Annotated in this window: 40 protein-coding genes, 1 tRNA gene and 2 pseudogenes (1 of these 43 running past the window's edge); 22 read left to right on the top strand and 21 right to left on the bottom strand. The window is 68.1% G+C overall.

All coding sequences use genetic code 11. From position 1 onward, the window contains the following. From ACN469_RS26705 to ACN469_RS26685, 5 genes are all read right to left on the bottom strand, one after another. A protein-coding gene (locus ACN469_RS26705; RefSeq protein WP_498772103.1) for an ATP-binding protein crosses the window boundary here: on the bottom strand, positions 1–768 show its 5' portion. 618 nt of this gene lie to the left of the window's left edge; only the first 768 of its 1,386 coding nucleotides appear in the window; the start codon lies at positions 766–768; the stop codon falls past the left edge of the window. 158 nt (positions 769–926) lie between these two features. Further along, positions 927–1,445, bottom strand: coding sequence for a hypothetical protein (locus tag ACN469_RS26700; protein ID WP_498772101.1), 519 nt, complete (start codon positions 1,443–1,445; stop codon positions 927–929). Between the two features lie 44 nt (positions 1,446–1,489). Continuing rightward, positions 1,490–2,464 (bottom strand): HEAT repeat domain-containing protein, encoded by a 975-nt coding sequence (locus ACN469_RS26695; protein WP_498772099.1) that lies wholly within the window; start codon positions 2,462–2,464, stop codon positions 1,490–1,492. A gap of 7 nt (positions 2,465–2,471) precedes the next feature. Beyond that, positions 2,472–3,692, bottom strand: coding sequence for a hypothetical protein (locus ACN469_RS26690; protein ID WP_498772097.1), 1,221 nt, complete (start codon positions 3,690–3,692; stop codon positions 2,472–2,474). A gap of 133 nt (positions 3,693–3,825) precedes the next feature. Beyond that, complete coding sequence (locus ACN469_RS26685) at positions 3,826–5,157, bottom strand: glycoside hydrolase family 2 TIM barrel-domain containing protein (RefSeq protein WP_498772095.1); 1,332 nt, start codon at positions 5,155–5,157, stop codon at positions 3,826–3,828. 108 nt (positions 5,158–5,265) lie between these two features. Between ACN469_RS26685 and ACN469_RS26680 the strand changes: the two genes are divergently transcribed. The 4 genes from ACN469_RS26680 (at position 5,266) to ACN469_RS26665 (ending at position 12,411) form a co-directional block, all read left to right on the top strand. Continuing rightward, positions 5,266–9,708 carry a hypothetical protein gene (locus ACN469_RS26680; protein WP_498772093.1) on the top strand — a complete coding sequence of 1,481 codons (4,443 nt, stop codon included), beginning with the start codon at positions 5,266–5,268 and terminating at the stop codon, positions 9,706–9,708. An 87-nt stretch (positions 9,709–9,795) separates the two neighbouring features. Further along, the gene (thiD, locus tag ACN469_RS26675) at positions 9,796–10,620 is read left to right on the top strand and encodes a bifunctional hydroxymethylpyrimidine kinase/phosphomethylpyrimidine kinase (RefSeq protein ID WP_498772091.1); all 825 of its coding nucleotides are present in this window, start codon (positions 9,796–9,798) and stop codon (positions 10,618–10,620) included. Positions 10,621–10,723: 103 nt separating this feature from the next. After that, a complete protein-coding gene (locus tag ACN469_RS26670; protein ID WP_498772089.1) occupies positions 10,724–11,086 on the top strand; it encodes a YciI family protein in 363 nt (120 codons plus the stop codon). A gap of 53 nt (positions 11,087–11,139) precedes the next feature. Beyond that, positions 11,140–12,411 carry an RNA polymerase sigma factor gene (locus ACN469_RS26665; RefSeq protein ID WP_498772087.1) on the top strand — a complete coding sequence of 424 codons (1,272 nt, stop codon included), beginning with the start codon at positions 11,140–11,142 and terminating at the stop codon, positions 12,409–12,411. Between the two features lie 13 nt (positions 12,412–12,424). Here the strand turns inward: ACN469_RS26665 and ACN469_RS26660 are convergent, their stop codons facing one another. Both ACN469_RS26660 and ACN469_RS26655 read right to left on the bottom strand, forming a co-directional pair. Further along, complete coding sequence (locus ACN469_RS26660) at positions 12,425–13,753, bottom strand: ferritin-like domain-containing protein (RefSeq protein WP_498772085.1); 1,329 nt, start codon at positions 13,751–13,753, stop codon at positions 12,425–12,427. Between the two features lie 159 nt (positions 13,754–13,912). Then, entirely contained in the window at positions 13,913–14,218 is a 306-nt protein-coding gene (locus tag ACN469_RS26655) for a hypothetical protein (protein ID WP_498772083.1), read from the bottom strand. A 180-nt stretch (positions 14,219–14,398) separates the two neighbouring features. On the opposite strand from ACN469_RS26655, the gene ACN469_RS26650 reads away from it, so the two are divergent. Together ACN469_RS26650 and opgC are read left to right on the top strand one after the other, a co-directional pair. Further along, entirely contained in the window at positions 14,399–16,375 is a 1,977-nt protein-coding gene (locus ACN469_RS26650; RefSeq protein WP_498772081.1) for a CotH kinase family protein, read from the top strand. A gap of 46 nt (positions 16,376–16,421) precedes the next feature. Further along, positions 16,422–17,510: an OpgC domain-containing protein gene (opgC, locus tag ACN469_RS26645; protein WP_498772079.1), complete on the top strand. Its 1,089-nt coding sequence runs from the start codon at positions 16,422–16,424 to the stop codon at positions 17,508–17,510. Here the strand turns inward: opgC and ACN469_RS26640 are convergent. Further along, complete coding sequence (locus tag ACN469_RS26640) at positions 17,500–18,570, bottom strand: cytochrome-c peroxidase (RefSeq protein WP_498772077.1); 1,071 nt, start codon at positions 18,568–18,570, stop codon at positions 17,500–17,502. The two genes, opgC and ACN469_RS26640, sit on opposite strands and share 11 nt — an antisense overlap. Positions 18,571–18,572: 2 nt before the next feature. Continuing rightward, on the bottom strand, positions 18,573–19,244 hold the full coding sequence (locus ACN469_RS26635; protein ID WP_498772075.1) for a carbonic anhydrase: 672 nt from the start codon (positions 19,242–19,244) through the stop codon (positions 18,573–18,575). Between the two features lie 208 nt (positions 19,245–19,452). On the opposite strand from ACN469_RS26635, the gene ACN469_RS26630 reads away from it, so the two are divergent. From ACN469_RS26630 to ACN469_RS26620, 3 genes are all read left to right on the top strand, one after another. Next, positions 19,453–20,112, top strand: coding sequence for a pentapeptide repeat-containing protein (locus ACN469_RS26630; protein ID WP_498772073.1), 660 nt, complete (start codon positions 19,453–19,455; stop codon positions 20,110–20,112). A 373-nt stretch (positions 20,113–20,485) separates the two neighbouring features. Further along, positions 20,486–21,886, top strand: coding sequence for a DUF2254 domain-containing protein (locus ACN469_RS26625; protein WP_498772071.1), 1,401 nt, complete (start codon positions 20,486–20,488; stop codon positions 21,884–21,886). A gap of 48 nt (positions 21,887–21,934) precedes the next feature. Continuing rightward, positions 21,935–22,474 carry an MgtC/SapB family protein gene (locus ACN469_RS26620; RefSeq protein ID WP_498772069.1) on the top strand — a complete coding sequence of 180 codons (540 nt, stop codon included), beginning with the start codon at positions 21,935–21,937 and terminating at the stop codon, positions 22,472–22,474. A gap of 69 nt (positions 22,475–22,543) precedes the next feature. Here the strand turns inward: ACN469_RS26620 and ACN469_RS26615 are convergent, their stop codons facing one another. After that, on the bottom strand, positions 22,544–22,900 hold the full coding sequence (locus ACN469_RS26615) for a hypothetical protein (protein ID WP_498772067.1): 357 nt from the start codon (positions 22,898–22,900) through the stop codon (positions 22,544–22,546). Between the two features lie 298 nt (positions 22,901–23,198). After that, positions 23,199–23,570: a hypothetical protein gene (locus ACN469_RS26610; protein ID WP_498772065.1), complete on the bottom strand. Its 372-nt coding sequence runs from the start codon at positions 23,568–23,570 to the stop codon at positions 23,199–23,201. A gap of 279 nt (positions 23,571–23,849) precedes the next feature. Between ACN469_RS26610 and ACN469_RS26605 the strand changes: the two genes are divergently transcribed. Beyond that, positions 23,850–24,008, top strand: coding sequence for a hypothetical protein (locus tag ACN469_RS26605; protein ID WP_498772064.1), 159 nt, complete (start codon positions 23,850–23,852; stop codon positions 24,006–24,008). Here ACN469_RS26605 and ACN469_RS26600 read toward each other — a convergent pair. Beyond that, positions 23,998–24,405 (bottom strand): annotated as a pseudogene (locus tag ACN469_RS26600) (transposase); the annotation flags it as partial. The gene ACN469_RS26605 and the pseudogene ACN469_RS26600 sit on opposite strands and share 11 nt — an antisense overlap. A gap of 1,193 nt (positions 24,406–25,598) precedes the next feature. On the opposite strand from ACN469_RS26600, the gene ACN469_RS26595 reads away from it, so the two are divergent. Beyond that, positions 25,599–26,435 (top strand): PD-(D/E)XK nuclease family protein, encoded by an 837-nt coding sequence (locus ACN469_RS26595; protein ID WP_498772063.1) that lies wholly within the window; start codon positions 25,599–25,601, stop codon positions 26,433–26,435. Next, positions 26,341–26,535, top strand: coding sequence for a tyrosine-type recombinase/integrase (locus tag ACN469_RS26590; protein ID WP_498772061.1), 195 nt, complete (start codon positions 26,341–26,343; stop codon positions 26,533–26,535). The genes ACN469_RS26595 and ACN469_RS26590 overlap by 95 nt, the downstream gene beginning before the upstream one ends. A gap of 40 nt (positions 26,536–26,575) precedes the next feature. Here ACN469_RS26590 and ACN469_RS26585 read toward each other — a convergent pair. The 8 genes from ACN469_RS26585 to ACN469_RS26550 all read right to left on the bottom strand — a co-directional run bounded on the left by ACN469_RS26585 (position 26,576) and on the right by ACN469_RS26550 (position 31,159). Continuing rightward, positions 26,576–26,661, bottom strand: a tRNA-Leu gene (locus tag ACN469_RS26585). A gap of 207 nt (positions 26,662–26,868) precedes the next feature. Then, a complete protein-coding gene (locus ACN469_RS26580; protein WP_498772060.1) occupies positions 26,869–27,591 on the bottom strand; it encodes an immunity 52 family protein in 723 nt (240 codons plus the stop codon). Positions 27,592–27,605: 14 nt separating this feature from the next. Beyond that, positions 27,606–28,856 (bottom strand): Tox-REase-5 domain-containing protein, encoded by a 1,251-nt coding sequence (locus ACN469_RS26575; protein WP_498772058.1) that lies wholly within the window; start codon positions 28,854–28,856, stop codon positions 27,606–27,608. A 545-nt stretch (positions 28,857–29,401) separates the two neighbouring features. After that, positions 29,402–29,686, bottom strand: a complete 285-nt coding sequence (locus ACN469_RS26570) for a Mu transposase domain-containing protein (RefSeq protein ID WP_498772135.1) — start codon at positions 29,684–29,686, stop codon at positions 29,402–29,404. 20 nt (positions 29,687–29,706) lie between these two features. After that, on the bottom strand, positions 29,707–29,829 hold the full coding sequence (locus tag ACN469_RS26565; protein ID WP_498772056.1) for a hypothetical protein: 123 nt from the start codon (positions 29,827–29,829) through the stop codon (positions 29,707–29,709). Positions 29,830–29,919: 90 nt separating this feature from the next. After that, positions 29,920–30,312, bottom strand: a complete 393-nt coding sequence (locus tag ACN469_RS26560) for a hypothetical protein (RefSeq protein WP_498772054.1) — start codon at positions 30,310–30,312, stop codon at positions 29,920–29,922. A 114-nt stretch (positions 30,313–30,426) separates the two neighbouring features. Further along, positions 30,427–30,786: a helix-turn-helix transcriptional regulator gene (locus ACN469_RS26555; protein WP_498772052.1), complete on the bottom strand. Its 360-nt coding sequence runs from the start codon at positions 30,784–30,786 to the stop codon at positions 30,427–30,429. Positions 30,787–30,907: 121 nt separating this feature from the next. Continuing rightward, positions 30,908–31,159 (bottom strand): helix-turn-helix domain-containing protein, encoded by a 252-nt coding sequence (locus ACN469_RS26550; protein ID WP_498772050.1) that lies wholly within the window; start codon positions 31,157–31,159, stop codon positions 30,908–30,910. Positions 31,160–31,502: 343 nt separating this feature from the next. Here ACN469_RS26550 and ACN469_RS26545 point away from each other — a divergent pair, with 343 nt between their 5' ends. Together ACN469_RS26545 and ACN469_RS26540 are read left to right on the top strand one after the other, a co-directional pair. Then, positions 31,503–31,853 carry a DUF2019 domain-containing protein gene (locus tag ACN469_RS26545; RefSeq protein ID WP_498772048.1) on the top strand — a complete coding sequence of 117 codons (351 nt, stop codon included), beginning with the start codon at positions 31,503–31,505 and terminating at the stop codon, positions 31,851–31,853. Positions 31,854–31,920: 67 nt separating this feature from the next. Then, a pseudogene (locus ACN469_RS26540) lies at positions 31,921–32,275 on the top strand (DUF2019 domain-containing protein). 62 nt (positions 32,276–32,337) lie between these two features. Here the strand turns inward: ACN469_RS26540 and ACN469_RS26535 are convergent. Beyond that, the gene (locus tag ACN469_RS26535) at positions 32,338–34,335 is read right to left on the bottom strand and encodes an amidohydrolase (RefSeq protein WP_498772046.1); all 1,998 of its coding nucleotides are present in this window, start codon (positions 34,333–34,335) and stop codon (positions 32,338–32,340) included. A gap of 432 nt (positions 34,336–34,767) precedes the next feature. Between ACN469_RS26535 and ACN469_RS26530 the strand changes: the two genes are divergently transcribed. From ACN469_RS26530 to ACN469_RS26495, 8 genes are all read left to right on the top strand, one after another. Then, positions 34,768–36,525, top strand: a complete 1,758-nt coding sequence (locus tag ACN469_RS26530; protein WP_498772044.1) for a cobalamin-dependent protein — start codon at positions 34,768–34,770, stop codon at positions 36,523–36,525. Positions 36,526–36,531: 6 nt separating this feature from the next. Beyond that, a complete protein-coding gene (locus tag ACN469_RS26525; RefSeq protein ID WP_498772042.1) occupies positions 36,532–37,677 on the top strand; it encodes an acyl-CoA dehydrogenase family protein in 1,146 nt (381 codons plus the stop codon). 15 nt (positions 37,678–37,692) lie between these two features. Then, positions 37,693–39,267, top strand: coding sequence for an amino acid adenylation domain-containing protein (locus ACN469_RS26520; protein ID WP_498772040.1), 1,575 nt, complete (start codon positions 37,693–37,695; stop codon positions 39,265–39,267). An 82-nt stretch (positions 39,268–39,349) separates the two neighbouring features. After that, positions 39,350–39,649, top strand: coding sequence for an acyl carrier protein (locus ACN469_RS26515; protein ID WP_498772038.1), 300 nt, complete (start codon positions 39,350–39,352; stop codon positions 39,647–39,649). Then, positions 39,649–41,478, top strand: coding sequence for a condensation domain-containing protein (locus ACN469_RS26510; RefSeq protein ID WP_498772036.1), 1,830 nt, complete (start codon positions 39,649–39,651; stop codon positions 41,476–41,478). The genes ACN469_RS26515 and ACN469_RS26510 overlap by 1 nt, the downstream gene beginning before the upstream one ends. A 29-nt stretch (positions 41,479–41,507) precedes the next feature. Next, positions 41,508–42,671: an MDR/zinc-dependent alcohol dehydrogenase-like family protein gene (locus tag ACN469_RS26505; RefSeq protein ID WP_498772034.1), complete on the top strand. Its 1,164-nt coding sequence runs from the start codon at positions 41,508–41,510 to the stop codon at positions 42,669–42,671. Further along, a complete protein-coding gene (locus tag ACN469_RS26500; protein ID WP_498772032.1) occupies positions 42,668–51,493 on the top strand; it encodes an amino acid adenylation domain-containing protein in 8,826 nt (2,941 codons plus the stop codon). Before ACN469_RS26505 ends, ACN469_RS26500 begins: the two co-directional genes overlap by 4 nt. Beyond that, positions 51,494–57,671: type I polyketide synthase (locus ACN469_RS26495; RefSeq protein ID WP_498772030.1), on the top strand; the 6,178-nt coding region annotated here is incomplete at its 3' end.

The raw sequence follows: 57,671 nt of genomic DNA, 5'->3' as shown, positions 1-57,671 counted from the left end.
CCCCAGCGGCGTCCCCAGCTCGTGCGCCGCGCCCGCCGCCAGCGTGCTCAGGGACGCCAGCTTCTCCGCGCGCACCGCGAGCAGCTGGGCGCGCACCAGGGCCTCCTGCCTGTCCCTCAGCGCCGCAGATACCCGCGCCACCATCAGCGCGATGAGCAGCACCGTCAGCGTGAAGGCCACCCACATGCCCAGCACATGTCGCGAGCCACTCGGCGCCGAGCCCGACACGTGCGCCAGCTCCCGCAGCGGGACGTGGAAGTGGAGCAGGAGCGCGGGCCCCAGGATGGACAGGAGCGACAGGCCCACCGTCCACCGAGGCCCCAACACCAGCGCCGCCAGCGTCACGTGCACCAGGTAGAGCATGGCGAACGGGTTGTCTGGCCCGCCGGACAGCGCGAGCAGGGCCGTCAGCAGCATCGTGTCGAACGCGAGCACTCCACCCAGGTGATGGGCCTTCACCACCGGCGCGCGACGGAGCCACAAGGTGAGCAGCAGGTTGGACACCCCCGTCGTCGCCACCACCGCGAGCAACGGCAGCACGGGGAGCTCGAACCCCAGCCCTCGCACGGCCACGAGCACCGTCAGCGCGGAGCCTCCGACGGCGTGCCAGCGCAGGCGCACCAGCCAGCCGAGCGCAATCGCGCTGGACGACAACAGGTCCACCACGTCCTGGGCGGAGCGATGAAAGGCGGAGCGCGGCGAGGACTGTCTCGACGACCACAGGGGGCCGCGCGGGGCCGCCTGCGAGTCGGGGGGCGGGCGGAACACGCCTCTTCTTACCCCGGGAGTCCCCTCGTCGCGAGCGCGTCAAGTTGACGCAGGGCCCTGGGCTCACCGAGCCAGGGAGGCGGGACACGAGGCCCCTGCTTCCCTGGCCGGTGCGGGCCCGACGACGCTTGAGCGGCGTGACGTCAGGCCCCGAGCTGTCAGATGTAGCCCATCAGCTCACCACGGTCCAAGGCCTCGCCCTTCGAGGTGTAGGACGAGTACCAGGACGTGTTCTTCGTCCCGTACTGGTCCTTCTGGAAGTGGGAGTGGGGACCGGTGGCGTTGCCCGTGCCGCCCAGGTTGCCGACCTGGCAGCGATTGCAGGTGCGGTCATAGGAGTCGCTGGTCTTGATCCAATGCCACTGGCGGAAGGACCAGCCGCTGCCGAGGTCGAGCTTCGCCTCGTTCTGGTTGCCGCTGCCATTGCCGTTGCAGACGACCCCGGAGGTGCGGACCGTCACGTTCCAACGGACGCTGGCGGAGACGCCCGTCTCGGCGCCCCAGTAGTTGCAGCGCGAGTTCGCGACGTCCACGGCGCCGTGGTACGTGCCGCTGGAGTAGTAGGTGGTGGCCGTCACCGTGCTGGGATACGGCGCGACGGCGGTGTAGGCGAGTGCGGCGGTGGGAAGTGCTACCAGGGCCGTCAGCGCCGCGAGGCGCGACTTGGGGCTACGCATCGTTGTTCCTTTCGGGCCGACTGTGCGGCCCCCAGAAGGACTGCTCATCGAGCCTGCTGCAACCGCTGCTTCTCCCTCAGGATCAGGCTCCACTCCTGAAGACCTGTACTCAATGCTCGGACCCACGCGTCGACCTCCGTCGAGAGGCGCGGGTCGACATTCCTCAAGGCCGTCAGCTCCGGCACCGCGCTGGCGAAGCCCAGCCGCGCGAGGCTCTGGAGGATGGCCGTGCGCACGCCCACGTCCGACTCCTCGCGATACAGCCCCACCAGCGTCCGCCTTGCGCGGGACATCTCCGGCGCGGGCACGCCGCCCAGCGCCTTCGCCGCCGCCGCGCGCACCTGGGCGTCATCTCCGCGCAAGAGCGTGTGGAGCTGCTCCGCCGACTCCTTGCTGATGGCCGCCGTGGAGATGTTGTCCAGGATTCGCGTCGTCACCTTCGCATCGCTCGACGCCACGGCCGCCGCCACCGCCATGTCCGACGCGGGCCCGTGGAGGCCCGCGTAGACGAACTGGTTGTCCTCGATGAGGTTCGTCGCCGCCTCCATCCGCACCTCGGGCGAGGCGTCGCGCACCAGCCGCGAGTACAAGTCGCCGGTGTGCTCCCCCGCGCTCGTGCGGCGCAGGGCCCGCGTCGAGGCGGCGCGCACGGCCGGGTCCGCGTCTCCCGACGCCCGCTTCCCCACCAGCTGGAGCGTGGCAGGGCTCTCGCCCCGCTCCGTCTTCGCCACCAGCGCCGCGGCCAGGTGCTCCACCATGGAGGGCTCCGTCTCACGCTCGAAGGCCGCGCGGAGCTGCGCCTCCGGCAGCGTGACGGCGGACTCCTTCAACAGCTCCCGCAAGTAGCGCCGGTAGGCCGGCGACTTCGACTGGAGCCCGCGCCGGATGGAGTCCATCAAGCCCTCGACGGAGCACGTCTCGGGTTGGAGCGAGGGAGGAGGCGGCGTCTCCGTCGCATGCGCGAGAGAAGACAACGTCAGCAGGCACAGCGCCTGGGCCAGCAAGAAGGTGCGCGTCATGGAGAGCTCAGTCGCGGTGGAGACAGCCGTAGGGGTCCTGGTCCGCGAGCGCGAGCCACACGCGCTCGAAGTCCACGACACCACTGGCGTAGATGCGCTCGAAGTCCTGGTACGTCGGCTGGAAGCGCGGGTCGATGAGCGCCATGTTCGCCATGACGGGCAGCGCGTCCTTGCCCGCGGCGCGCGCGGAGAAGCGGAACAGCGACCAGCGCACGCACACGTCCTTCTCCGGCTCGAAGGCGCTCGCGAAGGTCTCCAGCACCTTCGCCCGGTCCCCGGACAGCGACAGGTTGTGCGCGGCGGCACCGCGTCCGTCGGGACTGCCCTCGGTGGTGAGGACCTTCGCGAAGCCGTCGGTGGCGCTCGCGTCCAGCACGGGCGCGGTCTCCATGGGCGTCGACAGCGCCATGTACCGGACGTGCTCGTCGAGCGACTGCGTGCCGATGCTCAGCAGCGTGTCCAGGTACGGCGCCGCGTTCGCCGTCCGCGCATGGTCGTTCTTCATCACCCGGGCGATGGTTCGCGCCGCGGCCCAGCCCGCCTCGCCCGAGGCCGGGTCCTTGGCGAAGTCCGCCAGCTGCTTGAGCGCGTCGGGCGACAACTGCTTCTGCGTGTCCAGCGAGGACAACACCCCGGCGCGCCGCTCCGGCTCCAGCGCCGCGTCCATCCCCAGCTCCAACATCTTCCGGGAGACCTCCGGCAGGTGGACGGCCTCCGAGTCCTTCAGCGCCATCGCGAAGACCTTGAACTCCTTCGGCCCCGCCTCGCGCGTCCACTCCAGCACCTGGCTCGCCCGGCCCGCGTCGTTGCCGATGAGCTCCGTCAGGCGCTCCTTCAAGTACATGCGGACCAGCGGGTCCCTCGAGGACAGCAGCGGCGCGCCCCACTCGCGGAACGTGTCCAGGCTCACGCCCTCGTTGAAGCGCTCCAAGTCACGCCAGCAGGTGGTGGCGTCGTACCGGGGCGCTCCCGCGACGGCCTCCTCCCCTGCCCCAGCGGACGGAGCAGCGCCGGCCTTCCCGGGGCCACGAGCTGAAGCGGAACCACCGGGAGCGGAGCGTGGCTCCACCGACTCGACGTGGGCGCCTCCGTCGCGACCGCGCAGGGCCACCAGCCCCACCACGGTCAGCAACAGGAGCCCACCGCCCAGCAGGGCGACGGCTCGACGACGATTGAAGCGCGAAGGCCCGTCCGAGGAAGTGGGACGCGAAGACGATTCGGGACTCATGCCGCGCCGACCCTACTACGCGAACTCCGAGTCTTCCTCTTGATATCTTAAAAAACGGAAATACCAGCCCAACCAAACAAACTGGCAGTTCAGTCGATAACGCCCGGAGTGTGTTTCAGCGGCGCTAGACGGCTCACGGGGCGCGGGGCGGCACCAGGGAGCTGGTCGCCATCAGCAGGTTGCCAGAGGCGTCCTTGGCCAGCGCGTACAGCTTGATGGGGCCCTTCACCGTGGCGGGGACCTTCACGCGCCACGAGTCCGGCGTGGGGCCGGGACTGGCGCGCAGGCGGATGATTTCACCGCGCTCGAAGCGGGTGGCCGCGCCCCGGAAGTTGTAGGCGAAGGAGACCTCCAGCGGCGTGTCGTCGGCCTTCTTCACGTCCAGGCGCACGTCCGCCCAGGTCCCCGTGGGCTCCTGCTTCACGCCCTCCACGGTGAGGCCCTTCAGCTCGGGCAGGGGCGTCGCCGGCTTCTGGCCCGTGTACGCCTCGCGCACCGCGTGCCACGCGGGCCGCGTCGACTTGCCCGACAGCATCCCGAGCCAGAGGCTGGTGTGGTCGAACGTCGCGCTGAAGTTGAAGACGAACAGGCCCAGGCAGTTGCCCGCCTTCACGTGGGGCGCCAGCGCGTTGTTCCACGCGTCGACGATGACGGCGTACTTCTCCTGGTCATCCGGCTCGCGGGCGATGCCGTGGGCGTCCTTGGGAGCCTCCCACTCGCCCTGCGCGCCGAACTCGGTGATGAGCCAGGGCTTGGTGCCACCCTCCTTCTTCAGCGCCTCCGGCAGCACGTGCACGCCCCGGCCGTAGACGTTGAGGCCATACGCGTCGAGCGACGGGACGAACTTCTCCCACCACTTCACCGCGAGCACCCACGCGTCCACGGAGATGACCGGGTGGTTTGAGTCCGCCTTCTTGATGTCCTGGACCACGCTCTCCAGGAAGCGCGCGTAGGCCTCCTTCGCCGCGTCGTTGGGGCTGTTGAGGATGACCTCGTTGCCCAGGCCCCACGCCAGCACCGCCGGGTGGTCCTTGAGGCGCTTCACGCTCTCCAGCGTGTCGGCGCGCTGCTTCTTCATGCCCGCCACATCGGTGAGGTAGTTGAACGAGTCATCATCCTCCGCGCCGGGCTGGCCATGCCGCATCCACAGCCCGACGAGCACCTTGAGGCCATGCTTGTGAGCGGCGTCCAGCAGCAGCGGCGTCTCCGCGCCCACGCCCCACGTGCGCAGCGTGTTGACGCCCAGGGCCGCCAGCCGCGCGCAGTCCTGCTCATACGCCGCCGAGCTGCCACTGCCGCTGAAGGTGACGCCCTTGGCCACGTAGGGGCGCCCATCCACCTGGAGCTGCCATTGCCCGTCCACCTTCGACAGGGCGGTCCGGGCCTCGGCGGCCAGGGCCGGGCACAGCACGAACGCACACAACAACAGCAGGACGCTGCGAGTGGGGCGAAGGCAAGGGGCCATGGGGCGTGGATGGTAACTCGTTTCAGCTCCCATTTCCGGCGTCCCAAGAATTCTCGGAGAAGAAATCCGGGGGTCGCCGTTCACCTCGCCAGCAAAGGAGCAACCACGATGAACTTCTTGGGAAGCATCCGCCGGAGCCGGCGGCAAGTCTGGGGAATGGCCTGTGCCCTGGTGTTGAGTGCCTGTGGAGACAGTCTGCCGCTGGGAGAGGAAGGGCCTCCGGCGGAGGAGCTGGAGACGGGCACCTCCGCGCAGCCGCTGGCGTTCTCCTCGCCCATGGAGTTCTCGGAGCTGCGCGGCTTGCCCGCGGGGCCCGCGACGATGGACACCACGGTGGGCGAATTGCTCGCGGTGCTCCCCAGCCCCCGCTTCGACGACCTGCGCGGCGTGCTCACCGGCCGCCACCAGCCCACCGAGAAGGTGCGCGTGCTGACGTCGTATGTCCGCGACTATCCGGTGTTCCTCAAGGGCAACCAGGCCCTGCTGCCCAACGCGGACGGCGTCTACGCGCAGCAGAATCCGGTCATCACCTGGCAGACCTTGCCCGGCAACGCGTGCAGCTTCAGCCACGCCTGCGCCAACCTGTATGAGGTCTCCGAGCAGGACCCGACGCAGCGCAAGTACGCGGCCATCGTCATCGTCGCCCCCAGCGTCGAACTCGCGGGCCCGGTGGACACGGGCGGCGCGACGCTCGTCATCGCCTCCGGTGCGTACACGTCCCGAGGCTTCCCCCTGCGCACCGTTCCCGGCCCGCGCACCGCGCAGGCGGACCCGGACCCGACGGACGCGGTGCTGCCGCCAGGACGCCTCGGACAGAACGGCGGCAGCTTCGTGCTCTACACCAACGAGCTCAACGGCGTGCGCGTCAACACCACGGCCGAGCGCGGCGAGGACGGCTGGCTGGGCGCGGATGGCCCGCCAATCACCATCAACCACACCATCACCGGCAACAACGGCCCCGACCCCAAGGTCAACTGCACCGGCACCATCGTCAAGCCGCCCCAGAATGGCAGCAACGGCGGAATGGGTGGCCGCTCCGGTGACGTCGTCATCCGCTACACGTCGCTGCGCGGCCCCGGCCTGGTCAACGAGCCGAACAAGGCCTCTCCGGTGACGTCCGAGCAGTGCTTCATGGACGAGGAGCTGCAGTGCCAGAGCCTGCGCTGCCGGTGGAACCCCGCCATCGCCCTGTGCGACCTGCTGACAGAGGCAGACAACGCCCAGTGCAGCGACGGCAAGGACAACGACAACAACGGCTACACGGACTGCCAGGACTACGCCTGCTCGAAGAACCCCCACGTCACGGTGTGCGCGGACGCGACCTGGAGCCCCATCCAGAAGGAGTCCTCCGCCGAGGCCTGCAGCGACGGCAAGGACAATGACGGGGATGGAATGGTGGACTGTGCCGACACCAAGTGCCGCCTGCGCGGCTTCTGTCAGCAGTCGCGCCCGTCCAACAGCGAGTTCTCCGAGGAGGCCTGCGGCGACACGCTGGACAACGACGGCGACGGGTACACCGACTGCGCCGACTTCTCCTGCCAGAACTACTCGACGACGTGCGGGGCGGCGGGCGAGGGCGGCGACGAGGAGTGCCGGGACCTCATCGACAACGACAATGACGGCCTGGGCGACTGCTCGGACCCGGGCTGCTTCGGCAACCCATACTGCAACCTGGGCCCGGCGCTGTTCCTCACCAACGGCCTGGAGGAGGCGAGCGACGCGGCCTGCACGGACGGCATCGACAACGACCTGGACGGCCACAAGGACTGCTCCGACTACGAGTGCCGCTTCAACCCTCGCGTGCTCTCAGCGTGTGGCACCGAGCGCACCCCGCAGGCCTGCTCGGACGGCATCGACAACGACGGCGACGGCAAGACGGACTGCCAGGACTCCAACTGCGCGAACAACCCGTACGTGAAGGTGTGCGAGCCCAACGACTATCCCTTCCTCCAGGAAGCCACCGCGGCCACGTGCAGCGACGGCCTGGACAACGACGGGGACAACTACGCGGACTGCGCTGACTTCCAGTGCAGCAACAGCCCCCTGACGGGGAATGTCTGCGGCGCGCAGGAGAACACCTATGCGCAGTGCACGGACGGCCTGGACAACGACAACGACGGGTTCAAGGACTGCGCCGACACCACCTGCCGCAACAGCCCCTTCATCGGCGACCTGGCGTGCAAGAACAAGGTGCAGACGTGGCATTCCGTGTCCCTGTCGGAGTCCTACAACGGGCGCTACGTGGACACGCGCGCGGAGCTCGTCACCGCGGCCCCCGTGGGCGGCAAGAAGGGCCTGGGCGGCAACCGCCCCTCCAAGACGGTGACGGTGACGGTGCTGGAGTCCCCTCCTGGCACGTGCGAGCACTGGGAGACCTACCTCTGCATCCCCCGGGAGGAGCAGCGCACTTGCTTCATCGGCACCAAGTCCACCGCCGGCACGGCTGGCGCCGTGGGCACCGCTGGGACGCAGCGCATCCTCCGCTCGGAGCGCCGGGACGTGGACATGCTCCGCGCGCTGCTCGCGCCCCAGTCGTGGCGCGTGTCCCAGGCGAACGGCAACACCTGGTTCAAGCGCGGCGAGCTGCAGAAGGCCGCCTTCGTCTACCTGCAGAACGTCATGGAGATGGGTGGCATCCTCGCCCAGGCGGGCCTCGTGTGTGACGAGCCGCTCGACGCGCAGGCGCCCTTCTCCTCCGCGTACCTGTACGGCGCGCTGTGCCCGTTGATGGCCCACGACGTCACCCGCCTGAGCTACATCCAGGGCCAGCGCAACTTCTACGGCCTGGCCAAGGAGACCCCCTTCAACTCGCACCTGCGCTACGAGCAACTCCGCGCGGAGTTCGACTCGCTCTACGACGTGCTGGACAGCTCGGTGAACCAGTGGCTCGCGCTCTCCAATGGCATGCAGCTGTCCGCCTGGATGACGCAGAACCAGGCCGCGATGAACGCCGACGTCGTCGCGCTGGAGGCCGAGGAGGCCGTGGCCACCCAGCGCATCACCGCGGCGAACGCGGCGCTGACCGCCCTGCAGACGTCGATGAACAACCGCAAGGCCGCCATCAACCAGCTCACCGAGAGCATCCAGGCGGCGGACACCCGCATCACCGACCACTACAACTCCAACAACAAGGACTTCGGAGACTTCGTCCTGGACCTCATCGGCAAGGTGGCCGCCGCGTACGGGGGGCAGTTCGCCGCCGACCTGGTCGGGAAGGGCGCGGAGAGCATGTGGAGTGAGATGAAGAAGAGCTTCAAGTCGGAGACCAGCGCCACGCCCGTGCCCGGCGCGGGGCCGACGAGCAGCGCGAGCACGTCCTTCCACTCCCAGGTGTGGGAGGCGCTGAAGACCAGCGCCACCGAGGCGGCCAAGAGCAAGCCCTTCAAGGACACGCTGAAGACGGGCGGCACGCAGCTCTGGGACATCGTCTCCGGCAACCAGAAGAACCCGGCGCGCAGCGTCATCTCGGACGAGGTGAAGAAGGAGATTCTCGCCCAGTCCCAGGTGGAGATCACCCTGGACTTGCTGGACCTCCAGGCCCAGCTCACCAAGGCCCAGGCGGACTACAAGCTGGCGCTGATGGAGCGCGACACTGCGCTCCTGCGCCAGCGCAACGCGGTGGCGGCGCGCGACGCGCTCAACGACATCCTCCACTTCGGCAGCGGCACGGAGCTGCGGAAGTTCGACCAGCTCCTCATCGGCCAGCAGGTGTACGCACGGGCGCTGCGCACGTTGGACCAGCTCACGCTGCGCTACTGGGAGCTCATCCGCGTGGCGGAGTACCAGTACCTGCCCTTCGACCCGAGCACGGGTGGCAGCGCCATTCCCGCCTCCTTCCGCGACAACATCGACTTCCACCTGGGCAACTACCCGGACATGAAGACGCGGCTGGTGCAGGGCCTGGACAGCCTGGCCTCGCACACCGTGCAGAGCCCGGCGCCGTACTACCGACGCCTGCCCGTGAGTGACTTCCACGCGCTGTCGACCAACGAGTTGGAGCGGCTCAAGCCCCTGGGCGAGCTGGTCAACGGGGCGACGACGTACCGGGGCGCGCGCTTCCAGGTGACGGCGACGGACCTGGCGGCCTCGCCGCTCCTGTCGCTGCGCAAGGGTCACCGCGTGCGCAACGTGCGCGTCAACCTCGTGACGACCAGCGGCGCGACGGCCAACGTGGCGGCCGTGCTGGTGCGCGATACGATGGATGGCTTCAAGCTCGGCAACCACTTCGCCGAGTTCGAGCTGCTCAGCAAGGACGACTACACCTCCGGAGGGACCCGGCAGGTGCTCCACTACGTGTCCTTCTCCGCCTGCGGGTCCGGCCTGCCGGCGTGCGACATCGCCAACGCGGCCTGCACCACGCCCTTCCAGACGGCCTCGTTCGTGGACTCGTGCAGCATCGCCCTGGGTGGCTCCACGCCGGCCACCAACTCCTTCTATGACCGGAGCCTGTTGGGTGAGTGGACGCTGCTCATCGACACGGCGAGCTTCACCGGCCTGGGACAGGTGCGCGCGGCGGAGGTCGTCTTCCTGACGCTGGGCAGCGCCATCTGACGTCGGGGTGACTCCGGGTGCGGGCTCGCGACGAGGCGGGCCCGCCTCCGGAATTTGGGGTGGCTCCCACGCTCCGGGTGCCGCAGCATGCGGCCCATGGAGACTCCCAAGCCCGTGCCGACGGCCCTCACCATCGCCGGCTCCGACAGCGGTGGTGGCGCCGGCATCCAGGCGGACCTGAACACCTTCTCGTTTCACCGTGTGCACGGCACCACCGCGCTCACGGCCATCACCGCGCAGAACACCCGGGGTGTCACCCGCGTGGACGTCCTGCCCGCCGCCGCCGTGGCCGCGCAGATGGACGCCGTCGCCGAGGACCTGGGCGTGGGCGCGGTGAAGACGGGCATGCTCGTCAACGCCGAGATCATCTCCGTCGTCGCGTGGCGGCTGAAGGCCCTGAAGCCAGGCCCGCTCGTGGTGGACCCCGTCATGGTGTCCCGCACCGGAGCACGCCTCATCGACGACTCAGCCGTCGGGGCCTTGAAGGAGCACCTGCTCCCGCTCGCCGACGTCGTCACCCCCAACCGTCACGAGGCGGAGCTGCTCGCGGGGATGGAGCTGAACACGCTGGAGGACATGAAGGAGGCCGCGCGGCGCATCCACCAGCTCGGGCCGCGCGCGGTGCTCGTCAAGGGCGGAGGCATGGCCGGCGAGCTTCGCGGGCTGGACGTCTGGTTCGACGGCGAGCGGATGGAGACGCTGTTCCTGCGCGCGGTGAAGACGCACAACACCCACGGCACCGGCTGCACGCTGTCCGCCGCCATCGCCGCCTGGCTGGCGCTGGGGCAGCTCCCCTGGGAGGCCACCCGGCGCGCCAAGGCCCACGTCACCGCGGCCCTGGAGCACCCGCTCGCCCTGGGGCGGGGCCATGGCCCCTTCAGTCACTTCTCACCCTTGGGGACGCCCTCCTGACACGGTCGGAAAATCGCGTCGAAAACAGGCTGTCGATTTCCCCCTCCCCCAATCGACTCCTCGGCGGGAGGCTGTGCTCCCCCGACACCGAGAGGAACGACCCATGAAGTACCTGCTGATGATCTACGAGAACGAGAAGGCCTGGGAGTCGATGCCCAAGGCGGAGACCGACCAGATCATGGGTGAGTATTCTTCCTACACGGACTCAATCCAGAAGAGCGGCAACTTCGTCGCGGGTGAGGCGCTGCAGCCGACGCAGACGGCGACGACGGTGCGCGTGCGCGATGGCAAGCGCCTGACGACGGACGGGCCCTTCGCGGAGACGCGGGAGCAGTTCGGAGGCTTCTTCCTGGTGGAGGCGAAGGACCTCGACGAAGCCATCGCGCTGGCCTCGCGGATTCCGAGCGTGCGGCAGGGCTGCGTCGAGATCCGCCCGGTGATCGACTTCTCCGATTCGATGGGCTGAGGCCCGAGGCTCGGGCCCCGGGGCGTGGACCTCGGGGCCTGGGTGGAGTCTTCATGACGGACCTGCCGTCCCTGCTCGAGCGGACACACCGCGACGACTATGGCCGCATCGTGGCCACGGTCATCCGGGTCATGGGCGGAGACTTCGGCTCGGCCGAGGAGGTGGTGCAGGAGGCCTTCGAGGCGGCGCTCCTCCAGTGGCCGCGCGAGGGTGTGCCGGAGGAGCCTCGGGCGTGGCTTCTGCGCGCGGCGAAGAACAAGGCGGTGGACCGGGTGCGCAGGGGTGCCCGGCTCGGCGCGCGCGTGGATGCGCTGGAGGTCATCGCGCGGCTGGAGCAGGAGCTGGCCCCGTCGCTGGATGGGAGGGACTGGCAGGCGCATCCGGATGACTCGCTCCGGCTGCTCTTCACCTGTTGCCACCCGGCGCTGGCGGAGGACATCCAGGTGGCCCTGGCGCTGCGCACGCTGTGCGGCCTGACGACGGAGGAAGTGGCCCGCGCGTTCCTGGTGCCCGCCGCGACGATGGCGCAGCGGCTGGTGCGGGCGCAGCGCAAGATTCGCGACGCGCGCATTCCCTACGTCATCCCGGAGCCGGACGCGCTGGCCGAGCGCACCCGGGGCGTGCTGCACGCCATCTACCTGCTCTTCTCGGAGGGCCACTCCGCGACGGAGGGCACGGAGTTGCTGCGCATGGACCTGTGCGCGGAGGCGCTGCGGCTGGCGAGGCTGACGCGCTCGCTGCTTCCACGCCATCCCGAGGTGGCCTCACTGCTGGCGTTGATGCTGCTTCACCACTCGCGTCGCCGCGCGCGCGTGGCCGAGGACGGAGGGCTGGTGCTGTTGGACCGGCAGGACCGGAGCTTGTGGGAGCGCGCGGAGATTGAGGAGGGACTGGCGCAGTTGGATGCGGCGCTGGCGCTGGGCGCGCACGGGGCCTACACCGTCCAGGCGGCCATCGCGGCGCTCCATGCGCGGGCAAAGCAGCCGGCGGAGACCGACTGGGAGCAGATCGCCGCCCTCTATGGACGGCTCACCCAGCTGACCCCGGGTCCCGTGGTGGAGCTCAATCGCGCGGCGGCGGTGGCGATGGCGCGCGGCCCTGAGCAAGGGCTCGCGCTGGTCGACGACCTGGAGTCCTCCGGCAGGCTCACCGCGTATCACCTGCTCCCGGCGGCCCGCGCGGAGCTGCTGCGCCGCCTGGGTCGTTGGCGGGAAGCCGAGGCGGCCTACCGACGGGCGCTCGCGCTGGTGCGCACCGGGCCCGAGCGGCGCTTCCTGGAGGAACGCCTTCGCGAGGTGCTCGCGAGCACCCCGCCAGCGTCCTGACGCGAAGCGGACCTCAGTTCCAGAGCTCGCGCGAGAGCGTGTCCACCAGCGCCACGGCGACCTCCGGCGAGGGAAGTCCGAGCTCGCGCACGAGGGCGGCATCCGTCGGCTCGGCCACCTCCGCGCGCAGCGCCTCCACGGCGCGCAGCCGAGCCTCGCGCACGGCCATTCGCTCGCTTTCGGGGAGCCGAGTGCCCGCCCAGCGGTCAATGGCCCACGACAGGTCCGCGTGCCGCGTCTCGTCCTCGGCGATGCGCGCCATCGCCTCGCGCACCTCGGCGTCCTCCGCGTGCAGTGCCTGATGGTGGGCCACCAGCGCGCCATACGTCTCGCGCACGCAGCCCTCCACGGCGTTGTCGAGCATCACCTCCGCGAGCGGCCTGGGCGGAAGCGAAGCCACCTGGGGCCGCTCCGGCGTCGCGCCGTACTTCCGGGCCAGACGCCCGCAGACCTCCGTGTGCATCACCTCGTCCATCGCGCTGCGCAGCGCCGCGTCCTGGAGCGCTACGTCCGCGCCGTGCAGCGCCAGCTCCGCGCGCAGCCGCAGGAACGCCTGGATGGAGACCGCCTCCAGATGGGCGATGAGCGCCATGTGCCGCCCCACGGTGTCCGCGCACTCGACGGAGCCATCCGACTGGAGTCCCGCCGGCCTGCGTCCCACGGCACACCCCTTGTCGCCGCGCCTCAGGACCTCGCTCTCCTTCTCCACCACCTCCCCGGAAGGCGACACCTGGAAGAGGTACTGCGTCTGCTTGGTGCCCTCTCCGCAGGCGTAGCCCTGGGTCGCGACGACGTTGAAGCTGCCGTCGCCGTTCGCCTTCACGGCCCCCTCCTCCAGCTTGGCGCAGCTCAAGGCGTAGCCGTCCGCGAAGACCCGCAGCAGGGCCTCCTGCGGCGTGTCGATGGTGCCCAGGAAGCCGATGAGCGCCTCTACCGAGGTCCGCGCCGCCACCGTGTCGCCTGTCGTGGTCGCCAGGTAGTACGACTCGCAGAACAAGTCGCAGGAGTTACGAAAGCCCTCCTCGGGGGCCAGGGACGCGAGCTCTGCCTGACACGCCGCGGGCTGGGAAGCCGTCGCGCAAGCCGTGCCCGAAGACGACAGCACCTCGTGGAAGCGCGAGCCGCTGGCATGGTCTCCTCCGTCACTGCTCCGGCGCAGCTGCACCAGGTCCGTCTGCGTCGCGGGTGACAGGCCGCTCATCGCGAGCCTCGAACCCTCCTCGCACACGGGAGGCGAGTAGCCCTTGAGGTCCAGACCGCCACAGCCAGCCAACAACAAGGGAGAGGCCAGCGAGGCTCGCAGGGCCTTCGCGAAGAGCTGCCGCAGTTGATTCGAGTCCATGAAGGCTCCCATCGAGAGAGCCCGATGCCAAAGCAATGCGGAGGCCAGGAGCGCGTCACTCGGAGGGAGGTCTGAAACGCTGACCCGCGCACGCCTTTTACTCCCCACCCGCTCAGAAATCTGAGGCCGGGAAGACGCCGCCTCCCAGGGTCCGGGACGTCAGTGCGGGCGCGGCGTCCCAGGGCCCTCGTCGAGCATGCGCACCACCACGATGCGACAAGCCGCGCACACCACACCGGCGCGTTCCCAATGGACCTGCTCTTCCAATTCGCGAGCGTCCTCGGGCCCTTCCTCCAACCGCTGCACCAACGCCGCGAGTGCGTCCCTGTCCCCGTCTTCGGCCTCGTCACCGGAGTCGAGCAGGTCCTGCTCGCCCTCCAGTACCAGGTTGAAGCGGTAGTACACCTCGCGGGGGCTGAGGGCGCGTCCACACGTCGCACAGTGCCGGGGTCTTGGCTCCGTCATCGCAAGTCCCACCCTCGCTCGAGTGAGCAGCAGCCATGGCAATCCGCCATCCCCAGCGTGGCACACTGCCACGCCCTCCCGACACCACTTCCGTGAATTCAGGGAGATAGTTTGAGGCACGAGTATTGCTGAAGGGCCCGTGGCTTTTGTCCCCCTGGTCCCCACCACCGTGCCCCTCACATGACTCCGTCGTTTCCTCCTGAAGTCTCGGGACGCCAGGCCCTGGCGCGCCCGCGCGGTCACACCTCGCCAGGGAGGCTGACGCTTCCCGGGGCGCTCGCCCTGCTCCTGCTGTCGCTGGGAGCCTGTCGTGACACTCCGAGTGAGGACGTCAGCGAGCAGGTGGTGGAGGAGACACCCGGAGCGGTCCTCACCATCGACGCCATGGACAACGAGCAGCACGTCCTTCGCGGTGGCTTCCGGGTCGACGCGGGCGTCGTCCGGGTGGTGGTCTACGAGGGCACGGTGCTCGTCGGCGAGGCGGTGCTGGAGCCCGGTGGACGGTGGAGCATTCCCTGGCAGCCGAGCCACGAAAGCCAGGCGCTGGAGCTCATCGCCTATCACGACACCGGGACGGAGAATCGCACCCGGCTCGACTTCCAACGGTTGAGCTTCACCGCGCCGGAGGGCCTGTATGCCGCCGAGGCGCTCCTCACGCTGCCCACGTCGCCGGACACCACGACGCGCTACACCTTGGATGGCTCGACGCCGGGCCCCACCTCCACCGTCTACAGGGCGCCGCTGGCGCTGCTGAACCGGAGCGGACAGCCCGCCCCGCTGAGCCTCATCCGGACCAACCCGGAGGACATGGCCGAGCCGTGGCGTTGGAAACCACCCGCCGCGCCCGTGACGCTCGGCACCGTGGTGCGCGTCCAGCGGTTCGCAGGGGAGACGCCGGTGGAGGCGGGACAGGCGCGGACGTATCTCATTGGTCAGCGTCCCTACACGCTGCCAGTCCTTTCCCTGGTGACGGACGCGGCGAACTTCTTCGACCCTGTCCGGGGCATCTATGTGCCAGGCCGCGTCCACGAGGAGTTTCCGGACTGGACGTGGGGCTGGGGGACGGGCAATTACATGCAGGATGGTAAGGATTGGGAGCGCCCGGTCCATGTCGAGTGGTTCGAGGAGTCAGGCGCGCCCGTGATTGCGCAGAACGCGGGGGTGCGCATCCACGGCTCCGGGAGCGCGGCGCTGCCACAGAAGAGTCTGCGATTGTATGCGAAGGAAGACTATGGTCCGGAGCTGTTCCAGGCCGACATCTTCCCGGGCCATCCGCTGCGCGACTTCAAGCGCTTGCTGGTGCGCACCTCGGGACAGGACCAGCAGGTCACCAAGCTGAGGGACTGCGTCCTCCAGGGGCTCTTGCGCGACACGACGCTGGCCCTCCAGGCCTGTCGGCCCACGGTGGTGTTCCTCAACGGCGAGTACTGGGGGCTGCACGAGCTGCGCGAGCGGTATGACGAGTACTACCTGGCGGGCCACCACGGGTTGAACCGGAAGAACATCGTCATCCTGGAGAATGAAGGCGTCCTCGACACCGGGGAACCGGAGGACGCGCTCCCGTATGCGGAGCTGCTGACGTACGTGCGCGAGCACGACCTCTCCGTGCCCGAGCACTACGCGCACGTCCTGGAGCGCATGGATGTGGAGGACTTCATCGACTACCACATCGCGCAAATCTACTTCGGCAACGAAGACTGGCCGAACAACAACATCAAGTTCTGGCGCGACCGCTCGGGCGACGGCACACCGGGGCCCGGGGATGGGCGCTGGCGCTGGCTTTTGTATGATTTGGACGCGGCGTTCTCCGGCGGGGCGGAGGCCGACTCGCTGGGCCGGCTCCTGCATGACGACACCCTGGGTGAGCCTTTCGTGGTGCTGCTGCGCGGCCTGCTGAAGTCGCCGGACTTCAAGGGGCTGTTCATCGCGCGCTTCCACTGGCACCTGGAGAACACCTTCGCCCCGGAGCGCGTCGTGGCGTGGCTCGACGCGGCGGCGGAGCGGCTCGCGCCCGAGCTGCCCGAGCACATCGGACGGTGGCAGTACCCGCTCTCGATGGAGCGCTGGCGGGAGGACATGCAGGCCATGCGAGACATCGTGCTTCGGCGCCCGGACGCACTGCGCACGCTCCTGGAGCAGGAGCTGGGCGCGCCGTGAAGGGCCGAGGGCGCCCGCCCTCCGCGCCCGGACGCCCGAAGTCTTCATGCCACGCCGACCCGAGCTGGATGCCCTGCGGGGGCTGCTCCTCGTCTTGATGACGCTGACGCACCTGCCCACCCGGCTGCACGCGTACAGCAGCCAGCCGTTCGGGTTCGTCTCGGCGGCCGAGGGGTTCGTGTTCCTGTCGGCGTTCCTGGTGGGGGGCTCACATGCGAAGACCTGGGACACGCCCAGTCGCCTGTGGGCGAGCCTGCGCAGCCGGGCGCTGAAGGTCTACGTGCACCATGTCGGGCTGTTGTTCTTCGCCTTCACGGTCATCGGCACGGTGGGCTGGTTGGCGAATCGGCCCGCCATCCGCAACCTGCTCGACTTCTACCATCAGGAGCCGCTCACGGCGCTGTTGAGCAGCCTCGTCCTGCTGTACTGCCCGCCGCTGCTCGACATCCTTCCGCTGTATGTCGTGCTGCTATTCCTGACGCCGTTCGTCCTGCTCGCGGCGCGCGAGGCGGGCTGGACGAAGGTGCTGTGCCTGAGTGGACTCGTGTGGTTCTGGGCGCAGCTCGGGTTGAAGCGAGCGCTGTACACGGGGCTGGGAGACCTGACCTGGCTGCCGGTCAGAATCGACCAGTCCGGGGCGTTCGACTTGTTCGCCTGGCAGTTCCTCTGGGTGCTGGGTGTGTGGATTGGGAGTCAGCGGGCCAGGCTGAAGCTTCCGGAGGAGGCCGCGTCCCCGGTGCTGCTGGGGGGCGCGTGGGTGCTGAGCCTGCTGTTCCTGCTGGCGCGGTATGAGGTGGAGCCCTTCGTGTGGTTCGCGAGTCAGCCGGTGCTCCTGGACAAGTGGACGCTGGCGCCGCTGCGGCTGGTGAACTTCCTGGCGCTGGCGGTGCTCGCGGACCGGGGCTCACCGCGCGTCTATCAATGGCTGAAGCCTCGGATGCTGGTGCTGCTCGGGAGCGCGTCGCTCCCGGTCTTCAGCGTCCACCTGGTGCTGTGCCTGTTGAGCCTGGCGCTCATCAACGAGAACGAGGCACCGCTCGACAGCCTGGAGGAGCTGGCCGTGCTGGTGGTGACGTTCGCCAGCATGCTCATCGTGGCCCTGCATCACCGGCGACGCGCGGCGCTCACGGGCTGACGCGCGGAGGAGTCGCTTCGGTGCGCCCCAGCTCGGAGAACGAGGTGCTGGTGAGGGCCTCGACAAAGGCCACCAGGTCGGCGCGGTCTCGAGGAGTGAACGGGGTCCGGCGGGCGTCACCACTGACACGAGAGTCCAGCTCGCGGTCCACGGCTTCGCTCAGGGTGGGGACACTGCCGTCGTGCATGTAGGGCGCCGTGAGGGCGGCATTGCGCAGGCTGGGAGTCCGGAAACGTCCGATGTCCTCCGTGCGAAGGCTCACGACGAAGCGCCCCAGCGCGGCCACGTCCTCTCGCGAGGCCACGGCGGAGAAGCGCTCGGCCTCGGGCAGCTTCGCCACCTCCCGAGCCACCGTGGGCAGTCGCGACCGGAGGTCCTCCCGCGGCACGCCCGCGTGAAAGCGTCCATCCGTGAAGGTGGCCACCTTGGAGCCGACGGTGTGACAGCGAGCGCATCCGGCGCGCCCCATGAAGAGCGTGAGTCCCCGGCGCGGGGACGCGTCGAGCGCGGTGGAGTCCTTGCCGAAGTGGAAGCGCTCAAACGAAGACTCGCCGGACTTGAGCGTGCGCACGTAGGCGGCGATGGACCCGGTGATGGTCTGAGTGGAGACCTCTTCGTTGGGAAAGGCCAGCGCGTGAGCCGCCACATGGCGCCGGCGAACCCGGGCCACCAGTTCCTCGGGGGAACCCAGCGCGTGCTCTTGAGGATGCAGGAGTGGGTCGAGGATGAGCGCCTCCAGCGAGGTTCGCCGACCATCCCAGAACAACGTCCGAACCTCGGCCACATCGAGCAGGCTGGGCGCATTCCTCGTGCCCACCCGGTGATGCGCTCCGAGTGAGCGAGCATCCCTGTCGGAAAAGACGCGCTCCGGCAGATGGCAGGTCATGCAGCCGACCCGACCATCCGCGCTCAGGGACAGGTCGAAGAACAGCGCGCGGCCAAGAGCCTCCCGCTGCGCCAACCGCCCCGTGGCGGCGACAGCCTCCGCGCGTGGAGTCGTCGGTCCGGCCGCGGACGCCATCATCGTCAGGCAGAGGCCAGACATCGCGGCCCAGAGCATGCTCAGAACACCTGACGGAGCCCGAAGCGTCCGCGGGCGCGAGCGGAGTCACCATCCACGGCGACCACGGGGGCGTACTGGCCCAGTTCCGGGTCATAGGCGTGCACCGAGCCGGACTCGAGCTGGTACACCCACGCGTAGAGGTTGAGCTTGCGGCGCGCGAGCCCGTCGGCGACGACAGGCAGCGTGCGCAGGTGCTCGACCTGCACGAGGACGTTCTCCATCACCGCCGCGTCCTGGAGCGCGGGGCCGGTCAGGTGGCTGTAGCTCTCCTGGACGATGCGGCGAGTGGGCTCGGCGTGGCGCAGCCAGCCGCGCATCTCCGGGAGGCGGGACAGTTGCTCGGGCTGAAGGAGTCCCTGCATGGCGCCGCAGCGGGTGTGGCCGCAGACGATGATGTGACGCACTTCCAGGGCCGCCACGGCGTACTCGATGGTGGCCCCCTCGCCGTTGTTGGGCGTGCCGTGTGGGGGGACGATGTTGCCGGCGTTGCGGATGATGAACAGCTCGCCGGGCCCCGCGCTGGTCAGCTCATTGGGGAGCACTCGCGAATCCGAACAGGTGATGAAGAGCACCTCGGGGCTCTGCGCCTCCGCGAGCCGGGAGTAGAGCTCCTGCTTGGAGCGAAAGACCTCCGTCTGGAAGTGATGCAGGCCGGGGATGAGTTTCTCCATGGAGAGGAGACTTCACCAAGAGCGGGTGCGCCGACAACCCCGATGTCGAGAAGAGTGTCGTCCGTCGTGCGACATCGAAGCGGCCCGCGTTGCCCACACCTGGGCCCCCAGATGCAACCTCGGAGTCCTGATTGCCGCCAGAAGCGATGGAGCGCCGCGCCCACTCATCACCGCCAATGGGCCTTCGGCAAACGGAGATACTGGGGCCGTGAGCGAGAACGATGGAGCCGGGGCCGAGGGAACGCAGCGCTTGCTGCGAGAGTCGTACTTCGAGAACGAGACCTTCACGAACCTCGACCTCCAGAACGCCGACCTGATTGACAAGGAGTTCTATCGCTGCACCTTCGAGAACTCTCAGCTCCAGGAGAGCCGCTGGAAGGACACCATCATGGAGGCCTGCGTCGTTCGTGGCTGCAACGTCACGCGCGCACAGCTTGGCCGGGTCGCGCTCCGGGAGGTGCGGTTCGAGAGCTCCAAGTTGATCGGCATCGACTGGAGCAACATCGGCACCAACCCGGAGTTTTCCTTCGCGGACTCAGGCCTGTCCTACTGCTCGTTCGTGGGACTCAGCATGAGGAAGGTGGAGTTCCTCCGCTGCGTGGCGCGCGAGGTGAACTTCTACGACCTGGACCTGACCGACTCGGACTTCACGGGGACGGACCTCGCGGGGAGCAACTTCCGGGGCTGCACGCTCACGCGGACGGACTTCTCGGGGGCGCAGGGAGCGTTCCTGGACCCGGCGCACAACCGGCTGAAGGACACCCGGGTGCCGTTGGAGTCGGTGGTCAATCTGGCCAAGACGCTCGGCATGCTCGTGGCGGGGTACCACGACGAGGTGTCGCCCCGAGGGAAGAAGAAGTCTCGGTAGCGGTGTCAGCCGCCCTGCCCCGCGGGTTCCTGGAAGACGATGGCATCGCCATCAAGGGGGCGACGTCCTCGCGAGTGCGCGGGCAATCTCTCTCACGGGCAGGGCAGGCGTCGCCACGAGCAAGGGCATCGCCCCTGAAGTCGAAGCAGGCGCGCGTCCGGGCAGGACGGCGCTCCTCGCACATGCTGGCGGTGCGAACGCCTGCTGCGTGGGTCGCGCTTTCCTTGCCCTCGCGCGCGGAGGCTCCCAGCTTCGGCGGGAGGGACTTCGTCCTGGGGGCACGCCGATGACGAAGCGCTCGTCCGCCGTGGCAACCGACCTGTGCTGGCGCGCAAGGGGCGAAGGACCGCCAGGCCAACGGGGGTGATGACACATGGCGGGCGTTCGAGCGCTGACCCGAGCGGAGGCACAACCTGGCAAGAACAGGCGGACGGGCTCACGCGAGGACCCGTCCATCCGTTGGTGGATGCGTCATCAACTGTGGATTCCGCCCGTTTCGGCGGCGCTGGTAGGCGCCTGCCTTGGCGTCTTCCTCGTGGATTCTCCACCCGGCGTGGTCAGGCTCCTGAGTGGCGCGGCCTGGCAGGCGACGGCCAGCGAGGCACGGGGCATGCTTTCGGCCACGCTGGGTATCGCGCTGACCTCTCTGAGCATCGTTCTGTCGCTGACCATGCTCGTGGTGCAGAACGCCGCGGGGCAGTACTCGCCGCGCCTGCTGCGGATGTACCTGCACAGTCCGGGCATCCGGGTGGTCATCCCGGTGTTCGTCACCACGAGCGTCTTCTGTCTCCTGGCGACACATGAGTTTGGATTTGTCTCGGGACCCGAGCGGGCACCGCGCCCCGCGCTCGCGATGGCCATGCTGCTGCTCATCGCCTGCGAGGGCGCGCTCGTCTTCCAGGTGCTCAACACACTTCAGCTCATGCGCGTGGAGAATCTGGTCAGGCGAGTACGTCATGACACGCTGGGCATTGCGCGAACGATTGAGGGGTTCCGCGCGGGAGACATGGAGGCGCCACCACCCGTGCGTGCGCGCACGGCGGAGGCGTGGCCAATCCGGGTCCAGGCGGATGGCTTCATCGCCACCATCGACGCGAGCGCCCTCCTGGCCGTGGCGACGACGAAGCGACTGGTCATCCACCTGGAGAGAGCCATCGGAGAGCCCGTGATTCAGGGTGAGGAGGTGGGCTGGGCCGAGCCGGACGCCGCCGGTCCACCCTCCCGGCGCGAAGCCACCGAGAAGTTCGTTCTCCGTGCCATCCGCCTGGACCGCTGGCGAGACGAGGACCGGGACATCGCCCTGGGGGTGCGTCAGCTGGTGGACGTGGCCATCAAGGCGCTGTCGCCGGGAATCAATGACCCCTACACGGCGGTGGAGGCCGTGGACCAACTGACCTTCATGCTGTGCTCACTGAGCAGGATGCGCCTGGGTCCTCGCGTCCTGGCGGATGACTCCGGAGTTCCGCGCGTGTTCCTGCGGGGCTCCGCGTTGCGCGACTATCTCACGCTGGCCACGGACCAGATCCTCCGCTATGGCGCCGCCGAGCCCGCCGTGGTGCTCCGGCTCCTGCGCATGACGGCCGCCGTGGGACACCGCGCGACAGCTTCGGAGGACCGGCGGGTGGCTCGCGAGCTGCTGCGCTCCATCCTGAAGGTCTCGGAGCAGACCCAGCAAGGCGCTGCATCGCACACAGCCCTTCGCCAGCACGCTGAGGCCTTGGAGCAGGCGCTCGCGGGCGAGCCCTGGCCACCGCTCCCGGCCATCGGGTTCTGAGCGGAGTTCTCCTGACGCTCGCTCCAAGGCAGGACGGGACTGGGCGTGATGGAAGTCGAGGATTCGGACATGGCGATGGCGGCGGGGTTTGAAAATGGAGAGCTGCTCATCCGCCTGCTCGTGGCGGGATGTGCAGGCATCGTCCTGGGCCTGCCCTATCGCAAGCGACCGGGCGGGGTTCGGGCCCACTACCTGGTGACACTGGGCGCCGCGCTGTTTTGTACCGCCGGGGCGAACCTGGCCGGAGCGGAACCCGCCGAGACGCTGCGCATCATCCAAGGAGTGGCGTCGGGTATCGGGTTCGTGGGAGCAGCGAGTGTCCTCAAGAAGGGCAGCGCCATCTTTGGAATCACGACGGCGGCCTCCATCTGGATTGCCGCGGCGGTGGGTTGCGAGGCCGCGCTGGGCAGCCCGGTGCTCGCCGCCCTGGTGGCGCCGTCCATCTCCATCACGAGCTGGCTGGTAGGTCTGTTGGAGATCAAGGTCTTCCATCGCAGACGCGCCATGGAAGAACGTCGTGAGCTGCGTGAAGAACCGAAGAGAACCAGGCGGCCGACTCCCCCAGGGGCGGATCGCAACCAACCGTGACACGCCGCCCTGCTCACTGCTTCCTCTTCAACCAGAGATCACGCCGATGACGAACCCTGGTTTAGTAGATCAAGGAGTAGCGGGAGCGGCCTCGGCCTGCTTGAAGCGAATGACGGTGCCGCGAATATAGTTACCAAACCCGTTAACCTCGGCAAGAACTGCGTCGCCGCCTGCCTCGCAGACCTGAGAGCGCACAGCCTCGACGAATTCATTGGCCGTCGACCTGGGGACGTACCTGTTTTCGAGCACACCCAGCTCGACAAAGGAGCCCTCGGGCCGGGTTGTGAACAAATCAACCTGGCACGTGGCGGGCCTTGCTTCCGCCGTTGCCTGGGTTGTCCGGGCATAGCTGTATTTGGTTGAGTAGCATCCGAAGGAGGCCAGAGCCAAACTCAGCAGTCCAGCCACGCGCAGCTTCATGTCCATGCGCCGCGCTTTACCACAAAAAGAGGCATTTGCCTGCCATTGCCCCACCGAAGAAAGGACCGCATCAGGCCGTGGAGCATTCAAAAGCGGACAATGCCGGCCGTTGGGCCAGTGGGGGCCTTCCAGAGGGCCCCCGACTTCGCCCGCTTCATCGAACAGGCGGAAGGCACTCCGCAGAAGCCATGCTTCGCAATCTGCGCCTGAACCGCACGTCGGAAGAAAACGGCCAGCGCGCATGCCTCTAGCTCTCGCACGTCAATGGGTGCATGCCACAGCATGGCCTTCCTGGCAGTAGAATCTACAACTTCGGGCTATGCATTGACCCATGACGAACAATGACCTGGGTGCACGCGCCACTCGCATTCCACACAAATGCAACCAGACTGCTGTCGTTGATCGACTTGATTGCCTCCAACAAGTACTGATTCGTTGTCTGACACTGACCAGACACCCCTTGCGCGTTTACCGCATAGCAAGTACCCGTGATACCGCTGACGGTTGCGTCGATTTGGCACGACAGGAGCTGGGTGGAGTCTGGCGAGTTTCGAGCGCCTCCCATGGTCGCAGAAGCATTGCGACCGGAAGTGCTAATATCCACCGTGTAGTCGACCTTCGCCCCGGCAGCAGCCAATCCACTCGACAGCAGAACACCCAGCACCACGACGCGCATCGAATGCATATTTCCTCCGACCTTCATGATCTGCCGTTTGAGTCCATGCCCAGACGCAGCATCGCCTTGACAAAGACATTCCCGCATCCCGACTTGCAATCAAGCCTGCCCTATTCTGAATTTCTGTCAAAAAAGGCAACTGCCGTTCCCGCTCCTGCGGCAAAGTAAAGCACCAGCCGATGCAAGCGTTGCCCTGAGCCGCTCCCACAATTCGCACGCTTTTACGTGAGGTCAGCGCACGTCTCCGCTGACACGACCGAAGCCGAAGGTCCACGCAACATGAACAATTTACTGACGAAGATTGCCACCGCGCAGGCTGCGGCGGGTGGCCGCCATCCGCGCTTCGGGCGCTACCTGTTCGAAGTCGCGGTCATCCGCACGAAGGACGGCTTCAAGGGCGACTCGGCCATCGCCGAGCGAACAGCCTCTAACAAATGACAGGGCAGAGGCGTCGTAGGGGCATGAGGCAGCAGCCGAGAATGAGCAAGCCGAAGTGGACATCCTCCCTGCGCTCGTCGCGGACGCGGAGCCGGCGCAGCTGGTTCTTCCAGGCCAGCGTGCACTCCACCACCCAACTGTAGCGTCCCAGCCGTTCCTTGGACTCCACGCCTGGGCGAGCAATGCGAGAGGCGATGCCGCGTAGGCGCAGCCCACGCCGGTTCTTTCTCGAGGCGTAGGCCTTGTCGCCATGCAGCCTCCCAGGGCGGAGCCGTCGTTGGCCCGAGGGCATCCTCACCGCGGGCACGGAGTCCAGAAGTGGGAAGAGTTCGTGCGTGTCGTGCACGTTGGCGGCCGTCACGGATTCGGTGAGCGGCAGCCCGTGGGCGTCTACGAGAAGATGATGCTTGCTTCAGCCAGCACGCAAGCCTCAACGCAAGAACCGTTGAGGCAGGCGCGGCCAGCGGCGCACGTATTGCCGGGCACCAAACAGTTCCCTTCAGGTCGGCCTTGCGCGGAGACGGGCGTCTCGACGACATCCATTTCAGTACCGGCGCCACAGCCAGCCACCAGGGCGAATAGCGACACTGCTAGCACTCCACGAAGAGTCAGTTGCATGCGTATCCCCTCACCTGAAAGTGCGGCCATACACTATCACGCCTCGAATCAGCGAGGCCACCGCAGAGAGCCTATGGCGCGGGTCAAGAACACCCCGCCAGAACACGGGACAACCAAGCCCCCAACGACAGTTCTTCCAAGGGAGCTGAAATGTCGCGCGTGTCGTGGAATGCCTAGGCCCCGTTCACTCGCGTAAGGCTTTGTGGCAGCATTCGCATGCAGCGATTGGCCAGAACGGCTCATCGCGCATGGAGGAGCGATGCGTACACTGGTGATTCTGGGACTTGCCGTCGTCGGACTTCAGCTTGGGTGCGGAGCAGACGGATCTGACGTGGAGCCGCAATCCGACCTCACGGCACGAGAGGATCAGCTCTTCATCTGCCGAACCGACCACCGCATCATATTCTATAGTGACGCCGCTCACACTACGCAGGTCGGCGACGAGCAATGCTATTGCAACAAGTTCCCATCGCTGATTGGTCGCCGGACCACTTTTCGGGAGCTTGTTTATTCCGAAGAGTGCCTCTGACCATCAGCAGCTCATGGCAACATCCAAACCCCAGGCACCATTTCCACTGGAGAGGCAATGCGTACACTGATGATTCTAGGACTTGCCGTTGTCGGACTTCAATTCGGCTGCGGACCGGGCGAAGCTGAAATGGAGGCCGCGTCTGAACTGACGTCGCACGAGGCACAGCTCCGCATCTGCACGGATGAAGCCGTCATAGCGTATTACACAGATGCCACGTACACCACGCGAGTTGGCACTGAGCGATGCCGTTGCAACCGCACACCGACACTGGATGGCGAGCGGACGGACTTCGAGCGACTCATCTCTTTTCGCGAGTGTCTCTAATCTCTCCACCTTCCATCACGTTTGTTTTCGCGGATCTAACGCACGGGTGGCTCAAGGGTAAAATCTGAATTTGGCCCCCTTGAGCCACTCTCGGAAGTCACACTCATTTACGTGAGGTGACGCCCTCCGTTGAAGCTCCGACTCGCGGCCCCTCGGTCATCGCCGGGGGCATCCAGCGCTTGAGCGTGTCCCAGCTCAAGAAACACAAGCTGTGCCCCCGTGCGTGGTTCTTCCAGAAGGTCATGCGCCTTCCGGAGCCCACCGCGGGGGCACAGCAGGTCGGCACCGAAGGCCACGCGCAGCTTGAGCACTACCTGTCGACGGGCGAAGACGTGCTCGGCACGTTCGCGAAGGCGGGTGCCCATCTCCTGCCGACTCCCGGCCCCGACCTGCTCGTCGAACAGCCCCTCGACGGTGCCCCGCCACTGACGGCGGGAGGCATCCCTTTCACCGGGTTCATCGACCTCGTGGACGCGCGGCACCTCGCATCCGACGGTGTGCTGCGCATCACCGACCACAAGTTCACGAGCAACATCGCAAGCAATGCCGCAAGCGCCGAGCAGCTCGCCAACGCCAACACGGAACCCGGGCTCCAGATGGTGGGCTATGGCGCGTGGGCACTCGGCCAGGTCGAGCGCTTCCCGGGCCTTCACACCCTCGAACTCGAACACCTCTACTACCAGACCCGAGGCCAGCGCCTTGCCGTGTCCGTCGTCGCCTCCGTGCCTTTCGGACACGTCGCGCGCGAGTGGCGGACCAAGGTCGAGCCCCAGGTTGAAGCGATGAAGGCGCACGCGCGAGCCGCCGACGTGCCCGCGAACTTCGGCCCCGCAAACTCGCGGGGCTACGACCCATCGGATGGCATGTCTTGCGACACACCTTCGCCAGTCATCTGCTCATGGGGGAGTGCCGTTCAAAGCCGTACAAGAACTCTTGGGACACGCTTCCATTGAGCTGACGATGCGATATGCGCACCTGAGTCCAGACGTGAAGAAGGATGCGGTTCGCGTGCTGGAGCAGCATCCGAGGGGCACATTGGGGGCACACGGCTAGAATCGGAAGAATTTCCTCAACGACTCTCGCCAGTTAGAAGTGCACGAGCCGGGAATCGAACCCGGACGACCCTTTCGGGTCAGCGGATTTTAAGTCCGCTGCGTCTGCCTGTTCCGCCACTCGTGCCCAGCAATTTCAGGCCCTTACTGGTCCTCATTGGCCCTCGTTGGTAGGGAGAAAGTAGGAACGGAAGCTGCCTCCTACGATGCCCCTGCCCGTCCCCCGCCTGCTGCCACCGCACTCTACCCTACACGTGACCGACGCCCAAGCGCACTGGCGTTAGCGCTTTCCCGACGAAGGGACCAAGCCTTCCGCTTCTCTCCCCCCTTGCCTCTACGTCTGGGACAGGAGCGACTTCAAGAGCCCGGCTCGGTCCAGCAGCTCTCGCACCCGCTCTGCCAGGGCAACGTGCTCGGGATTGCTGGCCGTGAAGCGCTCGGGAGTGAGGATGACAAGGGTGCCCTTGTCCTCTACGGGCTCAATGCGCACCGGGGCGGGGAGAGGGGGCACGACACCAAGCCGATGGGCGAGGTATGTTACCCACCCAATCTGCACGTTGGCCCGTCCGGTTGGGTCGGCAATTTCCCGATGCGCATGAGACATGGCAACACCCCAATCAGGGTCTAACGCTGTCGCCATGCTCCTAAGAAGCCCGCTCAACGTTTGCGCCGTCAAGATGCGTTCAGCACTTGCACCATGAGTGGGTAACTCAAAGAGCCAGAAGTTGTTCACCCATCCGGAGTAGATGCCCACGGCTGCATCAAAACTGCATGCGTCGGAGTCCTCAGAGGCACCATTCCATCCGCTTATGCGGTAACCAAGATCTCCATGATGCCGATCCTTGGTGCGCTCCAGCGCCCTTGCGAGTTCACCCTGATTGGGCGTGACCGGCTTCTTCAAAGCGTCCTTTCGCGCCTTGCTCTGTCTGAACCAGCTAGCGAACGACGCCTCAACCCCAGCGATAGATTCGAGCAAGGCCACCACGCGAGATGCGCATTCGTCTGGTGACTCCTTGCGAGCGCGCCAGTAAGCAGCGGCATAGTAGGTCTCCATCATTCTCTGTCTCCTCATCAAAGGGGAGGTGTAAAAACAACCTCAATCCCTTTGGCTCCTCTGTCCTGAAGTATCTTCCGAAGTGCTGGAACGGCGGCTTCCTCTGCGACATGCCACCGGATGGGCATCCCTTTGGCCGCGTTCATCTGTCGGAGCGCCTGTTCGCCAAGAGCCTTCGCCCCCGAGTTCTTGAACCAGCGTTTCGGGTCCAGCCCCTCGAAGAACTTGGCATAGCCAGGCCCCTTGGCTTCCTGGAGTACGCCCTTCTCGAATCCATCGAACTTCACGCCTCCGCTGTCCCTGCCGACTCCTCCAACCCAGTATGCCTCGTCTGCCGAGTGCCCGGAGAGCTGTTCCTGGTAGCGGCGGGCGCGGGGCGACATGGACTCCTTGGCTGGCGCCCACTGTCCAGGCCCCTTGGAAGGCCCCCCTTGCTTCGCGGCCGTGCTCGCCCGCTGGAGGACGATGGCTGCGCCAGGCCCACCACTCAGCACCGCCGCCGCGCGCCCCACCGGCACCGCGACGCGCCCCATGACGAGTGCCCCCTGGGCGGACAGCGACAGCACCGGCACCTCGGCCGTAGCGAACGTCGCACCTTGCAGCGTGCGGGTTGCGGCAGACGCCGTGCCCCAGGTGGCGATGAGGTTCGTCACCAGCTTGGAGACGGCTTGCACCTGCTCGCCGCGCGTCATGTACTGGAAGCGCTCCAGGTACTCGGGCGACGAGGCCAGCAGCGCCGCGACGGCGGCAGGCATGTGTCTCAGCGCCGCGAGGGTGTCCGCTGGGGACGTGGAGACGAGCTGCCCCACCGCCAGCGCCAGCCCGACGAAGGCTTCTTCGGCTCCGTCCAGTGTGCGGCTCAGGTAGTCGGCATCGTCGTGGACGTCCGCGAAGGCGCCTCCTCCGGTCTCCTCCAACCGCGCGTTCAGTTGTCGGAAGACACCGCCCTTGCCCGAGTAGAAGACGCCCAACTCGAACTGGCCCGCTCGAAAGGCACCGTCCTTCCACTCCACGACGCCCACGCGCTGCTGTGTCTGTCCGCTGCGTACCCACGCGAGGCAGCCGTCAGGACGGAGGACCGCCAGTTGCGTGAAGCGCCCGACTCGCCGCACCAGCTCGGCGCGCGACACTTCGCCCGCGTCGAGCACCTCGCGCAGCATGAAGCCCACCGCGACGCGTGCCGGGAACTGCCCCAGCGTCACGTCCTTGACGGTCAGCGCCTTCAGCAGACGCGTGGCGTGTGTCGGCGTGAGCGAACTGCCTGTCACGGGACGCGCGTCTTGGTCCCCGAGCCCCGCGTCACGAAGCAGCGCGTCGAACGCATCGCTCCGCTGTCCTCGGGAGTGCCCCCCTTCCCCGAGTAGTGCGGAACGCTGCTGGAAGGTGCCCCTGCGCGTCGAGGGTTCAACGCCAGCGCACCCCGTCACGAAGAGAACGGCGCACAGTATCCAGCGGACAGCACGCATTCAGCACCCCCCATGCCTCTCTCGAAGGAAGGCAATCGGGTTGAATGCTGGCATTCCCGTCTGACAACTGGATGGCAACCGACTGCGCGGAGGAATCTTACAACGTCACTCCGACATGCCTCGGAGCCCCCTTTTTCAGGGCTCGAACCCTCCCGCCTTGCGGAGCCGCTTAGCGCGCATTGTCCATCCCCAGCCCCATCGCAGCGAAGGCGCCCGGCCGCAATGACCCTTCCGCTGTCGGGAACAGCACGGTGCCGCCCGTCCCCATCGCGTAGAGCTACCCGCTGTTGATGGTCTCCAAGAAGTGCGGGAATCTGGTCGTGGGTGGCCGGCCCCGTCTTCTTCGCCTACTCCACCAGCTTCAGCGGCGTCCACTCCGCCTGCGCTTGGTGGGACTTGGGCATGTGCTCGCTCTTCGTCGTGTGGCCGCCCCTCTCGAAGCTGCGCATGTGCGAAGTGACGCGGCGTCCGCCGTGCATCATCACCACGGCACTCGCCGTCGCGCGCACGTCCACCTGATGGTCCACCAGTTGGTACGGCACGCTGTAGCAGTGGCCGTCGAACTCGACGTGGTAGTCGTCGCGCACCCTCGGGCGCGCCCACTCGGCGTACTCGTACGGCCGTGCCGGCAGCGGCCTCAGCGCGGCACGCTCTACTTCCTCGAAGATTGGCTGAACTGGTACCCGTCCGGCTGCTCCGCCTTGTACTCCTCCCAGAGCAGCTGCTTCGTCACGTGCTTCTTGCGCAGCTCCAGGATTTCTCTCAGCTTCCGCATGGACAGTCTCTCTGCCGCCACCGCCTCCTCCTTTCGGGAGTCGGCGTGGTCGGCGCTCTGTCCAGCGTCGTCAACGTTCCGGCCGGGCCTTCAGTCCGCGCGGGCCTCCGCGCTGCTCAGGCCCCACTGCTTCACCCTGCTACAGGTGATCGGCTTGCTCCGGAATCGGTGATCGGCTTGTCCCGAAACGGGTGTTCGGCTTGCTCCGGAATCGGTGATCGGGATCGACCGGAACACGTACTTCGCCACGGTGAATCCCAGGCCCGCCCCGAGGGCGAGCGCCGCGAGGACCTTCACCAGCGGCGCGTCTCCCGCGTGCTGACGCAGCTCCTCGTTCTCAACCTGGGGGCGACGCACCTCACTGGCTGCGGCAATCTCGCCCGCCTGCTCGGCACTTTCGCTGGCCGCACTCCCGAAGAGCAGCCGCTTGACGAGCGTGAAGCCGCCAGCAGCCGTCAAGGCCACATTCACGGCGGTCAGCACTATCGCGGAGGGCCTGGACGCCGATGCGGCAACATCCCGCGCCGAATGAAGACTGAGAACGGGCTGCCGGACATCCCTGGAAGCCAGCGGGCCCAGGTATGGGCCCGCGTCATTTCAGCGCAACAACACCTGGGCCACCTTCACGAGGGCGTCGAGCTGGTCCTCGTCCATCTTGCGCGCCAGGCCCGTGAGCTGGCGCAGCTTGGGCGCTCCGCCCTGCCCTCGCTCGCCCTTGCCCGACTTCCCCCCCTCCTCCGCGTCCCCGATTCCCAGCAACACGTCCGAGGAGATGCGCAGCACCGAGCACAGCCGCAACAGCGTCTGGACGCTGGGCAGCATCTTCCCGCGCTCCAGGCGGCTGTAGACCATGTGCGCGAGGCTCAGCTTCTCGGCCGCCTCCGCCTGCGTGAGCCCGAGCTGCGTCCGAGCCTCTCGGGCGGCACTTCCAATTCGGGTCGCCAATTCTTCGTTCATGCGTCGGGGTACCGGGACCCAGGTCTGGCGCGGACAGGAAGGCCCGAGCCTCGGGGACGCCCCTTCCTGCCGCATCTCGGCGGTCGTGTCGATGCACGAGAAGGGCCCCGTCACGCGCCCCCTATTGGATGGACCTCGCGGGGGCGGGGGCTTCCAGGGCCTTACCGTCCACGAAGAGGCCCACGGGGATACGGAGGACACCGCACAGTCCCACCAGCGTGGAGAGCGTGGGCAACATCTTCCCGCGCTCCAGGCGGCTGACCACGAGCGTCGGCACGTGGATGGCCTCGGCCACCTGCGCTTGTGACAAGCCCGCGCGCTGCCGGGCGGCACGGACCTGGGTTCCAATCTGCTGGGCGAGCTTCTCGTTCATGGGAGGACCTGGGGAAAGAGGAGAATTCCGCGGGGATGGCCATCCCAGCATACAACCTTTCAGATTCATCCATGGTATCCTCTCCGGGTTTACTTCTCCTCCCGTGCGACTTCACGGGTGGAGCCCGTTCGAGTCCCGTTGCCGGTTGAGCGCAGGTCCAGGAACACCGCCCCTACACGCTCCGCCCAAGGAGAGGATACTTGAGCCCGCGGATGCACCCCGTCGTGCCTCCAGACACGGACACCGGCGGTTGCGTGGTGGGAGAAGCTGGGGGCCGGAGGCTTCGCATAATCACGCTCTCGGGCGTGACGTTCCTGTAGGCGCGCCAAGAAGAGGGCTGGAGATGACACTGGAAGAACTGGTTGACCAATTCGCGCGGAACGTCGCGGCCCAGACCGATGCCATCCATCGAGGAGATGCCAGGACGGGGAACAAGCACGCCAAGAAGTACATCGCGGCGCTTCAGCAGCTCCGGGAGCATGGAGATGCCGGCCGGGAAGCCCTCGCCGTTCTGCTCACGCATCCCCGCACGGACCTTCGCACCATGGCAGCTGGGTTCTTGCTCCGCTACCGGACGGAGGCAGCCAAGGCCGTGTTGGAGAAGGCGGCGAAGGAGGGAGGCATCGGCGGACTCGGCGCCATCATGACCCTGCGGCATTGGGAGAATGGAACCTGGACGCTCGATCCGGAATAGGCGTGGGCACTCAATCCGTACTCATGTCCAATGGATCCCCCGAGAACATCGGGAAGAGGCTCTGGAGATGAAGTTGGAGGATCTTGTCGAGCATTTCGCCCAGAACGTGGTCGCGGCCCAGACCGATGCCATCTTCCAGGGCGACGCCAAGACCGGGAACAAGCACGCCAGAAAGTACGGTGCCGCCGTCGATAAGCTCCTGGCCCAAGGCAATGCCGGGCGTGATGCTCTCGCCGTGCTCCTCAAGCATGAGCGAATGGACGTGCGCGTGATGGCCGCCGCACATCTGCTCCGCTACCGGACGGCCGAGGCGAAGGCGGTTCTGGAGGAAGCCGCCAAGGGACAAGGGTTGGTCCCGTTCGGAGCCCAGGAGGCGCTGAAGCGCTGGGAAGGACGGCACCTGGGCGCTCAACCCAGAGTGACAGCGCAATCCCAACACAACCACTCCCCCCGGTAACCCGGGAGGAGCGTCACGGAAGCACAGTCAGTTCCCGCCCACCGTCGCCTTGCCATTCAGGTACGTCTGAATCACCGGAATCCGGCTGATCCGCGTGGGGTCCCCTCCCCGGGCCTTGTCGTAGTCGAGCGGATTGGCTCCCAGCACCACGAAGTCCGCCACCTTGCCCGGCTCGATACTCCCCACCCACGCGTCAATCTCATGCTGCCGGGCCGGCTCCACCGTGACGGCACGCAGCGCCTCGTCGACCGTCACCGCATGCTCGGGCCCGAGCACGAAGGTCTCCGTGAAGTCAGGATAGGCCCACGTGCGCCGAGTCACGGCCTGCTCCACGAACCAGAGCGGGCGCGATGGCGTCACCATCGAATCGCTGTGCATCGAATACGGAATCCCATACTGGCGATCAAACCCCATCGGGTCGAGGTTGCGTGCCCCCTCCGCCCCCAGCATCTCCTTGAAGGCTGCCCCCCAATACGCCACATGACCAATCAGGTGCGTCACCCGGACATCCAGGCCCGGCACCACCTTCCCGTCGGCTGTCTTGTAGGCCCCCTTGCGCAGGTCACCGATGTTCCTGGAGAGCTGCTCCTGCCCCACCGTGTTGTGGATGAGCAGCACCCGATGCGGGCTCTGTGTCTGCTGCTGTAGCTTCGCGAACGCATCAATGGCCCACTGGTTGGCCAGGTTGCCGTTGGCATGCAGCTGGAACCGCCAGGACCTCGTCGCCCAGAGCGGGCTCAAGCTGTCGACGATGGCCTGCACGTTCGCGAAGTCCGCCGCGCCCTCCTTCGCATCCGAGCAGTGCCCCCCATTCGCCAGGTACTCATAGGGCGGCCCCAGCAGCGCCGTGCAGCCCTGCGTCGAGCCATCCACCCAGAGCTTGATTCCCCCAGCGCCCAGCCACTTCGGCAGCTTGCACTGCGCATCCTTGCTCGGGTCGCACGCCGGTCCCGTCGCCTGGAAGTCCTGCTGGGACGCCGCATCGTGAGTCACCAGGGCGGTGATGCGCAGCGGGAAGCCCTGCTGCTCCGCCAGGAACTTCAGGGCCTCGACCTGTGACTTGCTCGTCAGGCCGCCATCCGCGATGGTCGTGAGCCCGGCCTTCCGCAGGTCCTGAATCGCCAGCGCGATGTCCTTCTCGGACTCCTCCAGGAACTGGCGCGGATTCGAGTGAGCCAATCCCAACGGCAGGCCCTTCTCCATCGCCGCCATGAAGGGCGCGTAGGCCGCGGGCTCCTCGAGCAGCCCCGTGTAGTTCCCATTGTCGTCCACGACCCAGCGCCCACCGTTGGCCGTGACGGACTCGGGAGGCTTGCACTTCTTCGCCCCCTTGCAGACCACCTCGAAGGCCTTCTCGTTCACGTAGGCCAGGTGACCCGACTGGTCCAGGATGAGCACCGGGCGGTCCTTGCTCACGCACGCATCCAGGTAGAGCTTCGGCTGCTTCATGAAGGGCACTTCGCCGCTCACGCCGCACTTGCCCCGGACGAACTGCTGCCGCGACGGGTCCAGGTTCATGCCCAGCACGAACTCCTGGCTCCCGCCCCCGGGCTTCACCTGCATCGACTGGAGCGCGCTCAGCACATCCGCATGCGTGCCGCAGTCCTTGGACGTGTCCAGCCTGTACGGAGGCGGCAGGCAGGGCGCCAGGTTGTGTGTCCCCAGGAGGTTCTGCGCCAGCGTCGGCAACAGGTGCAGGTGCGGGTCGATGAACCCCGGCAGCAGCACCTGCTCCGGCTGCAGGCGGACCCACTCCACCCCGGAGCCGAGCCCCGCCGTCACCTCCTGCTCGGTGCCCACTTTCAAGATACGACCCCGCGCGTCCACGGAGACGGCCTCGGCGACCGTCCCCTGGTCATCCAGGGTGACAATCTTCCCGACGAAGACGGTGGTGCCAGCGCCCCCGCTGCCTCCGCCTCCCGTCGTCGCACACGAAGCCAGGAGGGAGAGCGCCGTGACGGACACAACGGCGCGTGCAAGGACAGGAGAGCGAACACGCAGCTCTCGACGCAAGTATCGATTCATGTGGCTCCTCGATGGGGAACGGGTCCTATACCAATGCCTCTCACCCGGACCTATGAAAAATCATCGAATCCGCGCGGATTCACCAGACAGCCACGGCATCCCGAAGGCTGACACGTCAGCCGATGACCTTGACGTGTCAATGCCTGGGGCTGACACGTCAAGGCACACTGGCCCGGGATCCATCGCGCCAAGGCCCACACCCCTCCTGTGAGCGCGCGGACACAGGTGCCCTCCCCGCACCCGCGGCGTCCTCCTCACAACGCTTGCGGCCCTCCGCCCTCTCAGATTCAGCGACAATTCTGGAATTCACTGTCCTGAAAGAAGCGCACCACCCAGACCCGGGGACGAACGACATTCACCTGTCACCCGTCCATTCTCGGCACCGTTCAAAGACAGGCTTCGTCGCAGCTCCACCCCCGGAGATTGCTGCTCATGAGCACGTCGTCCAGTACGCTACGAGCAGACCTCTTCCTCCTGCACGCGCCCAGCGTGTATGACTTTCGTGAGCGCGACGACCTGCTGTTCGCCTATCTCAGTGACTCCGACAGCGTCAACGTCACGTCCATCTACGAGATGTACCCGATTGGGTTCTTCTCCATTCAGGAGCACCTGCGCAAGCACGACCTGTCGGTGAAGATCGTCAACGTCGCGGCCCTGATGCTCAAGCACCCCGAGCTCGACGTGGACCAACTGCTCGGGCGACTCGAGGCGCCTGTCTTCGGGTTGGACCTGCACTGGATGGCGCAGTGCCACGGCACCATCGAGCTGGCCAAACGCATCAAGCTCGTCCACCCCGACGCGGTCATCATCTGCGGTGGCATCTCCGCCACGTTCTACGCGGAGCAGCTCATCCAGTATCCGGAGATCGACATCGTCGTACAGGGCTACGACACCCTGGAGCCCGTCCGGCGCCTCGTGGAGACCATCAAGTCCGGAGAGCGGCGCCTCGTCGACATCCCCAACCTCCTCTACAAGCGCCGCACCCAGGAGGTCGAACGCACCGGCTTCAGCCACAAGCCCGCGACGAACTACAACGACGCCACGGTGGACTGGTCCTACTACCGTGACGCAGTCGACGACGTCGCGACCACCAAGCTCATCATGACGCTGCCGAACACGGGCTGCGCCTATGACTGCCCCTGGTGCGGCGGCTCGCGGTCCGCCTATCGCAACATCATGGGCGTCAAGAAGACGCTCATCTCCAAGGACCACTCGCGCATCGTCGACGAGCTGAAGTCCATGGGCCCCGCCGCGGCGACCACGGGCATCTACGCGCTCCAGTGCTACTCGGAGACGCGCCCACGCTTCCACGAGTACCTCGACGCCGTGAAGGAGAGCGGCTACCGCCAGCTCTTCGTCGAGCAGTTCCACCTCACCCCGGACGCGACGCTGAAGAAGATGGGGGAGTCGAGCCAGTCGTACATCATGCTGTCCCCCGAGTCGCATGACCCGGTCATCAGCAAGCTCGCCGGGCGCGGCACGTACACCATGGAGGAGATGGAGGCGTGGATTCCTCGCGCCCTCGACGCGGGCATCGCCGGCGTCATGATCTGGTTCTTCATCGGCATGCCCCAGCAGACGCCGCAGTCCATCTTCGACACGGTGGACTACAGCATCCGGCTGATGGAGAAGTTCCAGGGCCAGCGCGTCCTGCCGTTGCTCTGCCCCATGGTCCCCTTCCTCGACCCGGGCTCCCGCTTCTTCGTCGAACCCGAGCAGCACGGCTACCGCATCTTCCATCGCACGCTGGAGGAGCACCGGCAGGCCATGGTGGAGCCGCTCTGGCACCGGCGCCTCAACTACGAGACGCGCTGGCTCTCCCGCAAGCAGCTCCAGGACACCACGTACAGCGCCGTCGCCGCGCTCGTCCGCGCCAAGGGTCAGGCGGGCATCCTCCCTCGCGCCATCAGCCAGAGCATCCTCACCGCCATCTCCGACACGCAGGCCCTGCTCGCGGACATGGAGCGCGCCATCACCCTCGATGGCACCCTGCCCTCGTCCCTGCGCGACGTCATCCGCGCCTACAACCGCCGCGTCCTCTCCTACTCCAGCGATCAGATCATCCCCATCCAGCGCCCCTTCGGTGGACGCTGGTTCGACGACTTCACCGTCCCTCCCGAGCTGCTGACCCAGGTCATGTCCCCGCGTCAGCGGGCCCCCATGCCCGCGCTCACCGGAAGCGGAGGCTGAGCCGTCATGGACTTCGCGTGGACGCCCGACGAGCGCCGGATGAAGGCCTCGGCCGTCGCCTTCGGCCGTGAGCGGCTCGCCTTCGACGTCGTCTCCCTCGACGCCCAGGGCACCTTCAACCGCGAGGGGTGGCACCGGCTCGCCAGCTTCGGCGCCGCGGGCCTTCCCATCCCCCGACGTTACGGAGGCGCGGAGCACCCGCTGCCCATCACCGTCCAGGCGCTGGAGGGGCTCGGGTACGGCTGCGCGGACAACGGGCTCCTCTTCGCGCTCGGCGCCCACCTCTGGGCCTGCGCGCTCCCCATCCTGCTCTTCGGCACGGAGGCGCAGAAGGAGCGCTACCTGCCGGCGCTGGCGCGCGGAGAGATGCTCGGCGGCCACGCCATGACGGAGAGCGAGGCGGGCTCCGACGTCGCCGCCCTCCAGACCACCGCCACGCGCAAGGGCGCCTCCTACGTCCTCCAGGGCCGCAAGGTCTTCGTCACCAACGGCCCGGTGGCGGACCTGCTGCTCGTCTTCGCCACCGTGGACGCCTCACGAGGGCGCGATGGACTGACGGCCTTCCTCGTGGAGAAGGGCCAGCCCGGGCTCCACGTGGAGCGCACCGTCCCGAAGATGGGCCTGCGGACGGCGAGCATGGGTGAGCTGCGGCTCGACGACTGCGAGGTCCCCGCGAGCAACCGCCTGGGTGACGAGGGCGGAGGGCTGCCCCTCTTCTCGCAGATGATGGAGTACGAGCGCGGCCTCATCCTCGCGCCCGCGCTGGGGACCATGGAGCGCACGCTGGAGCGCTGCATCCGCCGCGCACGCGAGCGCCAGCAGTTCGGCAAGCCCATCGGCGGCTTCCAGGCCATCTCCAGCAAGCTGGTGGAGATGAAGCTGCGGCTGGAGACCGCGCGGGGCCTCCTGTACCGCTTCGCCTGGCTCAAGAAGCAGGGACGCTCGGCGATGTTCGAGGCCTCCCTCGTCAAGCTCCACGTCAGCGAGTCCTGGGTCCAGACGAGCCTGGAGGCGGTGCAGCTCCACGGAGGGCTCGGCTACCTCACCGAGACGGAGCTCGAGCGGGAAGTCCGTGACGCATTGGGGAGCCGGATTTTCTCCGGCACCTCGGAGCTCCAGCGAGAGCTCGTGGCCCGCTCCATGGGCCTCTGACGGAGAAACACATCCATGTTGTTCCAGTATCTTGAAGCCAGCACCCAGTCCGCCCCTGCTCGACTCGCCGTCATCGACGGAGAGCGGACCCTCTCCTATGGAGAGCTCGACGCGGCGTCGAATCAGGTGGCCCGCACGCTGCGAGCGCAGGGCATCGGCCGGGGCGCTCGCGTGGGCCTGCATCTGGACAAGTCCATCGAGGCCGTCATCGCGCTCTTCGGCATCATGAAGGCCGGCGCCGCCTACGTCCCCATCGACACGGCCTCCCCTGAGTGGCGCCTGAAGTTCATCGTCCGGGACTGCGCGCTCTCCGGCATCCTCACCCTCCCCACCTGGCACGCCGCCCTGCGAGACGTGGAGAGCCTTCGCTGCATCATCCTGGTGGAGGCGCGCCCGACGAACATGCTCCGCCTCCCTCCCGAGCAGGGCGGTCCGGTGACGCTCACCTGGGCCGACGTGTGCTCCCAATCCAGCGCGCCCGTGGAGCCGCTCGCCGAGGCCTCGCCCGAGGACCTCGCCTACATCCTCTACACCTCTGGCTCCACGGGGCAGCCCAAGGGCGTCATGCTCAGCCACCGCGCCGCGCACGCCTTCGTCGACTGGGCGGCCACCATCGCGGGGGTGCGGGCCGCGGACCGCGTCTCCAATCACGCACCCCTCCACTTCGACCTGTCCATCTTCGACCTCTTCGCGACGGCGAAGTGCGCCGCGACGCTCGTGCTCGTCCCCACCTCGCTCTCTGTCTTCCCTCGCGAGCTGGCGGACTTCATCGCGGACCGACACATCGCCATCTGGTACTCGGTTCCGTCGGCCCTCACCCAGCTCGTGGCCCGGGGTGGGCTGTCGCGGCACGCATTCCCGAACCTGCGCACCGTGCTCTTCGCCGGTGAGGTCTTCCCACTCAAGTACCTGCGCCAGCTCGTCCTCAACCTACCGAGGCCCCGCTACTTCAACTTGTACGGCCCCACGGAGACGAACGTCTGCACGTTCCACGTCGTCACGCCCTCGGACCTCGCGCGCTCCACGCCGCTGCCCATTGGCCAGGTCTGCTGTGGTGACGAAGTCTTCGTCGTCCGAGATGACGGCGGCCTCGCGGGAGATGGAGAGGAGGGGGAGCTGTGCGTCGCGGGCCCCACGCTCATGAGTGGTTACTGGGGCATGGAGGAGCGCACGCGCCAGGTGCTCGGCCCCATTCCGGGCCATCCCCTCGCCTATCGGACCGGAGACCGCGTCATCCGGGAGCCCGGCGGCACGCTGAGCTTCCTGGGCCGAAGGGATGACCTGGTCAAGGTCCGAGGCCACCGCATCGAGCTGAGCGCCGTGGAGGAGGTGCTCCTGCGCCATCCGGATGTCGAGGAGAGCGCGGCGCTGACGCTGCCCGACGAGCTCACGGGCAACGAGCTGCGCGCCTTCGTCGTGCTGCGCGACAACGCGAGCACCAGCCCGCTGGACTTGCGCCAGCACTGCGCGAACTACCTTCCCCGCTACATGATTCCCGCGCGCATCGACGCCTGCGAAGCCCTGCCGAAGACGACGACGGGGAAGAAAGACAGGGTCCGGCTCCAGGAGCAGGCGCGACAGCTCGTGTGAGCCCCCTCACGAAGACAGTGTTTGCCCCATCGGGTCATCGGCCCGAGGGGATTCGTATTCCCTGAAGCCGGAGTGAGCGTCCGTGAACGAGACAGTGGCGAGCTACACCGAAGAGCAGGTCGCGCAAATCATCCGCGCCCACATCGACCAGGAGTTCCTCTTCCGGAGCAAGGACTCCGGACTGGCTGATGACGACAGCCTCATCGCGCGCGGGGTCATCGACTCGATGGGCATCTTCCGCCTCGTCAACTTCCTCGAGCAGCGGTTCGAGATCTCCGTCACCCCACCCGACATCGTGATGGAGAACTTCCGCAGCCTCCAGGCCATCCGGGCGTTCACCGTCACCCGGCTGCGCGGCCGTGACGGCGGGGAGACCGACTGATGCACCCCGACATCTGGAGGGCCTTCCAGCGGCTGCGCACGCTGCGCTCGGAGGCGCCGCCGCTGGTGCCGCGCGAGCACATCGAGGACCCGCCCGCCTCCTTTCAGCAGGAGCGTCTCTGGTACCTGGACCAGGCGAGCCCGGGCGGCACCGCGTACCACCTGCCCGTGGCCTTCCGAATCTCGGGCCCGCTGGACTGGCGAGCGCTGCGCCTCTCCCTGGAGGCCCTCGAACACCGTCACGAGGCCCTGCGGACGTCGTTCGACTCCAGCCGAGGCAAGGTCATCCAGCGCGTCCGCGCACCCGGCGCCTTCGTGCTCCCCACCATCAGCCTGCGCGACGAGGCACAGCAGCATGGGCAGCAGGAGGCCCGGTTGCGCGAGGCGCTGCACCGGGAGGCCTGGCGCCCGTTCGACCTCCACCGGGATGCACTGTTCCGCGCGACGCTGTTCGTCCTCGACGCGCGGGAGCATGTCCTCCTGCTCAACTTCCACCACATCATCTACGACGGCTGGTCCCAGGACGTGCTCTTCCGGGACCTCTCGGAGCTGTACACGGCCTTCCACGAAGGAGGCCTCTCGCCCCTGCCCGAGCTGGACGTGTGTTGCAGGGACCATGCGCGGTGGCAGCGCAAGTGGCTCCAGGGAAGCTCGCGCGAGGAGCTTCAGGCGTACTGGCGAGAGCACCTGAAGGAGCGGCTGCAAGGCCCCCGTCTCGCCTCGCGGGCGCGGACAGGGAATGTGGCCACGCCGGGCCTGCGCGAGCTGGGGCGGCTGCCCATCACGCTCTCACCGGAGGTCTCCAAGGCCCTCCTCCAGTTCACCCGGGAGGCGGGCGCCACCGCCTACATGGTGCTGCTCGCCGCGTTCCACGTCCTGCTGCACCGCCACTCCGGTGGGCAGGAGCAGCACTTCGTGTGCAGCCCCATCGCCAACCGCCCGCAGGCGCAGACCGAGCGACTCATCGGCTACTTCGTCAACCTGCTGGTGTTGCCGGCGGACCTGCGTGGCGACCCGAGCTTCCTGCAACTGCTGGAGCAGGTGCGCGGAGTCGTGGCGGGCGCGCTGGCGCACCAGGACCTCCCCGTGCAGTTCCTGGATGGAGTCAACCTGGGCGGTGAAGCCCTCTCCCAGGCGCTCTTCGCCTTCGAGAACACGCCCCGCTACCCGCTCCAGCTCACGAAGCTCGACGTCACCCCCGTCGAGCTCGACGGCGGCACGTGTGACTTTGACTTGTTCCTCGCGCTTCACGAGGAGCAGGGCGTCATCTCCGGCACGCTCAAGTTCTCCCGTCAGCGCTTCGACGCCGACGAGGCCGCGAGACTGCTCCGCGACTTCGAGACCATCCTGGGCCAGGCGGTCGCCGCGCCGGGTCAGGCCCTCTCCGCCTTCGTCCCCGACCTCGTCGTCCCACGGGATGCTCCGTCGCCCAGGCCCCTCACCCCGGAGCCTTCGCGTGCTCCGTCGGCGGGTCCGTCCGCCTCTTCCACGGAGGTGCTCGCGGCGCTGGGGACCGCCCGGCCGGAGCAGCGTCGGGCCCTGATGCGGGACTACCTGCGGAGCACCGTCATCCGCGTCGCGCTCAGGGGGCAGACGCCGGACGTCCCCTTCCAGTCGCTCCAGGAGCTGGCGCTCGACTCACTCCGGCTCATCGAGCTGACCGGACGCATCCGCACCGAGCTGTCCATCGACATGCCCGTCTCCCACTTCTTCGAGGCGACGAGCGTGGAAGTGCTCGCGGATGAGCTGCTCACGCGGTGGCTGCGCGCGCAGTTGTCGGAAACCCGAGCGCCCGCGGCCGGTGGTCGTCGGGAGCTTCTCACGCTGTAGCCACTCCACGCGCACAGGGGACTTCGAACATGAGCTATCAAGCCGACGCCTGGGTGATTCGCGCGGGCAACGCCGGTGAGCCACGCCGCGCCCGACTGACGCGCACTCGCGTCACCGTCGACGCCATCCAGGACGACGAGGTCCTCGCGGCGCCGCTCTACGGCTGCTGGGAGGGCAACAACGAGCACGCGCTCGAGCGGCAGCCCATCGACATCTGCAAGGTGCGCCAGGAGCAGGAGGTGGTCCTGGGCAACGCGGGTGTCGTCCGGGTGCTCGAGACGGGCAAGGGCGTCACCGAGGTCCAGGGCGGCCAGCTCGCGATGATGTTCCCGAGCGGGGAGACGGACGCCTACGGCTACACCGTGAAGGCCCTGGGCTACGAGGCGCCCCGACAGATGGGCTGCATGGCCACGCTGATGAAGCTCAAGGGCCGGCAGGTCATTCCCATTCCAGAGAACTCGCGGCACTCGCTGGCGCAGTGGGCGGCCTTCAGCGTCCGCTATGTCACCGCGTGGGCGAACTGGCGTGTCGCCTCCGCCGTCTTCCGGCTTCAGGTGACGGAGGCGGAGTGCCCATCGCCGCATGTCTGGGGTTGGGGCGGGGGGACGACGCTCGCGGAGCTGGCGCTCGCCAGACTCCAGGGCTGCCGCGTGGTCATGCTGTCCGGTGCGCACCGGCACCTGGAGGAGATTCGCGGCGCGGGCCTGGAGGCGCTCGACCGACGTGCCTTCGCCGGCTTGAGCTACGAGCCGGAGCGCTGGGACTCCGACACGCTCTACCGCGAGCGCTATCAGGCCGCCGAGGCCGGCTTCCTCGCGGAGGTCTCCCGTCGCACCGACGGAGAGATGGTCCACCTGTTCCTCGACTACATCGGCACGCCCGTCTACCGGGCCACCCTCAAGGCCCTGGCCCGCCAGGGCGTGATTGCCACCGCGGGCTGGAAGGAAGGCATGTCCGTCTCCCTCCTTCGAGCCCGCGAGTGCATCACCCGGCACCAGCACATCCACACGCACTACGCGCGGTATCAGGAGGGCGTGGACGCGGTGGCCTTCGGCGAGGCCCACGGGTGGATGCCCGACGTCGGCCCGCGCATCCACACCTTCGAGGAGCTGCCCGAGCTGGCGGCGGCGTACCACGCCGGTGACGCCAACTACTTCCCCTGCTTCAGCGTCAACGCGGAGGCGAAGACGTGAGTCAAGACAGCGGGGTGACGACGCTGCTCACGCGCCTCTTCGACCTGGGGATTCGTCTCTGGGTGGAGGGCGGAAAGCTGGCGGTGGATGCACCGGAAGGCGCGCTCACCGCCGAGCTGCGCGCGGAGCTCTCCGCACGCAAGGCGGAGCTCATCGCGCTGCTCGACGACAGCATGGGAGATGCCCGCGCCGCGGAGCTGCCCGCGCTCGTCTGCCGTCCCGAGGAGCGGGACGCACCCTTCCCGCTCACTGACATCCAGCAGGCCTACTGGGTCGGCCGTGGCGGCGACCTGGAGCTGGGCGCGGCCATCCACGTCTACGTCGAGATTGACAGCGAGACGCTGGACCCCGCGCGCTTCGGCGAGGCGTGGCGACGCCTCATCCAACGCCACGAGATGCTCCGCGCCGTCGCCCTGCCTGATGGAACGCAGCGCATCCTCCGGGAAGTCCCCGCATATGAAGTGGCGGTCGAGGACTACCGCGCCCTGTCTCCCGAGGAGCGGCAGCGGCGCCTGGACGCCCACCGCGAGCGGCTGGCGCAACAGATTCTCCCGCTCGACACGTGGCCGTTGTTCGAGATTCGCGCGGTGCGCCTGGAGGAGGGCCACCGGCTCTACTTCAGCATCGACTGCACCTTCGTCGACTCGTGGAGCGTGCAGGTCCTCTTCCGGGAGCTCATCCAGCTCTACGACGACCCGCACGCGACGCTGGACCCGCGCGAGCATGGACAGTCGTTCCGCGACTACGTCCTGGCCACCCGCGCGCTTCAGGAGACCGCGCTGTACCGCCGCTCGATGGAGTACTGGCGTGGACGGATTGCCACGCTACCCCCGGCGCCCGACCTGCCCCGGGTCCTGCCCGTGGGTGCGCCCCGTCACCCGCACTTCGTGCGCCGTGAAGCCCGCATCGAGCGAGCGCGCTGGGAGCGCCTGGTGGAGCGGGCGCGTGAACTTCAGCTCACGCCCACGGGGTTGCTGCTCGCCTGCTACGCGGAGGTCATCGCCCACTTCAGCAAGAGCCCGCACTTCACGCTCAACGTGCCGCTCTACAATCGTCTCCCCTTGCACGAGGACGTGGGGAAGATGGTGGGGACCTTCTCCTCGTTCCTGCTCGTCGAAGTGGACCACCGCGCTGGCGGGACGTTCCAGCAGCGGGCGCGCGCGCTCCAGGTGCAGCTCTTCAAGGACCTGGAGCACCGCTACATCGGCGGCGTGGAGATCCTCCGCCAGATGTTCCGCGAGCGAGGGAAGATCAGCGGCGCGCTGATGCCCGTGGTGCTCACCAGCTTCGCCAGCGGAGTGGAGGGCTGGGACTCCTGCTGGGTGGACCACCTGGGCCGCGCGTTCGGCCGGGTCGTCCACTCCGTCACGCAGACGCCGCAGGTGTGGATCGACCACCAGCTCGTCTTCCAGGACGGCGGCGTGTTCTACAACTGGGACTCCGCGGACGAGCTGTTTGCTCCGGGCCTCTTCGACGCGATGTTCGCGTCGTACCAGCGGCTCATCGACCGGCTGGTGGACGAGCCCGACGTCGTCCACGAGAAGCCCCTGCGACTGGCCGAACCCCAGGTCGCCTCTGGGCCTCGACGTGACGGCGCGCGCTCCGAACGCCTGCTGCACACGCGCTTCGTGGAGCAGGCCGAGGCACAACCCGGCCGGCCCGCCGTCATCGCCCCAGGGCGCACACTGAGCTACGGCGAGCTGCTGCGCGAGAGCACCGCGCTCGCCCACGCGCTCACCCAGGCGGGAGCGCGAAAGAACCACCCCGTGGCCGTGGTGATGGAGAAAGGCTGGGAGCAGGTCGTGGCCACCCTCGCCTGCTCCATCGCGGGGGCGCCCTATCTCCCCATCGACGCGGGCGTCCCCGGAGAGCGGCTGAAGCAGCTCCTCGAGGACAGCACGTGTGAGCACATCGTCACCCAGCCCTGGCTGGAGCCGCGCCTCGAATGGCCCTCCATGCCACGCCGCTTCACGGTGGAGACCGTGGCGCCCGCGTCGGCTCCACCGCTGCCTGAGTTCCCAGTGCAGAGCGCGGATGACCTCGCGGTCATCATCTACACGTCCGGCTCCACGGGGCGCCCCGGTGGGGTGATGCTCGCGCACCGAGGGCTCGTGCACGCGCTCGACGAGACGCTGCGCGAGTTCTCCATCGGCCCGGAGGACCGGGTCCTGGCGCTGACGGCCCTGCACCACGACATGTCGATGTTCGACGTGTTCGGGATGCTGTCGGCCGGTGGCGCCATCGTGTTCTGCGAAGCCACCGCGCGAAAGGAGCCGGCGCGCTGGGCCGAGCTCCTGCGCACCGAGCGCATCACCGTCTGGAACTCCGTCCCCGGGATGATGGAGATGCTCCTGGCCCAAGCCAGCGGGCGTCCGGAGCCGCTCGCCCCCTCGCTGCGGCTCGCATTCATGGGCGGCGATTGGATTCCCCTCGACCTGCCGGACCGGCTCCGCGCGCTCGTTCCGACGGTGCAGCCCGTCAGCGTGGGCGGCCCCACGGAGACGAGCCTCTGGAACATCTGGTTCCCCATCGGGAAGGTCGACCCCGCCTGGAAGAGCATCCCCTACGGCCGGCCCATCGTGGACACCCGCTACCACGTCATGGACGAGTCGCTGCGGGAGCGCCCCATGTGGGTCCCGGGCGAGCTGTGCTGCGCGGGCGTCGGCGTGGCGAAGGGCTACTGGCGCAATGAGGCTCGCACGCGTGAGCGCTTCGTCACCCACCCCGTGACGGGCGAGCGGCTGTATCGCACCGGTGACCTGGGGCGCCTGCTGCCGGATGGCACCGTCGAGATTCTCGGCCGCGTCGACTTCCAGCTCTCCATCCTCGGCCATCGCGTCGAGCCCGGTGAAATCGAGGCCACGCTCCGACTCCACCCGGAGGTCTCCGCCGCTGTCGTGGTGGCGGATGGAGACCGTCACTCGCCGCGCCTCCTCGCCTACGTCGTGCGTCGGCCTGGCGCCACGCTGTCGCAGGAGCCGTTGCGGCGCTTCCTCGGGGAGCGACTCGCGGACCACATGGTCCCGTCCGTGGTGGTGTTCCTGGAGCAGCTCCCGCTCGGCCCCACGGGCAAGGTGGACCGTGCCGCGCTGCCCAGGCCGGAGGCCCGACAGGCGCTCACGGAATCACGCGCCGACGACGGAGCGCCAGCGCACGAGGCCGAGGCCGCGCTGGCCGCCATCGTTCGGGACGTGCTCCAGCTCCCCGAGGTGGAGCGGAGGAAGAACTTCTTCGAGCTGGGCGCCAACTCCGTCCACCTGGTCCGCATCAACTCCCGCATCCGACAGGAGCTGGGCGCGGACATCCCCACCGTCGAGTTGTTCCAGAACGCGAACCTCGCCGCGCTGGCCGCGCACCTGGGACGGGTGCGGCGTGGAGACACCGGTAGCCCTTCCGCGCGTGTGAGCCAGGCCCGCGCAGACACGCTCGAGCGAAGCCCCATCGCCATCATCGGCATGAGCGCTCGACTCCCGGGCGCGCCCGACGTGGAGACGTACTGGAAGAACCTCGTCGAAGGCGTCGAGTCGGTGCGCTTCTTCACCGACGAGGAGCTGCGGGCCCAGGGCCTTCCCCGGGAGATGATTGGCAATCCGCACTACGTGAAGGCAGGCGCCGTCCTCGACGACATCGCCGGCTTCGACGCGGAGTTCTTCGGCCTCACCGCTCGCGAGGCGCTGCTCACGGACCCGCAGCAGCGGCTGTTCCTCGAATGCGTGTGGGAGTCGCTGGAGCGCGCCGGCTACCGCCCGGACGCGACGGGGAAGAAGGTCGGCGTCTTCGCTGGAAAGAGCCTGAGCAACTACATCTATCCGGAGCTCGACCTCACCCAGCCCCTGTCCTACTTCCAGCGGCTGTTCGGCAACGACAAGGACTTCGTCGCCACGCAGGTCTCCTACAAGCTCAACCTCACCGGCCCCAGCATCACGCTCCAGACGGCGTGCTCGACGTCGCTCGTCGCAGTGAGTCTGGCGTGCCAGTCCTTGTGGAACCGCGACTGCGAGATGGCCCTCGCGGGAGGCGTGTCCATCAAGGTCCCCCACCACCTGGGTTATCTCGCGGAGCCCGGCTCGGGGATGTTCTCTCCTGACGGCCACTGCCGCCCCTTCGATGCCCAGGCGCAAGGCATCCTCCCCGCGAGCGGCGCGGGCGTCGTGGTGCTCAAGCGGCTCGACCAGGCACTCGCCGACGGAGACTCCATCCACGCCGTCATCCTCGGCGCGGCGGTGAACAACGACGGCGGAGACAAGGTCGGCTTCTCCGCGCCGAATCGCGATGGACAGGCGGAGGCGATTGCTCGCGCCCAGGCGATGGCGGGCATTCCTCCGGAGACCATCCGCTACATCGAAGCGCACGGCACGGGGACTCCGCTCGGAGACCCGATGGAGATCGCCGCGCTCACCCAGGCCTTCCGACTGGGGACCTCGGCGAAGGGCTTCTGCGCGGTGGGCTCGGCCAAATCCAACTTCGGCCACCTGGACACCGCGGCGGGTGTCGCGGGGCTCATCAAGGCCGCGCTGGCCGTTGAACACGGGCTCATCCCGCCCACCCTCCACTTCGAGCGCCCGAACCCCGCCATCGGCTTCGAGCAGACCCCCTTCTACGTCAACGCTCGCCTCCAACCCTGGCCAGAAGGTCCGCATCCTCGCCGCGCGGGCGTCAGCTCCTTCGGCGTGGGCGGGACGAACGCGCACGTCGTGCTTCAAGCGGCGCCCCCGCGTGACACCTCGACGACCCGGCGTCCGGTCCACGTGCTGCCCCTCTCCGCGCGCAGCCCTCGTGCACTCGAAGCCCTGGGACGACGATTCGAGGAGTTCCTCGCCAGCGCCTCCGACTCCACGCTCGCGGACCTCTGCTTCACGGCGGGCATCGTCCGTTCTCACTTCCCGCATCGCCTGGCCGTCGTAGGCCACACGGCCGAGGAGCTGCGGAAGCGCCTTCGTTCGAGCCTCGACGAAACACGGGTGCCGGGTGTGGCCCGAGGTCAGGTCCAGTCCGAGCAGCCTCCGCGCATCGCCTTCCTCTTCACCGGCCACGGGGCGCAGTACGAGGGCATGGGGCGCGCGCTCCATGACACCAGCCCCGTCTTCCGCGAGGCCTTGGAGCGGGTGGCGGCGCTCCTTCGGACGGAGCTGGAGACACCCCTGCTCGCGGTGCTGTACGGGAGCGAGTCCCACCGACTCACGGAGCTGGCCTACGCCCAGCCCGCCATCTTCGCGGTGGAGTACGCGCTGGCGGAGCTGTGGCGCTCATGGGGCATCGAGCCAGACGCTGTCCTCGGTCACAGCCTGGGCGAGTACGTCGCCGCGTTGAACGCGGGCGTCTTCTCCCTGGAGGACGCCGTGCGACTGGTGGCGGCGCGCGGGCGGCTCATGGAGCAGCTCGCGCTGGAGGGAGAGACCCTCGTCGTGCTCGCGGATGAGGCCCACGTCCGGGAAGCGCTGGCGAAGCATGGCGGGCGCTTGTCCATCGGCTCCATCAACGCTCCCCAGAACGTGGTGGTGTCCGGTGAGGCCCCCGCCGTGCGGCAGCTCACCGACGAGCTGACGGCGCAGGGCATCCAGGTCAAGAAGCTGGAGGCCACTCGCGCGGCCCACTCGCACCTGATGGACCCGATGTTGCCGGCCTTCGAGAAGGTCGCGCGGACCGTCACCTATCGCGCTCCCACGCGGGCCCTCATCTCGAACCTGACGGGGCGGCTCGCGGGTGGGGAGGTCGCGACGCCCGAGTACTGGGTGCGACACCTGCGTGAACCCGTGCAGCTCGCGGAGGGAATGCGGACGCTGGCCGCGATGGGGACGCAGGTGTTCCTGGAGCTCGGTCCGAAGCCGACGCTGGTCTGGATGGGGCGCGAGTGCCTGCCCGTGGTCCAGGCCCAATGGCTGTCGAGCCTGCGCAAGGGCCATGAGGACTGGCACCAGCTGTCGGAGTGTCTGGCGACGCTCTACGCGCAAGGCGCACCGGTGAGCTGGCGGGGGTATGAGCAGGCGGAGGCCCGTCGACGCGTGGCGTTGCCCACCTATCCGTTCGAGCGACAGCGCTTCTGGTCCGACGAAGCCGGTCCTCGGGGAACCGCGCGCCGCGAAGACACCCGGACTTCACATCCGCTGCTCGGAGCACGCGTGTCGGCGGCGACCTTGCGTCCAGGAGAGCTGCTGTTCGAGTCGCGAATCGGTGCCTCGTCGCCGTCCTATCTGGGCGACCACCGCGCGCTCGGAACAGCCCTGCTGCCAGCGACGGCGTATCTGGAGCTGGCCCTCGCGGCCGGAGCCGTGGCGCTGCCGAACCAGGCGCTCGTCGTCGAGGAGCTGGCGCTGGAGCAGGCCCTCATCCTCCCGGAGCAGGGAGAAATCACGCTCCAGACCGTGGCGCGGACCACGGGCGAGCAGGTGCTCACCATCGAGGTGTTTCGCCGCGAGGAGAGCGGAGACGCAGACGCCCGGTGGACACGCCACGCCTCCGGCAAGGTGAGACCCGCTCGGGCAGAAGACGCGGCGCCGACCCGACTCGCAGCCGCGCTCCTGCACCCCACCGGGGTAGAGGCCCAGCCGGGGACGGTCCACTACACGCGAGCCCACAAGCTCGGGGTGGAGTTCGGCGAGGCGTTCCGCGGACTCGTCGAGCTGTGGCGTGACGACCTGGGTGCCTGCGCGCGCATCGACGTCCCGGAGCGACTGCGAGATGCGTCCAGGCCGCACCACGTCCATCCCGCCGTGCTCGATGCGTGTCTCCAGCTCGTTGGAGCGGTGGGACCGGAGCTGCGCGAGGGTGACTGGCTGCTGCCCGCGAGCTTCGGTCGCGTGCGCGTCCACCGGGCCTCACTGCCCCATCGAATGGTGAGTCGAGTCGTTCCGCGCTCACCGCTCCTGGCGGACGTCTTCGTCTACGACGAGGCAGGCGACGAGGTGCTCCGCGTCGAGGGCTTCGAGCTCAAGCGCATCCGTGGCGAAGCCTTTCTCCAGGGCGCACGGCCAGGACTCGAGGATGCGCTGTACGAGCCCGCCTGGCGCGACCAGCCCCGTCCCGTCAGCGAGGTCATCCATCGCCCCTCCACGTGGCTCCTCATCGCGGACGACCAGGGAGTCGCCGAAGCCCTGCGCGCCCGCGTGGACGAAGAGGGACGCGACACCTGCGTCGTCGTCCAGGCGGGCCCTCACTATGAGCGGCAGGGGGCCCATCGCTTCCAGGTAGACCTCGCGCGTCCCGAGCACTTCACGCGATTGCTGGAGGAGCTGGCCCGCGACGAGCGCCCGCTCCGTCAGGTCATTCATCTGGGGACACTCTCCTCGCCGTCCACTCCCATCCTCCAGGCGGAGACGCTGGCCGAGGACCTTCGCCGGACCTGTGGCGGCGTGCTGCATCTCATCCAGGCCCTGGTCGCGCGGAACGCTCCGCCTCCAGTGCTTCAGCTCGTCACGCGAGGGGCCCAGGAAGGCAAGCCTGGCGCGGGCTCCACGTTGTGGGGACTGGGACAGGTCATCTCCCTGGAGCACCCGGAGCTGCGCTGCCGTCGAATAGACCTCGCGCCGTCAGCGGGCCCCGAGGCAAGCCGAGAGCTGCTGGCCGAGCTTCGCTCCGAGAGCCAGGAGGACCAGATCCGACTCGAAGGTGGGTCGCGACAAGTCGCGCGGCTGCGCATCGCGGAGGCCTCTCGTTCGGAGACCGCGCTCCATCCAGAGGCCACCTACCTCATCACGGGCGGCTTCGGTCGCCTGGGTCGCCTCGTCGCGCAATCGATGGTGGACCGAGGCGCTCGCTGCCTCGTGCTCCTGGGGCGACAAGCGCCTTCCGATGACGACACCGGACTCGCCGCGCTCCGCGCCGCTGGAGCGCGCGTGCTCTGCCTCGAAGTGGATGTGAGTCGCTCGGAGTGCATGCGCGCGGCGATTGAGGAGGTGAACCGCCTGCTCCCTCCTCTTCGCGGCGTCGTGCACGCGGCGGGCATCGTGCGGGACGGGCCGCTGCGGACCCAGACGTGGGAGTCGTTCGCCCAGGTGCTCGCGCCCAAGGTCCAGGGCGCTTGGAACCTCCACACCGCGACACGGGGACACGCGCTCGACTTCTTCGTCCTGTTCTCCTCCGTGTCTTCCCTGCTCGGGAACGCGGGGCAGGCGAACTACGCCGCGGCGAATGCCTTCCTGGATGGCCTCGCGCGACACCGACACGCGCTCGGACTGCCGGGCCTCAGCATCGCCTGGGGGCCATGGTCTGGAGAAGGCACGGCCGCGAGCGAGGCCTTCGCGGAGCGCCTGCGCGGACAGGGGCTCGGCCTGCTCTCACCCGTGCACGGCCTCACCGCGCTGCACCGGCTGTGGACCCACGCGCGGCCCAACATCGCGGTCGTGCCCATCGACTGGAAGCAGCTCGCCAGTACGAGCTCCTCCACGTTCCTCGCGGAGCTGGTGAGCCGAGGCGAAGCGTCGCGAAAGAGCGGCGCCGCGCAACAGGGCTTCCGCCAGCGACTCGAGGCATCACCAGCCTCCGAGCAGCAGCCGCTCCTGCGAGCCCACGTGCGTGAGCAGGTGGCGGCGGTCCTGGGTCTGGCTCCGTCCGCGGTGGGCATCGACCGGGGACTGTTCGACCTCGGCCTGGACTCGCTCGGCTCGCTGGAGATTCGCAACCGCCTCCAGGCCTCACTGCCCTGCACGCTGCCCTCCGTCGTGGTGTTCAAGCACCCCAGCGTCGCTCAGCTCTCCACGTACCTCGCCACGGAAGTGCTGCGACTCGCCTCGGCGGCGCCCAGCCCCCAGGAGGAAGCCGGCGAGGAGTTGCCGCTCGACGAAGTGGTCCGCCGGTTGGAGCGAAAGCTCGAGGACATGGGCTAGATGAGCACGTCAATTCCCAGTGGCGGTCAGGAGGCCCTCCTGCGGCGCGCACTGCGCAAGCTGGAGGAAACCGAGTCCAAGCTCCACGCCCTGGAGCGAGGCCAGCGCGAGCCCATCGCCATCATCGGGATGAGCTGCCGCTTTCCCGGCGGGGCCACCAGTCCCGAGGCCTTTCGTGAGCTGTTGTCCTCGGGGCGAGACGCCGTGCGCGACGTTCCCGTCGAGCGCTGGGATGCGGAGGCGCTCCATGACCCGGACCCGGATGCGCAAGGCGCACTGACCGCGCGTAAGGGCTGCTTCATCGACCAGCCGGACCGTTTCGATGCGGCCTTCTTCGGCATCAGCCCGCGTGAAGCCGCGCGGATGGACCCACAGCAACGACTGCTGCTCGAAGTGAGCTGGGAGGCACTGGAGCGAGCGGGCGTGGCCCCTGACTCGCTGATGGGAAGTTCGACGGGGGTGATGGTCGGCGTCGCCAGTCATGACTACTTCGAGATGTCCACGAGCGAGCCGGAGGCCATCGACGCGTACACCGGCTCGGGCACGGCGCTGAGCGTGGCGGCGGGGAGGCTCTCCTACGTCCTGGGACTGAGGGGGCCCGCGCTCTCGGTGGACACGGCGTGCTCGTCGTCGCTGGTCGCGGTCCACCTCGCCTGTCAGTCGCTGCGGTTGGGGGAGTGCAACCTGGCGCTCGCGGGCGGAGTGAGCCTGATGCTCGCGCCCATCCTCGCGATGATTGAGTCGCGCACGCGCATGCTCGCACCGGACGGACGCTGCAAGACGTTCGACGCGTCGGCGGATGGCGTGGTGCGCGGCGAAGGTTGTGGCGTGGTGGTGCTGGAGCGGCTCTCCGATGCGCAGCGGGCGGGACATCGCATCCTCGCGGTCATCCGAGGCTCGGCGGTCAACCAGGATGGCCGCAGCGCGGGCCTCACCGTGCCGAACGGCTCCGCTCAAGAAGCCGTCATCCGCCGAGCCCTGGAGCAGGCCGACCTCGCACCGAAGCAAGTCGGCTTCGTCGAAGCGCATGGCACGGGCACCGCGCTGGGAGACCCCATCGAGGTGGAGGCCCTGGGGGCCGTGCTGTCCGAGGGGCGTGCGGCGGAGGCCCCCCTGTTGATTGGCTCCGTGAAGCCCCACATCGGTCACCTGGAAGCGGCGGCTGGCATCGCGGGCTTGATGAAGCTGGTGCTCGCCCTGGAGGACGGCACCTTGCCGCCGCACCTCCACTTCAAGACGCCCAACCCACGCATCGCCTGGGACGACCTGGGCGTGCGCGTCGTGACCCAGCCCACGCCCTGGCCGCTCATCGATGGCCGTCGCATCGGCGGTGTCAGCTCCTTCGGCTTCTCGGGGACGAACGCCCACGTCATCGTGGAGCAGGCGCCCGCGAAAGAAGAACGGCCCACAGTGCCCGAGCGTCCCTGGCAGCTCGTGACGCTGTCGGGCGCTTCGCCGGAGGCACTGGAAGCCCAGGTCGACCAGTACCACCGTCACCTCGTCCGGAATCCCGCGCTGCCGCTCGCGGCTGTCGCGGCCACCGCGAACAGCGGGCGCACCCACTTCGGTCACCGCGCCGCGTTCATCGCTCGGAACACCGAGGAGCTGACGGGACAGCTCCAGCGCCGGGAGTCCACCCGCCGAGGAGCCACTCCGGACGAGCCTCCGCGCATCGCCTTCCTCTTCAGCGGACAAGGCGCCCTGTACGCGGGCATGGGCAAGGAGCTGTTCGCGTCCGAGCCGCGCTTCCGCGAAGCGCTGGAGCGCTGTGACGCCCTCCTCGCCCCGCGCCTGGAGCGCTCGCTCCTCTCGGTGCTCTTCGACGAGGACGCGGAGTCCACCCTGCTGTCCCGGACCGCCTGCACCCAGCCCGCGCTGTTCTCGCTCCAGTACGCGCTCGTGGAGCTGTGGAAGTCCCTCGGCATCGAGCCCGCCGCCGTCCTGGGTCAAAGCGTGGGCGAGCTGGCCGCGGCCTGTGCCGCCGGAGTCTTCTCGTTGGAGGATGGGCTGACGCTCGTCGCCGAGCGGGGCCGGTTCATGCAATCCCTCACGGACGAGGGACCACTGGAGCCGATGCTCCAGGGCTTCGGGGACATCGTCGCGCGGCTTCGGATGACGGAGCCCAGGCTCCCCTTCATCTCCAACATGACGGCTCGGATCATGGGCGCGGAGTTCACTCGGCCCGACTACTGGGTCGGGCAAGTGCGCGGCCCGGTGCGGTTCGCGGAGGGAGTGCGCGCGCTCCGAGCCACGGGCTGCGACGTCTTCCTGGAGGTGGGCCCGGGCTCGACGCTGCTCGACCTGGCGAAGAGCAACCTGCCGGACGACCAGGGCCTGTATCTGTCCAGCTTGAGGAAGGGTGCGCCGGAGTCACGCGGACTCTTGGAGGCCCTGGCGGAGCTTCATGTCCGTGGCGCGCCCGTGCGGTGGGCGGGGCTCGAAGCCAGTGGCGTCCGGAGCCGCGTCACGCTGCCGACCTATCCGTTCGAGCGTCGCCGCTACTGGCTCAAGGAGGAGACGTTCCAGTTCAGGTCGAACCGCGCCCGCGCCACGAGCGAAGCAACGACGCCGCATCCCTTGCTGGGACAGCGGCTCCACTCCCCCGTGCAGGGCCCCGGCGAATCACACTTCGAGGCGCATCTGGGTCCCGCCTCGCCGCCCCTGCTCGGACAGCACCGCGTCTTCGGGCGCGCGGTGGTCCCCGCCACGGCCTTCATCGAGCTGGCGCTCGCGGCGGGACAACGGACGCTCGGGGAGGGAGCACTGCGTCTGGAGGCGCTGGAGATCTCCCAGCCCCTCCTGCTCCTCGAAGAGGGCACCACCGTGGTGCACACCGTGCTCACGCCGGACGGCCCAGGACGACAAGGGGTGCGAATCTTCAGCCGAGCTGACGACGCGTGGCGGCTCCACGTCGCGTGCAAGGTTCGGCGAGAGGACGCGCGCCGTCCCGACGCCATCCCCATCGCTCTGCCCACGAAGCAGGCCCTGCTCTCCGTCGAGTCGCACTACCAACGGACCCGTGAGCACGGCCTGCTGCTTGGCCCCCTCTTCCGCTCCATCCAGTCCCTCTGGCGCACGGAGCAGGGGGGTGGTGCCCACGTGGTCGTGCCGGGTGCGGGGGGACGCTACGTGCTGCACCCCGCCCTGCTGGATGCCTGTCTCCAGGCACTGAGCGTCGGGTTCGGTGACGCGGTGGAGGGCGAAGCGTGGCTGCCCGTGGGAATGGAGCGCCTCACGGTCCACGAGTCGCCGAGAGAAGCCGCCTTCTGCGAGACGCACGAGCGTCCGTCGCGCGGCAAGGGGCGCCTGCGAGTCGACGCATGTCTTCGCGCGGAGGATGGCCGGGTGCTCGTCGTGGTGGAGGGCCTGGAGCTGCGCCTCGCGCGCCGTGAGTCCTTCCTCGGAGCACAGCCCGCCTCGGACTGGCTCTACACCGTCGACTGGCCCATCGCCCCGCGAATGGACACGGAAGCCGACTTCATCCCGGCCCCCCAAGTCATCGGTGACGCCGTACGCGAAGGTCTGGACACCATCATCCCCGAGGAGGACGTCGCGCGTTACACGGCGGTCCTTGGACGGCTCGAGACCGCGAGCCTGAGCTACATCCTCGCGGCGTTCCATCGACTGGAGGCGGGCTTCGCCCCCGGTCAGCGGTTCAGCACCCGAGCACTCGCGGAGCGGCTCCGAGTCGCCACGCCCCACCAACGACTGCTGGGGAGGCTGCTCGCCATCCTCTCCGAGGAAGGTTTCCTGGAGCGAGCCAGCGAGGGCTGGAACGTCCTCCGAGCACTTCCGCCCATGCAAGCGGAGCGCCTCCCCTTCGCACCGGAGGATTCGTCCTCGACCCGCGCCCAGCTCGCGATGCTGGAGCGCTGCGGGATGGAGCTGGCGGCCCTGCTGCGCGGAGAGCGCGACGCGCTCGAGCTGCTCTTCCCTGACGGAAATCCAGACGCGGTGGCGGAGCTCTACCGTGGCACCCCCGTCATTCGGATGATGAACACCGTGGCGCGGCAGGTCGTCATGCGCGCGCTCGCGGAGGCACCACCGGAGCGCCGCCTGCGCATCCTGGAGGTAGGCGCGGGCACGGGTGAGACCACCGCCTGGGTGCTGCCGCGACTCCCCGCCGAGCGCAGCGACTACGTCTTCACGGATGTCTCCGCGTTCTTCACGGAGCGGGCCGCGGAGCGCTTCACGGAGTTTCCCTTCGTCCGCTACGAGGTGCTGGACGTCGAGCGCACGCCCGTGAGCAAGGAGCGCTACGACCTGGTGCTCGCCTCGAACGTCGTGCACGCGACGAGGGACGCGAGACAGACGCTGCGCAACCTCCGCGAGCTGCTGGCACCTGGAGGCACCCTCGTCCTGTTGGAGGGAACCGTCGCGCTGCGCTGGGTGGACCTCACCTTCGGACTCACGGACGGCTGGTGGCGCTTCGAGGACACGGCACTGCGCACCGAGTGCCCGCTCCTCCCAGCGGCTCGCTGGTGTGAAGTGCTGAAAGAGGAAGGCTTCTCCCAAGCCGCCATCGCCTCCCCGAGTGACTCGCTGCCGCCCCTCCTGGGACAGCAAGCCGTCATCGTCGCGCAGGCGCCGCGAACGCCGAGGGAGACGCGCGCTGTGGGCGCCTGGCTCATCCTCGCGGACCGAGGGGGCGTGGGCCAGTCACTGGCCAACCGCCTCCAAGCCCAGGGCGGTGAGTGCTTCCTCATCCACGAGAACAGTGCGAACGAGGTCGACCCTCGGTCCGCAGCTTCACTCTCCCGGTTCCAGGCCAAGGTCCCCCACGTTCGGGGAATCATCCACCTGTGGTCGTTGGATGGAGCGCCCGCCGCCGACCTCTCCACGCAACAACTGCGCGAGGCCTCGAAGGCGGGCTGCGGCAGCGTCTTGCAGTGTGTCCAGGCGCTCACCCAGGCCGCACACGCACCGCCTCCGCCGCTGACGCTCATCACCCGAGGAGCCCAACCCGCGGGGGGCGTGGTTCCAGGAGTGGCCTCGTCGACGCTCTGGGGACTGGCCCGCGTGATTGGCCGTGAGCACCCCGAGCTGCGCTGCCGCATCATCGACCTGGATGACGCACCCACGTCGTCCGAACCCGACGCGTTGGTCGACGCCGTGCTGGACACGAGCAACGAGCAGGAGCTCGCGCTGAGAGGCACTGAGCGCAGGGTCGCCCGCCTCACGCGAGCCACCCAGCTCACATCAAAGCACGGCCTCTCCATCCGGCCTGACGCCACGTATCTCATCACGGGAGGGCTCGGCGGACTGGGCTTGCTGACGGCACGCTGGCTCGTGGACCAAGGTGCGCGCCACCTCGCGCTCCTCTCGCGCAGGACACCGGGTGCCGAAGCGCAGGTGGCCCTGGCGGACCTCACGGCACGAGGAGTCACCGTGCTGGCCCTGCCCTGCGACGTCTCACGCGAGGAGTCGCTGTCCCAAGCCCTGGCGGAAGTGGACCGGCGACTGCCACCCCTTCGAGGCGTCTTCCACTCCGCGGGCGTGTTGGAGGACGGCGTCCTCTCCGGACTGAGCTGGGAGCGCTTCGCCTCGGTGCTCGCGCCGAAGGTCGACGGCGCCTGGAATCTCCATCTCCACACCCGGGCAAAGGCCCTGGACCTGTTCGTCATCTACGGCTCGGCGACGTCGCTGCTGGGAGCGTGGGGACAGGCGAACCACACGGCCGCCAACACCTTCCTCGATGCGCTGGCGCACCATCGCCGGGCCCTCGGGCTGCCGTGCACGTGCATCGCCTGGGGTGCGTGGGAGGGAGTCGGCGCCGCTAACCGCGCGGAGGCGGGCGCACGCATGGGCGAGCTGGGCATGAGCACCATCAGCCCCGAGCGGGGTCTGGAGCTGCTCGAGCGCATCCTCGCCTCCGAGGCCACGCAGCTTGGCGTGATGCCCATCGTCTGGACGGAGTTCGCCCGGAAGGTCGGCGCCAGCCCCTACCTGTCCCGACTGCTCGCCGAGACGAAGTCGGAGACGGAGCCACCCGCGCGAGAGGGCTTGCTGGCCCGCCTCCAGGTCGCCTCCGTGCATGAGCGGAGGGTGATGCTGGACGAGCACGTGCGGAGCCAGCTCGCGCGCGTCCTCGGCATGAGCAGCCTGGACACCGTCGATGGAGACCATCGGCTGTTCGACCTGGGCATGGACTCGCTCACCGCCGTCGAGCTGAAGAAAC

The sequence above is a fragment of the Corallococcus terminator genome (genome assembly GCF_049194865.1).
Classification (GTDB): Bacteria; Myxococcota; Myxococcia; order Myxococcales; family Myxococcaceae; genus Myxococcus; species Myxococcus terminator_A.
The sequence above is the reverse complement of the archived record's forward strand: the minus strand, read 5'-3'. Positions and strand labels throughout refer to the sequence as shown.

Excerpts from the sequence above, each read along its gene's own strand:
- ACN469_RS26635 (WP_498772075.1), bottom strand. The coding sequence starts at position 19,244 with ATGGAGAAACTCATCCCCGGCCTGCATCACTTCCAGACGGAGGTCTTT.
- ACN469_RS26690 (WP_498772097.1), bottom strand. The coding sequence starts at position 3,692 with ATGAGTCCCGAATCGTCTTCGCGTCCCACTTCCTCGGACGGGCCTTCG.
- ACN469_RS26615 (WP_498772067.1), bottom strand. The coding sequence starts at position 22,900 with ATGGACATGAAGCTGCGCGTGGCTGGACTGCTGAGTTTGGCTCTGGCC.
- ACN469_RS26530 (WP_498772044.1), top strand. The coding sequence starts at position 34,768 with ATGAGCACGTCGTCCAGTACGCTACGAGCAGACCTCTTCCTCCTGCAC.
- ACN469_RS26650 (WP_498772081.1), top strand. The coding sequence starts at position 14,399 with ATGACTCCGTCGTTTCCTCCTGAAGTCTCGGGACGCCAGGCCCTGGCG.
- ACN469_RS26510 (WP_498772036.1), top strand. The coding sequence starts at position 39,649 with ATGCACCCCGACATCTGGAGGGCCTTCCAGCGGCTGCGCACGCTGCGC.
- ACN469_RS26605 (WP_498772064.1), top strand. The coding sequence starts at position 23,850 with ATGAACAATTTACTGACGAAGATTGCCACCGCGCAGGCTGCGGCGGGT.
- ACN469_RS26545 (WP_498772048.1), top strand. The coding sequence starts at position 31,503 with ATGACACTGGAAGAACTGGTTGACCAATTCGCGCGGAACGTCGCGGCC.
- ACN469_RS26520 (WP_498772040.1), top strand. The coding sequence starts at position 37,693 with ATGTTGTTCCAGTATCTTGAAGCCAGCACCCAGTCCGCCCCTGCTCGA.
- ACN469_RS26680 (WP_498772093.1), top strand. The coding sequence starts at position 5,266 with ATGAACTTCTTGGGAAGCATCCGCCGGAGCCGGCGGCAAGTCTGGGGA.
- ACN469_RS26535 (WP_498772046.1), bottom strand. The coding sequence starts at position 34,335 with ATGAATCGATACTTGCGTCGAGAGCTGCGTGTTCGCTCTCCTGTCCTT.
- ACN469_RS26550 (WP_498772050.1), bottom strand. The coding sequence starts at position 31,159 with ATGAACGAGAAGCTCGCCCAGCAGATTGGAACCCAGGTCCGTGCCGCC.
- ACN469_RS26565 (WP_498772056.1), bottom strand. The coding sequence starts at position 29,829 with ATGCGGAAGCTGAGAGAAATCCTGGAGCTGCGCAAGAAGCACGTGACG.
- ACN469_RS26700 (WP_498772101.1), bottom strand. The coding sequence starts at position 1,445 with ATGCGTAGCCCCAAGTCGCGCCTCGCGGCGCTGACGGCCCTGGTAGCA.
- ACN469_RS26580 (WP_498772060.1), bottom strand. The coding sequence starts at position 27,591 with ATGATGGAGACCTACTATGCCGCTGCTTACTGGCGCGCTCGCAAGGAG.
- ACN469_RS26685 (WP_498772095.1), bottom strand. The coding sequence starts at position 5,157 with ATGGCCCCTTGCCTTCGCCCCACTCGCAGCGTCCTGCTGTTGTTGTGT.
- ACN469_RS26610 (WP_498772065.1), bottom strand. The coding sequence starts at position 23,570 with ATGCGCGTCGTGGTGCTGGGTGTTCTGCTGTCGAGTGGATTGGCTGCT.
- ACN469_RS26695 (WP_498772099.1), bottom strand. The coding sequence starts at position 2,464 with ATGACGCGCACCTTCTTGCTGGCCCAGGCGCTGTGCCTGCTGACGTTG.
- ACN469_RS26590 (WP_498772061.1), top strand. The coding sequence starts at position 26,341 with ATGGCATGTCTTGCGACACACCTTCGCCAGTCATCTGCTCATGGGGGA.
- ACN469_RS26505 (WP_498772034.1), top strand. The coding sequence starts at position 41,508 with ATGAGCTATCAAGCCGACGCCTGGGTGATTCGCGCGGGCAACGCCGGT.
- ACN469_RS26555 (WP_498772052.1), bottom strand. The coding sequence starts at position 30,786 with ATGAACGAAGAATTGGCGACCCGAATTGGAAGTGCCGCCCGAGAGGCT.
- ACN469_RS26670 (WP_498772089.1), top strand. The coding sequence starts at position 10,724 with ATGAAGTACCTGCTGATGATCTACGAGAACGAGAAGGCCTGGGAGTCG.
- ACN469_RS26655 (WP_498772083.1), bottom strand. The coding sequence starts at position 14,218 with ATGACGGAGCCAAGACCCCGGCACTGTGCGACGTGTGGACGCGCCCTC.
- ACN469_RS26625 (WP_498772071.1), top strand. The coding sequence starts at position 20,486 with ATGGCGGGCGTTCGAGCGCTGACCCGAGCGGAGGCACAACCTGGCAAG.
- ACN469_RS26620 (WP_498772069.1), top strand. The coding sequence starts at position 21,935 with ATGGAAGTCGAGGATTCGGACATGGCGATGGCGGCGGGGTTTGAAAAT.
- ACN469_RS26660 (WP_498772085.1), bottom strand. The coding sequence starts at position 13,753 with ATGGACTCGAATCAACTGCGGCAGCTCTTCGCGAAGGCCCTGCGAGCC.
- ACN469_RS26640 (WP_498772077.1), bottom strand. The coding sequence starts at position 18,570 with ATGCTCTGGGCCGCGATGTCTGGCCTCTGCCTGACGATGATGGCGTCC.
- opgC (WP_498772079.1), top strand. The coding sequence starts at position 16,422 with ATGCCACGCCGACCCGAGCTGGATGCCCTGCGGGGGCTGCTCCTCGTC.
- ACN469_RS26665 (WP_498772087.1), top strand. The coding sequence starts at position 11,140 with ATGACGGACCTGCCGTCCCTGCTCGAGCGGACACACCGCGACGACTAT.
- ACN469_RS26525 (WP_498772042.1), top strand. The coding sequence starts at position 36,532 with ATGGACTTCGCGTGGACGCCCGACGAGCGCCGGATGAAGGCCTCGGCC.
- thiD (WP_498772091.1), top strand. The coding sequence starts at position 9,796 with ATGCGGCCCATGGAGACTCCCAAGCCCGTGCCGACGGCCCTCACCATC.